At 71.1% G+C, this 56,855-nt stretch carries 51 protein-coding genes and 1 pseudogene (1 of these 52 running past the window's edge); 27 read left to right on the top strand and 25 right to left on the bottom strand.

Features of this window, described 5'->3' with window-relative positions:
* Positions 1-1,034 carry the 3' portion of a helix-turn-helix domain-containing protein gene (locus ACFYXF_RS05980; protein WP_389348307.1) on the top strand. The gene continues 805 nt to the left of window position 1, outside the view, so only the last 1,034 of its 1,839 coding nucleotides appear in the window; the start codon falls outside the window, past its left edge; the stop codon is at positions 1,032-1,034.
* A 59-nt stretch (positions 1,035-1,093) separates the two neighbouring features.
* Here ACFYXF_RS05980 and ACFYXF_RS05975 read toward each other — a convergent pair whose 3' ends face one another.
* Positions 1,094-1,792 (bottom strand): HAD family hydrolase, encoded by a 699-nt coding sequence (locus ACFYXF_RS05975; protein WP_389348306.1) that lies wholly within the window; start codon positions 1,790-1,792, stop codon positions 1,094-1,096.
* A gap of 31 nt (positions 1,793-1,823) precedes the next feature.
* The gene (locus ACFYXF_RS05970; RefSeq protein ID WP_389348305.1) at positions 1,824-2,300 is read right to left on the bottom strand and encodes an Lrp/AsnC family transcriptional regulator; all 477 of its coding nucleotides are present in this window, start codon (positions 2,298-2,300) and stop codon (positions 1,824-1,826) included.
* Positions 2,301-2,510: 210 nt separating this feature from the next.
* On the opposite strand from ACFYXF_RS05970, the pseudogene ACFYXF_RS05965 reads away from it, so the two are divergent.
* Positions 2,511-4,009, top strand: a pseudogene (locus ACFYXF_RS05965) (FUSC family protein).
* A gap of 38 nt (positions 4,010-4,047) precedes the next feature.
* Positions 4,048-5,121 carry a lactonase family protein gene (locus ACFYXF_RS05960; RefSeq protein ID WP_389348304.1) on the top strand — a complete coding sequence of 358 codons (1,074 nt, stop codon included), beginning with the start codon at positions 4,048-4,050 and terminating at the stop codon, positions 5,119-5,121.
* 118 nt (positions 5,122-5,239) lie between these two features.
* Here ACFYXF_RS05960 and ACFYXF_RS05955 read toward each other — a convergent pair whose 3' ends face one another.
* From ACFYXF_RS05955 to ACFYXF_RS05945, 3 genes are all read right to left on the bottom strand, one after another.
* Positions 5,240-6,160, bottom strand: coding sequence for a sirohydrochlorin chelatase (locus tag ACFYXF_RS05955; protein ID WP_369029922.1), 921 nt, complete (start codon positions 6,158-6,160; stop codon positions 5,240-5,242).
* Between the two features lie 340 nt (positions 6,161-6,500).
* A complete protein-coding gene (locus ACFYXF_RS05950) occupies positions 6,501-7,178 on the bottom strand; it encodes a uracil-DNA glycosylase (RefSeq protein WP_389348303.1) in 678 nt (225 codons plus the stop codon).
* 154 nt (positions 7,179-7,332) lie between these two features.
* Entirely contained in the window at positions 7,333-8,418 is a 1,086-nt protein-coding gene (locus ACFYXF_RS05945) for a WD40/YVTN/BNR-like repeat-containing protein (RefSeq protein WP_389348302.1), read from the bottom strand.
* A 212-nt stretch (positions 8,419-8,630) separates the two neighbouring features.
* On the opposite strand from ACFYXF_RS05945, the gene ACFYXF_RS05940 reads away from it, so the two are divergent.
* Positions 8,631-9,197 carry a hypothetical protein gene (locus ACFYXF_RS05940; RefSeq protein WP_389348301.1) on the top strand — a complete coding sequence of 189 codons (567 nt, stop codon included), beginning with the start codon at positions 8,631-8,633 and terminating at the stop codon, positions 9,195-9,197.
* 516 nt (positions 9,198-9,713) lie between these two features.
* Here the strand turns inward: ACFYXF_RS05940 and ACFYXF_RS05935 are convergent.
* From ACFYXF_RS05935 to ACFYXF_RS05925, 3 genes are all read right to left on the bottom strand, one after another.
* A complete protein-coding gene (locus tag ACFYXF_RS05935) occupies positions 9,714-11,714 on the bottom strand; it encodes a HEAT repeat domain-containing protein (RefSeq protein WP_389348300.1) in 2,001 nt (666 codons plus the stop codon).
* A gap of 198 nt (positions 11,715-11,912) precedes the next feature.
* On the bottom strand, positions 11,913-12,719 hold the full coding sequence (locus tag ACFYXF_RS05930) for a pectate lyase (RefSeq protein WP_389348299.1): 807 nt from the start codon (positions 12,717-12,719) through the stop codon (positions 11,913-11,915).
* Positions 12,720-12,781: 62 nt separating this feature from the next.
* The gene (locus ACFYXF_RS05925; protein ID WP_389348298.1) at positions 12,782-13,762 is read right to left on the bottom strand and encodes a polysaccharide lyase family 1 protein; all 981 of its coding nucleotides are present in this window, start codon (positions 13,760-13,762) and stop codon (positions 12,782-12,784) included.
* 401 nt (positions 13,763-14,163) lie between these two features.
* On the opposite strand from ACFYXF_RS05925, the gene ACFYXF_RS05920 reads away from it, so the two are divergent.
* The 3 genes from ACFYXF_RS05920 (at position 14,164) to ACFYXF_RS05910 (ending at position 19,375) form a co-directional block, all read left to right on the top strand.
* Positions 14,164-15,486 (top strand): PHB depolymerase family esterase, encoded by a 1,323-nt coding sequence (locus ACFYXF_RS05920; RefSeq protein ID WP_389348297.1) that lies wholly within the window; start codon positions 14,164-14,166, stop codon positions 15,484-15,486.
* Between the two features lie 119 nt (positions 15,487-15,605).
* Positions 15,606-16,949: an SGNH/GDSL hydrolase family protein gene (locus ACFYXF_RS05915; protein WP_389348296.1), complete on the top strand. Its 1,344-nt coding sequence runs from the start codon at positions 15,606-15,608 to the stop codon at positions 16,947-16,949.
* Positions 16,950-16,990: 41 nt separating this feature from the next.
* On the top strand, positions 16,991-19,375 hold the full coding sequence (locus tag ACFYXF_RS05910; protein ID WP_389348295.1) for a SpoIIE family protein phosphatase: 2,385 nt from the start codon (positions 16,991-16,993) through the stop codon (positions 19,373-19,375).
* A gap of 28 nt (positions 19,376-19,403) precedes the next feature.
* Here ACFYXF_RS05910 and ACFYXF_RS05905 read toward each other — a convergent pair whose 3' ends face one another.
* Positions 19,404-20,486, bottom strand: coding sequence for an NADH:flavin oxidoreductase/NADH oxidase (locus ACFYXF_RS05905; RefSeq protein ID WP_389348294.1), 1,083 nt, complete (start codon positions 20,484-20,486; stop codon positions 19,404-19,406).
* A 131-nt stretch (positions 20,487-20,617) separates the two neighbouring features.
* Here ACFYXF_RS05905 and ACFYXF_RS05900 point away from each other — a divergent pair, with 131 nt between their 5' ends.
* Positions 20,618-20,986, top strand: a complete 369-nt coding sequence (locus ACFYXF_RS05900) for an ArsR/SmtB family transcription factor (protein ID WP_389348293.1) — start codon at positions 20,618-20,620, stop codon at positions 20,984-20,986.
* On the opposite strand, the gene ACFYXF_RS05895 is transcribed toward ACFYXF_RS05900, so the two are convergent.
* Positions 20,897-22,294, bottom strand: a complete 1,398-nt coding sequence (locus ACFYXF_RS05895; RefSeq protein WP_389348292.1) for a nucleobase:cation symporter-2 family protein — start codon at positions 22,292-22,294, stop codon at positions 20,897-20,899. The genes ACFYXF_RS05900 and ACFYXF_RS05895 overlap by 90 nt on opposite strands.
* 169 nt (positions 22,295-22,463) lie before the next feature.
* The gene (locus tag ACFYXF_RS05890) at positions 22,464-23,816 is read right to left on the bottom strand and encodes an FAD-dependent oxidoreductase (RefSeq protein WP_389348291.1); all 1,353 of its coding nucleotides are present in this window, start codon (positions 23,814-23,816) and stop codon (positions 22,464-22,466) included.
* Positions 23,817-24,020: 204 nt separating this feature from the next.
* Here ACFYXF_RS05890 and ACFYXF_RS05885 point away from each other — a divergent pair, with 204 nt between their 5' ends.
* Positions 24,021-24,494: a DUF6214 family protein gene (locus tag ACFYXF_RS05885; RefSeq protein ID WP_389348290.1), complete on the top strand. Its 474-nt coding sequence runs from the start codon at positions 24,021-24,023 to the stop codon at positions 24,492-24,494.
* 57 nt (positions 24,495-24,551) lie between these two features.
* Here the strand turns inward: ACFYXF_RS05885 and ACFYXF_RS05880 are convergent, their stop codons facing one another.
* On the bottom strand, positions 24,552-25,208 hold the full coding sequence (locus ACFYXF_RS05880; RefSeq protein WP_389348289.1) for a DUF305 domain-containing protein: 657 nt from the start codon (positions 25,206-25,208) through the stop codon (positions 24,552-24,554).
* A gap of 192 nt (positions 25,209-25,400) precedes the next feature.
* On the opposite strand from ACFYXF_RS05880, the gene ACFYXF_RS05875 reads away from it, so the two are divergent.
* The gene (locus ACFYXF_RS05875; RefSeq protein ID WP_389348288.1) at positions 25,401-26,903 is read left to right on the top strand and encodes an LVIVD repeat-containing protein; all 1,503 of its coding nucleotides are present in this window, start codon (positions 25,401-25,403) and stop codon (positions 26,901-26,903) included.
* 292 nt (positions 26,904-27,195) lie between these two features.
* Here the strand turns inward: ACFYXF_RS05875 and ACFYXF_RS05870 are convergent, their stop codons facing one another.
* The 4 genes from ACFYXF_RS05870 to ACFYXF_RS05855 all read right to left on the bottom strand — a co-directional run bounded on the left by ACFYXF_RS05870 (position 27,196) and on the right by ACFYXF_RS05855 (position 30,418).
* Complete coding sequence (locus tag ACFYXF_RS05870) at positions 27,196-27,885, bottom strand: HAD family hydrolase (RefSeq protein ID WP_389348287.1); 690 nt, start codon at positions 27,883-27,885, stop codon at positions 27,196-27,198.
* Between the two features lie 203 nt (positions 27,886-28,088).
* Positions 28,089-28,766 carry a phosphatase PAP2 family protein gene (locus ACFYXF_RS05865; protein WP_389348475.1) on the bottom strand — a complete coding sequence of 226 codons (678 nt, stop codon included), beginning with the start codon at positions 28,764-28,766 and terminating at the stop codon, positions 28,089-28,091.
* Positions 28,767-28,839: 73 nt separating this feature from the next.
* Positions 28,840-29,775, bottom strand: a complete 936-nt coding sequence (locus ACFYXF_RS05860; RefSeq protein ID WP_369029903.1) for a M56 family metallopeptidase — start codon at positions 29,773-29,775, stop codon at positions 28,840-28,842.
* A gap of 79 nt (positions 29,776-29,854) precedes the next feature.
* The gene (locus ACFYXF_RS05855) at positions 29,855-30,418 is read right to left on the bottom strand and encodes a DUF5134 domain-containing protein (protein WP_389348286.1); all 564 of its coding nucleotides are present in this window, start codon (positions 30,416-30,418) and stop codon (positions 29,855-29,857) included.
* 157 nt (positions 30,419-30,575) lie between these two features.
* Between ACFYXF_RS05855 and ACFYXF_RS05850 the strand changes: the two genes are divergently transcribed.
* Together ACFYXF_RS05850 and ACFYXF_RS05845 are read left to right on the top strand one after the other, a co-directional pair.
* Positions 30,576-32,342 carry an FUSC family protein gene (locus ACFYXF_RS05850; RefSeq protein WP_389348285.1) on the top strand — a complete coding sequence of 589 codons (1,767 nt, stop codon included), beginning with the start codon at positions 30,576-30,578 and terminating at the stop codon, positions 32,340-32,342.
* A 111-nt stretch (positions 32,343-32,453) separates the two neighbouring features.
* Complete coding sequence (locus tag ACFYXF_RS05845) at positions 32,454-33,044, top strand: MarR family winged helix-turn-helix transcriptional regulator (RefSeq protein WP_389348284.1); 591 nt, start codon at positions 32,454-32,456, stop codon at positions 33,042-33,044.
* Positions 33,045-33,056: 12 nt separating this feature from the next.
* Here the strand turns inward: ACFYXF_RS05845 and ACFYXF_RS05840 are convergent, their stop codons facing one another.
* Both ACFYXF_RS05840 and ACFYXF_RS05835 read right to left on the bottom strand, forming a co-directional pair.
* The gene (locus ACFYXF_RS05840; RefSeq protein WP_389348283.1) at positions 33,057-33,821 is read right to left on the bottom strand and encodes a VOC family protein; all 765 of its coding nucleotides are present in this window, start codon (positions 33,819-33,821) and stop codon (positions 33,057-33,059) included.
* Between the two features lie 95 nt (positions 33,822-33,916).
* The gene (locus tag ACFYXF_RS05835) at positions 33,917-34,309 is read right to left on the bottom strand and encodes a VOC family protein (protein WP_389348282.1); all 393 of its coding nucleotides are present in this window, start codon (positions 34,307-34,309) and stop codon (positions 33,917-33,919) included.
* 102 nt (positions 34,310-34,411) lie between these two features.
* On the opposite strand from ACFYXF_RS05835, the gene ACFYXF_RS05830 reads away from it, so the two are divergent.
* On the top strand, positions 34,412-34,951 hold the full coding sequence (locus ACFYXF_RS05830; protein ID WP_389348281.1) for a GNAT family N-acetyltransferase: 540 nt from the start codon (positions 34,412-34,414) through the stop codon (positions 34,949-34,951).
* A 3-nt stretch (positions 34,952-34,954) separates the two neighbouring features.
* Here ACFYXF_RS05830 and ACFYXF_RS05825 read toward each other — a convergent pair whose 3' ends face one another.
* A complete protein-coding gene (locus tag ACFYXF_RS05825; RefSeq protein WP_389348474.1) occupies positions 34,955-35,638 on the bottom strand; it encodes a glycerophosphodiester phosphodiesterase in 684 nt (227 codons plus the stop codon).
* Positions 35,639-35,928: 290 nt separating this feature from the next.
* On the opposite strand from ACFYXF_RS05825, the gene ACFYXF_RS05820 reads away from it, so the two are divergent.
* From ACFYXF_RS05820 to ACFYXF_RS05800, 5 genes are all read left to right on the top strand, one after another.
* Positions 35,929-37,326, top strand: a complete 1,398-nt coding sequence (locus ACFYXF_RS05820; protein ID WP_389348280.1) for a DUF6421 family protein — start codon at positions 35,929-35,931, stop codon at positions 37,324-37,326.
* 41 nt (positions 37,327-37,367) lie between these two features.
* Entirely contained in the window at positions 37,368-38,123 is a 756-nt protein-coding gene (locus ACFYXF_RS05815; RefSeq protein WP_389348279.1) for an SDR family NAD(P)-dependent oxidoreductase, read from the top strand.
* Positions 38,120-39,190 carry a threonine aldolase family protein gene (locus ACFYXF_RS05810; RefSeq protein WP_389348278.1) on the top strand — a complete coding sequence of 357 codons (1,071 nt, stop codon included), beginning with the start codon at positions 38,120-38,122 and terminating at the stop codon, positions 39,188-39,190. The genes ACFYXF_RS05815 and ACFYXF_RS05810 overlap by 4 nt, the downstream gene beginning before the upstream one ends.
* Positions 39,191-39,273: 83 nt before the next feature.
* A complete protein-coding gene (locus ACFYXF_RS05805) occupies positions 39,274-39,867 on the top strand; it encodes a transglutaminase domain-containing protein (RefSeq protein ID WP_389348277.1) in 594 nt (197 codons plus the stop codon).
* Positions 39,868-39,875: 8 nt separating this feature from the next.
* A complete protein-coding gene (locus ACFYXF_RS05800; RefSeq protein ID WP_389348276.1) occupies positions 39,876-40,571 on the top strand; it encodes a B3/4 domain-containing protein in 696 nt (231 codons plus the stop codon).
* 63 nt (positions 40,572-40,634) lie between these two features.
* Here ACFYXF_RS05800 and ACFYXF_RS05795 read toward each other — a convergent pair whose 3' ends face one another.
* Positions 40,635-41,363: a lysophospholipid acyltransferase family protein gene (locus ACFYXF_RS05795; RefSeq protein WP_389348275.1), complete on the bottom strand. Its 729-nt coding sequence runs from the start codon at positions 41,361-41,363 to the stop codon at positions 40,635-40,637.
* A gap of 212 nt (positions 41,364-41,575) precedes the next feature.
* A complete protein-coding gene (locus ACFYXF_RS05790; RefSeq protein WP_389348274.1) occupies positions 41,576-41,992 on the bottom strand; it encodes a DUF4395 domain-containing protein in 417 nt (138 codons plus the stop codon).
* A 75-nt stretch (positions 41,993-42,067) separates the two neighbouring features.
* Between ACFYXF_RS05790 and ACFYXF_RS05785 the strand changes: the two genes are divergently transcribed.
* The 4 genes from ACFYXF_RS05785 to ACFYXF_RS05770 all read left to right on the top strand — a co-directional run bounded on the left by ACFYXF_RS05785 (position 42,068) and on the right by ACFYXF_RS05770 (position 45,300).
* Positions 42,068-42,481 (top strand): thioredoxin family protein, encoded by a 414-nt coding sequence (locus ACFYXF_RS05785; RefSeq protein ID WP_389348273.1) that lies wholly within the window; start codon positions 42,068-42,070, stop codon positions 42,479-42,481.
* Between the two features lie 231 nt (positions 42,482-42,712).
* Positions 42,713-43,231 (top strand): flavin reductase family protein, encoded by a 519-nt coding sequence (locus tag ACFYXF_RS05780; RefSeq protein WP_389348272.1) that lies wholly within the window; start codon positions 42,713-42,715, stop codon positions 43,229-43,231.
* A gap of 245 nt (positions 43,232-43,476) precedes the next feature.
* Positions 43,477-44,262, top strand: a complete 786-nt coding sequence (locus ACFYXF_RS05775) for an electron transfer flavoprotein subunit beta/FixA family protein (protein ID WP_389348271.1) — start codon at positions 43,477-43,479, stop codon at positions 44,260-44,262.
* A 75-nt stretch (positions 44,263-44,337) separates the two neighbouring features.
* Positions 44,338-45,300, top strand: coding sequence for an electron transfer flavoprotein subunit alpha/FixB family protein (locus ACFYXF_RS05770; RefSeq protein WP_389348270.1), 963 nt, complete (start codon positions 44,338-44,340; stop codon positions 45,298-45,300).
* Positions 45,301-45,357: 57 nt separating this feature from the next.
* On the opposite strand, the gene ACFYXF_RS05765 is transcribed toward ACFYXF_RS05770, so the two are convergent.
* Positions 45,358-46,263: an endonuclease/exonuclease/phosphatase family protein gene (locus ACFYXF_RS05765; RefSeq protein ID WP_389348269.1), complete on the bottom strand. Its 906-nt coding sequence runs from the start codon at positions 46,261-46,263 to the stop codon at positions 45,358-45,360.
* A 191-nt stretch (positions 46,264-46,454) separates the two neighbouring features.
* Between ACFYXF_RS05765 and ACFYXF_RS05760 the strand changes: the two genes are divergently transcribed.
* Complete coding sequence (locus ACFYXF_RS05760) at positions 46,455-47,762, top strand: DUF6986 family protein (RefSeq protein WP_389348268.1); 1,308 nt, start codon at positions 46,455-46,457, stop codon at positions 47,760-47,762.
* A 94-nt stretch (positions 47,763-47,856) separates the two neighbouring features.
* Entirely contained in the window at positions 47,857-49,710 is a 1,854-nt protein-coding gene (locus ACFYXF_RS05755) for a protein kinase (protein ID WP_389348267.1), read from the top strand.
* On the opposite strand, the gene ACFYXF_RS05750 is transcribed toward ACFYXF_RS05755, so the two are convergent.
* Complete coding sequence (locus tag ACFYXF_RS05750) at positions 49,656-50,444, bottom strand: hypothetical protein (protein WP_389348266.1); 789 nt, start codon at positions 50,442-50,444, stop codon at positions 49,656-49,658. The genes ACFYXF_RS05755 and ACFYXF_RS05750 overlap by 55 nt on opposite strands.
* A gap of 7 nt (positions 50,445-50,451) precedes the next feature.
* Entirely contained in the window at positions 50,452-51,555 is a 1,104-nt protein-coding gene (locus ACFYXF_RS05745; protein ID WP_389348265.1) for a LacI family DNA-binding transcriptional regulator, read from the bottom strand.
* 188 nt (positions 51,556-51,743) lie between these two features.
* Between ACFYXF_RS05745 and ACFYXF_RS05740 the strand changes: the two genes are divergently transcribed.
* The gene (locus ACFYXF_RS05740; RefSeq protein ID WP_389348264.1) at positions 51,744-52,700 is read left to right on the top strand and encodes an ROK family protein; all 957 of its coding nucleotides are present in this window, start codon (positions 51,744-51,746) and stop codon (positions 52,698-52,700) included.
* A gap of 353 nt (positions 52,701-53,053) precedes the next feature.
* Here ACFYXF_RS05740 and ACFYXF_RS05735 read toward each other — a convergent pair whose 3' ends face one another.
* A complete protein-coding gene (locus ACFYXF_RS05735; protein ID WP_389348263.1) occupies positions 53,054-55,081 on the bottom strand; it encodes an NPCBM/NEW2 domain-containing protein in 2,028 nt (675 codons plus the stop codon).
* A 188-nt stretch (positions 55,082-55,269) separates the two neighbouring features.
* On the opposite strand from ACFYXF_RS05735, the gene ACFYXF_RS05730 reads away from it, so the two are divergent.
* Positions 55,270-55,473: a hypothetical protein gene (locus ACFYXF_RS05730; protein ID WP_389348262.1), complete on the top strand. Its 204-nt coding sequence runs from the start codon at positions 55,270-55,272 to the stop codon at positions 55,471-55,473.
* Positions 55,474-55,616: 143 nt separating this feature from the next.
* Positions 55,617-56,672: an NUDIX domain-containing protein gene (locus ACFYXF_RS05725; protein WP_389348261.1), complete on the top strand. Its 1,056-nt coding sequence runs from the start codon at positions 55,617-55,619 to the stop codon at positions 56,670-56,672.
* Positions 56,673-56,855: the final 183 nt, after the last annotated feature.

The raw sequence follows: 56,855 nt of genomic DNA, 5'->3' as shown, positions 1-56,855 counted from the left end.
CCATCGAATCGCTGACCACCTCCCTGCGCCTACGGGACTGCGCGCTGCGTGCCCGCTCCCCGTACTTCCTGGGCGAGTCCCTCGTCGCGCTCGCCATCGACCAGCTCCGCGTCGGCCGGGTGCACGGCGCCACGGGCACGGTGGCCGAGCACCGCAGGCACGCGGCCCGTACGCGCAGCACCCTCGCGCGCTGGCAGCAGTGCACCCTGGACACCCTGCTCGACCTGTGGTGCGGCCGGTTCGACTCCGCCACCGACTGGATCTTCGGCGAGTCGAGGGAGATCGTCGCGAGCCTGGAGGCGGACCTCGCCGTTCCCGCCGACACCCTGCTCCAGACCCGGCTGGGCCAGGTGTACTGGCTGCTCAGGGAGCAGGGCAGGATGGCCGAACTCTTCAGCTCCGGGCTCGCCGACGGCGTCGAACGGCACGGGTACTTCCCCGTCTGGCGGGCGGGATTCGCCCTGGCCCGCTGCGAGGTGGGCGACCACGACGAGGCGGCCGACCGGCTGCTCGCCTTCCTCAGGGAGACCGCCGACTGCGCCTCCCTCCCGCCGCACGGCTGGTCCGTACCGGCGCTGGTCCTGCTGGCGGAGGTCTGCGCCGGCCTCGACGCGCACGGCGGCTACGAGACCGAACTCGCCCACGCCGTACCGGTGTTGCGCGAGGCGCTCGCCCGAAGGCCGGCGGGGATCGCGCTCGCGGGCTGGCCGGTGGTACTGGTCGGCCCGACCGAACGGGCCATGGGACTGCTGGCGTTGGCGGAGGGCGACACCACGACAGCTCTAGGCCACTTCCGCCAGGCCGAACGCCTGGTGGTCGGCAGCTCCCCACCCCAGACGGCCCGCCTCAGAGCGAACGAGGCCCGCGCACTGCTCCGCGAGAAGAGCGGCACACGACGTTCCGAGAGCGTGGCACTGCTCCGCTCGGCACTGGCGGGAGCGGAGGCGAACGGAATGCGGCTACTGGCGGCGGAATGCCGGGAGTTGCTGGCAGCGGAGGGACCGCCTGCCGGCCCGCAGGGCCGCGCCCTTTAGGGGCGCGGGGAACTGCGCGACCAGCCCCCACCGGACCCGCACCCGACAACGAACCGGCCCTACCCCTCCTGCCCAGCCGCCCCCACGAGCCACTCAAACGCGGCCCTGGACATGAACTCCCGCTGCCCACCCCGCACCAACAGCTCCACCGCAGCGAACCCAGGATCGTCGGCCTGCGCGGCAAGATACGGGATCGCGACACAGCGCATACCGGCCGCGTGCGCCGCGACACAACCCGGAGCCGCGTCCTCCACGACCACACAGTCCCTGGGGGCCACCCCGAGCCGCCGCGCCGCCTCCAGGAAGACATCCGGCGCGGGCTTGCCGTGGGCGACCTCGTCGGAGGACACGACGGTCCGCAGATACGCGTCCAGACCCGTGCCCGCCAGGATCGCCTCGATGGCCCGCAGCGAGGAACCCGACGCCACCGCCATCGGAACCCCCTCGCCCGCCAGCAGCTCCACGAACTTCCGCATCTCGGGATAGACGGAAGTGTCCGCCCGGGCCAGCTCCAGATACCGCCGGTTCTTCTCCGCGAGCAACTCCTCGACCGGCGCGTCCAGCCCGTACCGCTCCCGCCACAGCGTGACCGTCTCCCGGGTGCTGATGCCCACGGACTTCTCCTGGTCTGCCCAGGTGAAGCCGGTGACGCCGTACGCGGCGAGGGTCTGCCGACTCGCCTCGTAGTAGTTCGGCTCGCTGTCCACGAGGGTGCCGTCGAGATCGAAGATGACCGCGGTGGTGCCGAGAGTGCTCATGGCTCCCAGGATGCCAAGAGGCACAGTGGGGTCAGCGCGCGGCCGTACGCCCGATCGACTCCACCAGCGGCAGCAGCCGATGCGGGACCCGCTCACGCAGCGCCACCTCCGTACGGGTACGGACCACGCCCGGCACGCTGATCAGCGCCTGGATCACGTCCTCCAGGTGGGCGTTGTCGCGGGCCACGACCCGTGCGAGCAGATCACCACCACCGGCGATCGAGAACGCCTCGACGATCTCCGGTACGGCCGCCAACGCGTCCCCGACCTCGTCGAGATGCCCCTGGGTGACCTCGATGTGCACGAACGCGAGCACAGGATGGCCGAGGGCGGCGGGAGAGAGCGAGGGACCCGTCCCGGTGATCACACCGTCCCGTTCGAGGCGGTCCAGGCGGGCCTGGAGGGTGCCGCGCGCGACACCGAGGACCCGGGCGTACTCACGCACGCTGGTGCGCGGCTGCTCCAGCAGCAGCCGCAGGATGCGGGTGTCCAGCTCGTCCACGGCCATGGGGCCTGGCCTCCTCGTGCGTGGTCGTACATTGGTCCGTTGGCTCAACGGTGGATGCTTGCGGACCCAAATATCTGTGCCAATGGCTCAGCATATTCAACCCCACTTGAGCCAGTGGTGGCATTGATGCTCCAATGACCCCGTCGATGGCGCTGCGGACCCCGCGGCGCCTTTTGTATGCCAATTTCGGATGTCGGGGGCGGGACAGCAGTGCTGAAGAGGGTGTTCATGGCGCCGGACCCGGGTCGCGCACGGCTGCGCTTCGCCGCGCGGGGCGTGCTCGGCATCGGCCTGGCCGTCACCGTCTGCGGCCTCGCCGGGCACTCGCTCACCGGGGCCGTGACCGGCGGACTCGCCGCGCTGCTCGCCCTGTTCACGGTCACCGACGCCACGGTGCGAGCCCAGGCGGTCACCACCGCGCTGCTGCCCGCCGTCGGCCTCCGGTCCTCGCCGCCGCGGCGGAGTTGCACGACCGTCCGGTCTCCCGAGGGCTCGTCCTCCTCGCCGTCGTCGGCGCGGGCGTGTACGTGCGCCGCTGGGGCCCACGCGGCCACAGCCTGGGCGTCTTCGCGTTCATGACCTTCTTCGTCGCCCAGTTCCTGCACGCGGGACCGCAGCAGTTGCCCGAGCTGTTCGCCGCCGTCCTCCTGTCCGTCCTCACCGCCTCGGCCGTGCGCTTCGTACTGTGGTGCTACGAGCGCCGTACGACCCTGATGCCGGCCCCCGCCGCCGCTCCGGCCGACGAACGGGGCCTGGCCCGCGCCACCACACGTCAGGCCGTCCAGGCGACGGCCGCAGCCGCCTTCGCGCTGGTGGTGGGCCAGCTGGTGTCAGGGGACCGCTGGTACTGGGCCGTCGGCGCCACCTGGTGGATCTTCGTGAACACCACCTCGCGCGGCGAGACCCTGGTCCGCGGCTTCCGCCGCATCCTCGGCACGGTCCTCGGCATCGGACTCGGCCTCGCCGTCGCGATCCCGGTGGCGGGAGCCGCCGCCCCAACCGCGGTGCTCGTCGCCGTATGCGTGTTCGGGATCTTCTACTCGGCCGCCGTGTCGTACACGTGGATGATGCTGTCGGTCACTCTGCTCGCCGAACTGCTGTACGGGCTTCTGGGCGTCCTCGATCCGGCACTGCTCGCCGTACGGTTCGCGGAGACCGGCGTCGGAGCCCTGGGCGCGCTGCTGGCCGTGCTGTTCGTCCTGCCGATCACCACGCACGCCACCACCGACGCCTGGATCCAGCGCGCCCTGCGCTGCGTCCACGCCTGCACCGCCGAGGCCACCGCCCGGCTGGCCGGGGCGCATGCCGACCCGGCGCCGCGCGTGGCCGAACTGGAGCTGCTGCTGGGGCGCGTACGACTCTCGGTCGCGCCGCTCGTGCATCCGCTCAACCCCGTACGCGCCCGTAAGCGCCGGGCGCACCGGGTACTGGCGCTGCTCGACGACTGCGCCCACGAGATCCGCGGTCTGGCCGCCGTGACCGCCGACCCGGCGGCCTCCCGCGACCTTCGGCTCGCCGCCGCCTGCCGACGCGTGGAGACCGCCGTGGAGGCGCTCACGGAGGGCCGCGCCGACACCGTCACGGCCCCCGCCGACCGGCCCCACGCCACCGAGCCCGCCCTCGCCCACCTGCACGGCCTGGAACGGGCCCTGGCCGAGCTGGCCAAGCCGCTGCGCGGCCCGTCGGGTTCGCCGCTGGTCGGGGCCTGAGGTCCCTGTCGTACGCACCGCGTCGTTGGTCTAGACCGATGCGGTACGGTCGCCCCGATCGATCAGCACACCGAGAGGGGACGGCAGTGGGACAACGGCGAGCGTTCATCGGCTCGTTCACGGCGGCCGGGGGACCGGGGGTCCTGGTCGCCGCCGTGGACGACGACAGCGGCGCCCTGACCGTGCTCGGCGCGGCGGACGACGTACCCGACCCCTCGTATCTCGCCCTCGCCGCCGACGGGCAGATGCTCTACGCCGTCAGCGAGACGGCCGAGGGCGCGGTGGCCGCCTACCGCGTGACCGGCGACAAGCCCGAACTCACCGGGCCGCCCGTGCCCGTCGACGGCGACTCGCCCACGCACCTCGCCCTCTTCGACGGGCACGTACTGACCGCCAACTACGGCTCCGGCAGCGTCGCCGCGCTGCCCGTCTGCGCCGACGGCACCCTCGCCGACAGCGCCTCCCACGTACTCCGGCACACCGGATCGGGACCGGACCCGGCGCGCCAACAGGGGCCGCACGCCCACCAGGTGCAGCCCGACCCGAGCGGCCGGTGGGCCGTCGGCGTCGACCTCGGCACGGACTCCGTCCACGTGTACGCCCTGCGCGACGGCACCCTCGTACCGCACCGCGAGACCGCCCTGCGCCCCGGTTCCGGACCGCGCCACCTGGCCTTCCACCCGGAGGGCCTGTACGCCTATGTGCTCAACGAACTCGCCCCGACCGTCACCGTCTGCCGCTGGGACGCCGCCGAGGGCCTCCTGACGCCCCTGGACGAGACACCGGTGCTGCCCGGCGCCCCCGACGGCGACGCCTACCCGTCGGGCATCGTCGCCTCGCCCGACGGCCGCTTCGTGTGGACCGCGACGCGCGGCCAGGACGTCCTCTCCGTACTCGCCGTCGACGGCGCCGGAGCGGCCCTGCGGCTGGTGGACACCGTGCCGTGCGGCGGTCACTGGCCCCGCGCGCTCGCCGCCTCCAACGGCTTCCTGTACGCGGCGAACGAGCGCTCCGGAGACGTGACCTGGTTCGCCCTCGACCCCGACACCGGCCACCCCCGCCGGACCGGCTCGATCGAGGTCCCGGCCGTGTCCTGCGTGATCTTCGGCTGAGCGCACGCCCGCACCCGCCGGGAAACGCCGAGGGCCCGCTCCTGGAAAAGGAGCGGGCCCTTCGGCGTACCGTGTTCCGGCCGTCGTACTGCGCCGCCGTACGGGGGTGCTGCGCGGGTCAGCGGACCGGTGCGCCCTGCGGCTGCTGCGGGGCGATGCCCAGCGCCGTCGTGTACTTGGCCAGCGCCAGCTTGCCGATGGCCGGGTACGGGCCCAGCGCGTCGGAGGAGGCACAGCCCGCCTCCTTGGCCGCGGCCTCCAGCAGACCGGCGTCGATCTCCGGGCCGATCAGATACGGGGCCAGCGCGAGGTTCTGCGAGCCCGAGGCGCGCAGCTGCTCGGCGATGGCCGCGATCGAGCCGTCCTGGTCGAGCGCCGCCGCCATCACCGGCACGGCGAGTCGCGCGGCGAGCAGCATGCCCGTGATGCCGGCCGCCTGCACGGCCTCCTCGCCGCCCACGGAGGCCAGGATGATGCCGTCCGCCGCGGTCGCCACGGTGAACAGCCGGGCCCGGTCGGCGCGCGCGAGACCCGCCTCGGACAGCCGTACGTGCAGCCCCTCGGCGAGCAGCGGGTGCGGGCCGAGGACATCCGTCAGGTCGGCCGCGATCCGGCTCTCCATGACGGCCTGGCGGACCTGGCGCAGCAGCGCGTTGTCCGGACCGGCGAGCAGCGGCACGACGACGGCCACGGGGCCCTCGGGCTGCTTGGCGTCCACACCGGCGGCGAGGGCCTGCTCGTAGCGGGCCGTGCGCTCCTGCGCGGTGTGCGTGAGCACCGACTGGAGCGTGGGGAACTCCGCGTCGTCACCGTCGAGGTACCCGATGCGGGCGTCGAGGCCGGGCAGCTCGGAGCGGGCGATGCTCACGACCTCCTCGGCGAGGCCGCGGGTGGCGGCACTGGGCGCGCCCGGCACCGCGAGGACGAGCGCGGGCGCACCCTCGGGAGCCGCCAGCGGTTCGGGGCGGCGGTGCCGGCCCGGCTGGCGGGGGCGCGGCATTCGTACGGGCAGGCCGGCGGGCCCAGTGGGGGAGCTCATGGCGCCGCATGTTACTGGCTTATTGGGCTCCCTTGTTCGGGGAGGGTGCAGGTGAGCGGTATCCGTCCGCTTTTGTCTGATGAGTTACGTACGGATCAGAAGTGGTCAGTACGTGGTGACTTCTCCGCCAGATGGAGGGGCGGGATTCGGCCGTCACGGTCCTCCGGTGCTGGTCAACCGTGCGTGATCGGCAACACCCGGTGGGGCGGCCGGACTTGCCCGGCAGGGGGACGAGTCGCCCCCTGTCCGACAATCCGGCATCAGGCTCGTATGCCGGTCATTCGGGCTCGTACGTCGGTCCGTGCGAGCGGTGTTCGGCCGTCCCGCGCCCCCGCCCCGGTCAGGGCAGGCGCCAGTCCACTGGGGCGGCTCCCTGCCCGCTGAGCAGGTCGTTGGCACGGCTGAAGGGGCGTGAGCCGAAGAAGCCGCGGTCGGCCGACATGGGGGAGGGGTGGGCCGACTCGACCGACGGCAGACTGCCCAGCAGCGGGCGGAGGTTGCGGGCGTCGCGGCCCCACAGGATCGACACCAGCGGCTTGCCCCGCGCGGCCAGCGCGCGTATCGCCTGCTCGGTGACCTCCTCCCAGCCCTTGCCGCGGTGTGCGGCGGGGCTGCGCGGAGCCGTGGTGAGAGCCCTGTTGAGGAGCAGCACCCCCTGCTGGGTCCAGGGCGTCAGATCGCCGTTGGACGGCTGGGGCGCCCCCAGGTCGGTGTTCAGCTCCCGGAAGATGTTGATCAGGCTGCCGGGCAGCGGACGCACCTCGGGCGCGACCGAGAACGACAGCCCCACCGCGTGCCCCGGGGTCGGATACGGGTCCTGCCCGACGATCAGGACCCGTACGTCGTCGAAGGGCTGTTGGAAAGCCCTCAGGACGTTCGGTCCGGCCGGGAGATAGGTGCGCCCCGCGGCGATCTCCGCGCGCAGGAAGTCCCCCATCTCGGCGATCCGTCCGGCAACGGGTTCGAGGGCTTTCGCCCAGCCCGCTTCGACAATCTCATGCAACGGTCGTGGTGCCACGGCGTCACCCTACTGCCGTACACACGACAGAGATCAACCGGTGGTCGAAGGCCGACCGAGGATGACCGAACCGTTGCTGCTTCTGACCCTGCCCGTGCACACCGCCCCCTACAGTTCCGCCAGTTGGACCCGAGCCGCGCTCCGTGACCGTGTGTCAGTCGATCACCGCGGCCCGCACGCACAGCACGTCCGGGAGATGGGACGCCAGCTGCTGCCAGCTGTCGCCGTCGTCCGCCGACGCGTACACCTCGCCGTTGCGGTTGCCGAAGTACACGCCCGCCGGGTCCGCGTCGTCCGTGCACAGGGCGTCGCGCAGCACCGTGCCGTAGTGGTCCTCCTGGGGCAGGCCCGCAGACAGGGGCTCCCAGTTGAGGCCCGCGTCCGCCGTACGGAAGACCCGGCAGCGGCGGTCGGCCGGGACGCGGTCCGCGTCGGCGGTGATGGGGAAGACGTACGCCGTGTCGCCGCGGTGCGGATGGGTCGCCGCCGCGAAACCGAACGTCGAGGGGAGGCCCGCGCCGATGTCCGTCCACTCCCCGCCCGCGTCGTCGCTCCGGTACACACCCCAGTGGTTCTGGAGGTAGAGCCGGTCCGGGTCGGCCGAGTCCTTGGCGATCTTGTGTACGCACTGGCCGAACTCCGGGTTCGGATCCGGCAGGAACACCGCGGAGACGCCGGAGTTGGAGGGGGCCCAACTCGCGCCGCCGTCGGTCGTGCGGAACACGCCGGCCGTCGAGACGGCGACCGTCATCGCGCGCGGGTCGCGCTGGTCGGTGATGATCGTGTGCAGGCCCTCACCGCCGCCGCCCGGTACCCACTGGGAGCGGGTGGGGTGCTCCCACAGGGGGCGGACCAGCTCGAAGGACTCACCGCGGTCCTCGGAGCGGTACAGCGCCGCCGGTTCCGTGCCCGCGTAGACCACGTCCGCCTCCGCCGTGGACGGGTGGAGCTGCCAGACGCGCTCCAGCGAGGCGCCCGTGTCCTTGGGGAACCTCACGGCGGGCCGCTCCGGTTCGGTCCAGGACCGGCCCAGGTCGTCGGAGTGGAAGACCGACGGCCCCCAGTGGGCGCTGTCACCGCCGACCAGCAGCCTGGGAGTCTCTCGCCGGGTGTCGATCGCGACCGAGTACACGGCCTGTGCGTTGAAGTAAGGGCTCTCGTCGAACTCCCACGTGCCACCGCGCCGGTGCCCGATGAACAGGCCTTTGCGCGTGCCGACCGTGAGCAGTACCTCGGTCATTCCGATCACCTCCGGGACGTCTTTGTCCAGTCATCGGCCAGTCTGCACCCCACCACTGACAGTCACCTCTGGAGACGGCGTCTGTACAGGTCAGAGCGGTCTGTCGGCGGGATGTGACGGAGACCTCGGGGGAGCCCTGAGCAGTGGCGGGAGATCGCGCGTATGGGAGGACGGCAGGGCATGTCCGTGTGCGCGTGAGGAGGATGCCTTCGATGGCGGCATTCCGTGGTCCGAGGGTGTGGCTGTGGCGTTGGCGGCGCAATCCGCTGAGGCGTCGCGTGGATGCCGTGGAGGGGTGGGCCGTGCTGGCCACCTGGGTCCTCACCGTGCTCACCGGAGTCCTGATCGGCCTGGTGGCGACCCACTCCGTCGAGCAGGGGCTGGCCAGAGAGCGGGCCGAGTGGCGTGCCGTGACGGCGCTGGTCGTCGAGGACGCGCCCGGCACGGTGGGCAGCGAGAAGGTGTGGGCGAAGGTCCGCTGGACCGCCGCCGACGGGACGCCGCACACGGGGCAGGCCCGGGTCGACTCGGGCAGCACGGCGGGCAGCCCGGCGACGGTCTGGACGGATCCGCAGAGCCGCCTGGTGACGAAGCCGGCCACCGAGTCGGAGGCCCGCCTGCGGGCCGCCCTGGTTGGTGCCCTGGCGGGCGCGAGCGGTGCGACGGTGCCGTACGTGGCGTGGCGTCTTCTGCGTGGCCGTCTGGAGCGACGGCGGATGGAGGAGTGGGAGGAGGCGTGGGAGCGGTTCGATCCCATGTGGGGGCGGAACACACGCTGACCATCCGGCTGCGGGTGGGTGGGGGCTGGTCGCGCAGTTCCTCGCGCCCCTGAAGGGCCCCGCCTGTCCCGATCCGTTCGGCTGCGGGTGGGTGGGGGTTCGTCGCGCAGTTCCTCGCGCCCCCAAAAGCCCGTCCGTCCCTAGCTGTCCGGCTGCGGGTCGGTGGGGGTTGAGCGCGCAGTTCCCCGCGCCCCTAAGGGGCGCTCCAGCAGGGCGGAGTTCGCAGGCACCGCGCTGCAGGCACGCGCGGTGCCCGTCGACCCGCCTCGCTGCGGGCACGTGTGCGTTGGGTGGCTCCCGCCCAACCCGCCTAGCTGCCGGCATACGTGCTGTTGGGCGGTGCCCATCGTGGCGGCTCCCGCCCAACCCGCCCAGCTGCGGGCATGCGTGCCGCTAAGGGCGGCTCCCGTCCCACCGAGAGCGGCACCCCGTACAGCGCCGGGCTGCGCGACCCACCCCGCCCCGGCCGACCCGGGCGCCGCCTCAGGGCAGCTCCCCGCAGGCCCGGGCGCCGCCTCACAGCAGTTCCTCGCAGGCCCGCAGCAGTCGTTCGTCCTCCAGTACGTCCTGGGCGGAGAAGCCGCCCGGACGTGCCCGGTGTCGGCGGCGCGTCGTGAGTTCCGTGCGGGGCAGGTCCCGTAAGGGTGCTGCCGCCGAGCCCATCGCGAGCAGGCAGGCGGCGATCGTGCCCCGGGTGTACCGGTTCCGCGTCCACGCCGAGCGGAGTACCGGGACGACGACCTGAGCGGCGTCCCCGGTGATCCGCCACAGCGCGCACGCCGCCCGCGTCCGCTCCCACACCTCCTCGGACTCGCACAGGCGAAGCAGCCCCGGCACGGCAGCCCGGCCCGCGGGACCGAGCCGCGCCAGCACCTCGGCGGCGGCAGCGCGCCGGCGCCACTGCTCGCCCGTCAACTCCCGCAGCAGCACCGGCAGTACGGCGTCCACGTCCCCCTCCACCGACCACAGCGCGTCGGCCGCCCGCACCGCGTACGCGGAGTCGAGCAGCCCACGCAGCACGGGCACGGAGTCACGCGCGGCGGCTCCGAAAGCGCCCAGGGTCTCGAGCGCCCGTTCCGTCAGCCACCCCCGCTGACGCTCGTTCAGCCCAGAGCCCGTCGGTATCCCGCGCAGCAGCCGCAGCACCTCCGGCGCCGCACCCCCGTCACCCACTGCCGCGAGCGCCGACAGCAGCGGCACAGCACGGTCGTACGCGTCGGGGAGGTCCAGACGGACGCTTGCGAGCCTGTCGCGCAGGGCGGGGGCCAGAGACGCCGCGGCCCGGCCCAGGTGCCCGACCGTGTGGCCCAGGCCGTCCGGTGCGGCGGGGTCGCCCAGCAGCTCCGCCAGGACGGGTATCGCCCGTGGATCCCCCGTGCGGGCCAGGGCGTTGAGCGGTCTGCCCACGGTGGACGCGCCCCGCTCCCGCACGCGTATGCGGACCTCCGGGCGTGCCGCGACGAGGGCGAACAGGTCGTCGGCGGCGGGGGCGGCCAGGGTGTACAGCTCTTCCAGGACGGCCGACGCGGCCTCCCGCAACCGGTCCTCGTCGGCGCCGAGTTGCCGCCCGATGAGGGCCACCGGTCCCGTGTAGTCGGCGCGCCATTCGCGGAACAGGCCTGCCGACATCCACACCGCGTTGCACCGGTCGGTCGGCGCGGGACTGTTCAACTGCCCGTTGAGCAGGGCGATCCGGTCGTCCACCCGGTCGTCCAGGGCGAGATGGAAGGTCCGCAGCAGCTGCGAGCCCTCCTCGTCAGAGGGGCGCAGCCTGCGGAGGTGGCTCGTGAGGGTGTCCTCTGCCAGGAAATCGGAGCACTGTGCCCGTCCCGTACGGCGTGCCGATCTCTCCCGGAGGAGGGCCACGACCGTCGGGACCAGATCGGCGGGGCGATGCTCGGGCCCGGTCAGCGCGAGCTGGCCCAGCGCGGCAAGGCGCAGCCCCGGGTCGAAGGGCGGGGCGCTCAGCGTGACCAACTGCCCGACCGCCTCCGTCCCGTGCCCGTCGTGCAGGCGGGTGAACAGGCCGAGGCTCTCCGCCAGGGCGAGCAGGACGCCGTCGTTCCGTTCCACCGTGATGCGCTGCCGCAACACGGCCAGCACGCGCGCGGGTTCGTCGAGAAAGCGGACCAGGGCCGTCGGTGCCGCCCGCCGCACCCCGGTGTCGCGGTCCCCGACCAGCTCGACGAAGACCTCGGCACCGGCCCGGACCGCCGCACCGGCCTGTGCCGAACGGGCGCCGCCCGCCTCGCCGATGCTCATCAGCAGCTCCACGATCCCGCCCCGGTCCCGCACCTCCTCCCGGGCGACGAGCGCGAGCAGAAACGGAACGCAGGCGAGCGTCGAGTCGTACACGGCCCCCTGGTGGTGCACCGAGCCGTACATCCCGTCGAGTGCCGACTCGCGCTCCCCGGGGTCCGCCGAGGCCAGCCCCCGCAGCAGTCCGGGCACGTCCTCCGCGCTGCCGTACGCATGGCGCATCGAAGCCCAGTCGACATCGTCGATCCCCGTGAACACGCTGCCCCTCCCGGACGAAGTACCACCTGATCGGGAGTCTGCACCACGGCACTGACAATCAAGCGGAATCCGGGGAGCGAGTACGAACGCATGGTCGACGCCCGGTATCCGGGGGCTTTTCGGACACAGAAACGGCGGCCGTACGAGGCGGGTGCGGGCCGCCTCGTACAGCCGCCGGAGGGGGGTGGCTCGGAGCTGTCAGCGGTACGTGATGTCGCTGGTCGCGTACTTGCAGTAGGTGCCGTCGGGGTTGGAGCCGTTGGTGGTCGGCTCCTTGCCGGTGTTGTTGCCGATGTACTTCTGGCAGGGAACGATCTTCTTGCTGGAGTCCCCGACGATCGTGATGCCCTTCAGGGACGCGCTGTCGCCGTAGTTGGTGTTGATGCCGACGAGCTTGCCGCCCGACCAGGTGGCCTCGATGCCGTTGAGGTTGATCGTCCGCTTGTACTGCGTCGAGCAGTTGCCGCAGGAGCGGACGAAGGTGCCGAAGTTCTGCACGGCGAAGTTGGAGACGTTGAGCGTCCCGGCGCCGTTGAACTGGAACACCTTGTCGCTGGCCGCCCGAGCGCCGCCGCCGGAGACGGTGTAGACGTTCGACGACGAGCTGCCCCGGAAGGTGGCGGCGTCCTCGCCGACGTCCTCCCACCACACGTTCTGCAGCGTGCAGCTGCCCTTGCAGTGGATGCCGTCGGCGGCCGGGGCGCCGATGATGACGTTCTTGAGGACGGCGCCCGCCGCCAGTTCGAGGATCGGCCCCTGGTCCTCGTCCTGGCTGCCGGAACCGAGGTCGCCGGTGCCGTAGAGGCGCAGCATCCCGTAGTCCTTGGTGCCGGAGATCGGGATGGTGGCGGAGACACCCTGGCTGCCGCTGGCGGTCGGCCAGGTCGCGGCGCTCGCCGGGGAGAACGCTCCATTAGTCATGATCATGCCAAGTGAAAGGCCGAGAGTGGCCAGGGTGCCGGTCAGTGCGCGCCCGCGCGCGCGTGGAGGTGCCGTAGAAGTCATGTCCCGATGCCTTCTTCCAGTCGGTCGTGCTGTGTGGGGAGTTGACGCGGTCGGCGGAGCTGTCAGAGCTTTCCGGCGCCCGCACCCGAGGTCACCGAGGCGACGACGGTCGAGGCCGGCTCCGCGGTGTAGCTGTACGGAGCGGTGGTGAAGGTGCCCACCTGCGAGACCTCCGTGGCGGCTCCGCCGAGGTCGTTGCCGCGCAGGTTGGCGTATCCGTCGACGTCACTGCTGCGGTTCGTGGTGACCGCGACCTGCGTCGTACGGAAGACGTTGTTCTCGACGAGCATCTGTGCGCCCATCCGGGAGTGCACGGCGGTCTCGGCGCCCTCGACGTAGTTGTCGTAGAAGTGGCCGGTGCCGAACCGCAGGCTGGGGATGCGCGAGTAGACGTTGCTGAAGTGGTTGTGGTGGTACGTCACCTTCAGGTGACCGGTGTCCTCGGACGCGTTGTTGTCGCTGTGGCCGACGAGCGAGCCCTTGAAGTGGTCCTTGAAGGTGTTCCAGGACACCGTCACGTTGTCGGAACCGTGGTTGATGTCCAGCAGACCGTCGTAGTAGTCCTTGTCGTGAGTGCGGTCCGCGGAGAAGGAGTTGTGGTCGATCCACACCTTCGTGGACTCCTGGACGGTCACCCCGTCGGAGGGCGCGAGCGGCTTGCTGATGTTGAGGTTGCGGACGACGACGTTCGTCTCCTCCTTGATCCTCAGACCGCCGCCGGTGAACCCGGAGGACGAACCGACGCCCAGGACCGTGGTGTTGGAGCCGATGTCGACCTGACCGCTCAGCGTGATCAGACCGTTCACCCGCACGACCTTGGCCGTGTTGCCTGTGACGGCCGTCGTGAAGGCGGCGAGCGTCGACACGGTGACCGGGGTGGCGCTGCCGCCGCCGGTCGTTCCGGCGCCGAATCCGATGGGGGTGCTCTCGGCCGCCCCGGCCGACTGGGGGACGGCCAGAACGGTGACGGCCGCGAGAGCGGTGGCCACGGCCGCCACCGCCGCGGATCTTTGCGTCTGTGTACGTGGGGGGCCTGTACGCATGCGGGTGCGTCCCTTCACGAGGGCTGACTGATCGTGGGGGCGATCAGATCCATGAATTCTGTTCACCATGTTGTGTGGCGTGATGCGCCTCCAAGGGGTGCACTGCCCCTGGAGGTAAGCGCTTCAAGGCCGCTTCGAGATCGTTTCGTCGAATGCGGATCGACTTCGATGGGTCACATCGATGAACGGAAGGTAGGGGGTAAGCGCTTTCTGGTCAACGCTTTGCGCGCGATGTGTGCCGGTCGGCACCGCAACTGCTGGTCAGCGAATGTTTTCGACGTGTGGGAGCGCTTCCATGGTGGCCATGCTCATGCCACGATGCGGCTGGGCTGCCCCGCAAAGCGGGACTTCGACTTCCGCCACGCGTACCCCACGAGCCGTGATCTGGAAGGGGCAAGGACGTGTCCACCACCGTCGGCAACACCGCGAGAACACCGCTGCGTTCGGTGCTCGTCGCACTTCTCGGAGGCCTGCTGCCGTTACTCGCGGCGACGTTGCTCACCGCGTCCCCGGCGACGGCCCGTATGGCGGCGCCCGTCGAGGCCGCCGCCACGCTCACCGAGGTGACCAACTTCGGGACCAACCCCAGCAACCTGCAGATGTACGTGTACGTCCCGGACACCGTCACCACGCGCCCGGCGGTCCTGGTGGCCGTCCACTGGTGCACCGGCTCCGGGCCGGTGTTCTACTCCAACACCGAGTACGCCTCGCTGGCCGACCGCTACGGCTTCATCGTGATCTACCCGTCCGTCACCCGAGCCAGCAAGTGCTTCGACGTCTCCTCGCCGCAGGCGCTGACCCGGGGCGGCGGCAGTGACCCGGTGGGCATCAAATCGATGGTCGACTACGTCACCCGGACCTACAACGCCGACGCCAGCAGGGTCTTCGCGACCGGAGTCTCCTCCGGCGCGATGATGACCAACGTCCTGCTCGGCGACTACCCGGACGTGTTCGCGGCCGGATCGGCCTTCGCGGGCGTCCCGTTCGGCTGCTTCGCCACGACCAATGGCTCGGAATGGAACAGCGAGTGCGCCCAGGGGACAGTGATCCATACCCCGCAGGAGTGGGGCAACCTGGTGCGCAACGCCTACCCGGGCTACACCGGGGCCCGGCCACGCATGCAGCTCTGGCACGGCACCGAGGACGACACCCTGCGCTACCCCAACTTCGGGGAGGAGATCAAACAGTGGACCAATGTGCAGGGGCTCACCCAGACACCGACCGCGACCGACTCGCCCCAGTCCGGCTGGACCCGCACCCGCTACGGCGCCACCGGTGACAGGGCACCCGTAGAGGCCATCAGCCTGCAAGGCGTCGGCCACAACCTGATCACCACCGGCATGGCCGCCCGCGTGATCACCTTCTTCGGCCTGGACAGCGGCGGCACCGTGCCCCAACCCCCGGCCGGCCCCTGCAAGGTGGCCGTCACGGTCAACGCCTGGAACACCGGGCTGACCGCGAACGTGACGATCACCAACAACAGCACGACGGCGGTGAACGGCTGGACGCTGGGCTTCACCCTGCCCTCCGGCCAGACCATCACCTCCGGCTGGAGCGCCACCTACGCACCGGCCTCAGGCACGGTGACCGCCACCAACGCCACCTACAACGCGGCCATCGCGCCCGGCGCGAGCGTCGGCATCGGCTACCAGGCGAGCCACACCGGCAACAGCGCCGCACCGTCCGGTTTCACGCTCAACGGCACGGCCTGCACGGCCGGTTGAGCCCGAGCTGCCGGGTGCGTGCCACGAGCGCGCACCCGGTCGTCCCGCCCGAAGCGATCGATCCGACAAGACGTCCGTACGTCCGACAGGGCGTCTCTACAGAGGAAGGCACCCGGCCCGTGAAGTCGCCCCGCCCCCAGCGGCCGTCCGGAAAAGCAGCGCTCGCCTACCTGGTCGCCACCTGCGTGTTCGTGCTGGCCCTCGCCGTGGCGTCCTCCGCCGTGATCGCCCTCGTCAGAAGCCCGCAGCCGACGGTCGCCGACCCGGGCCGGTCCGCCCCGAAGTGGGTCAACACCTGGACGTCGATGCCGCAACTCACCGAGCCCGGCAACATGCCGCCCGCGCCCTTCACCGGGGAGCGGGCCGTCCTCGTCGACACCACCCTGCGCCAGACCGTGCGCGTCTCCACCGGCGGCGGACGCATCAGGCTGCGCTTCTCCAACGCCTTCGGTACCACCCCGCTGCCGCTGACCGCCGTGACGGTGGCCCTCCCGCTGAACGGGCAGGCCGGGGTCAGCGCCGTCGAACCCGGCACCCTGCGCGAGGTGACGTTCTCCGGACGCCGGTCCACCACCGTCCCCGCCGGGGCCCAGGTCGTCTCCGACCCGCTGGACTTCGCGCTGCGCCCCGCGACCAACCTGACCGTGACGACGTACCTGGCAGCCGGCCAGGCCTCGCTCGCGCTCACCTCGCACCCGGGCTCACGCACCACCTCGTACCTGCGCAACGGCGACGGCACGGCCGAGCAGGATCTGCCCGGGGCCACCCCCGTCAACCACTGGTACCTGCTCAGCGACGTCGAGGTGCTCTCCCGGCCGGACACACGGGCCGTCGCCGTGCTGGGCGACTCGCTGTCCGACGGCCGGGGCTCCACGACCAACGGCAACAACCGCTGGCCCGACCAGCTCCTGGACCGGCTCAGGGGCCTTCCGGGCGGCGACCGGATCGCCGTGCTCAACCAGGCCGCGGGCGGCAACCGGGTCCTCAACGACGGCCTCGGGCCCAACGCCCTCGCCCGGTTCGACCGGGACATCCTGGCCCACAGCGGGGTCTCCTGGCTCATCGTCTTCGAGGGCGTCAACGACATCGGCACCGCCGAGGCCACCCCGGCCGCCCAGCAGCGCGTCACCGACGACCTCATCGCCGCCTACCGGCAGATCGCCGTCCGCGCGCACGCCCAGGGCATCCGCGTCTACGGCGCCACCCTGACGCCCTTCGGCGGCAGCACGCCGTACGACGACCCGGCCGGCCTGCGCGAGACGACCCGGCAGGCCGTGAACGACTGGATCCGCACCGGGGGCGCCTTCGACGCCGTCGTCGACTTCGACCGGGCCGTACGCGATCCGGCCGACCCGCGACGGCTGCGCGCGGACCTCCACGACGGGGACTGGCTGCATCTGAACCCCGAGGGGTACCGGATTCTGGCCGCGACCGTGCCCGCGCACCTGCTCAGGGGCGACTGACCGGGTTGTTGCCTGTCGCCAATGCCCCCATCCTGGGACATATGGCTACTGGGCCGCGCGAGGAAGAGCGAGTGGTCCCGTCCGGTGACGCCCTGGCGGTGATCGACGCGCACGGCACCCTCACTGCCTGGAGCGAGGGCGCCCGCCGGCTCACCGGGTACACCGCCGCCGAGGTCACCGGCCGCCCGGCGGCGGACCTGGTGATCGGCGATCCGGGTGCGGCCTGGCGGGAGCTGCGCGCGTCGGGCGCCGCCGTCGTCGCCGTACGGCACCGGGACGGGCGGCGTCTGGAGTTGGCGCTCCGGCTGTGTCCGGTACGGGGGGAGCGGCGGGCGTACGTCGTCACGGCGTCGCCCGGTGAGGCGGGGCGGGAGCTGGGCGAGCTGGCGTTCCGGCAGGCCTCCGTGTCGATGTCCGTGTTCGACAGCGAGCAGCGGTATCTGCGGATGAACGACGTGGCCTGCGCGATCATGGGGCAGCCCGAGGCCGCGTTCCTGCACCGGTACTTCCCCGACACCGTCGAGGACGCCGAGCACAGCCGGGGCTTCCTGCGCCATCTGGAGATCGTCGCCGAGACCGGACGGCCGGTCCACTACGAGAGCTGGACGCGGTCGCCCTCGGGCAGGCGCATGCACGCCTGGAACTTCGAGATGTGGCCGCTGCGCGATCCGGCCGGTGAACTCCTCGGTGTCGCGCTCGCCGGGTTCGACAGCAGCGAGCAGCACTGGGCGCGGCAGCGGCTGGCCATGCTGAACGAGGCCGCCGCGGGCATCGGCACCCGGCTCGACGTTGCCCAGACGGCCCGGGAACTCGCCGAACTGGTGGTGCCCCGGCTCGCCGACTTCGCCAGCGTGGACCTGCTGGACTCGGTGCTCCAGGGCGACGAACCGGCGGTCGGGCCGGTGGACGCAGACGTCGAGATGCGCCGGGTCGCCCACCACTCGCTCACGGCCGGGGTGCCGGAGGCCGCGATCGGCCTCGGCGCGGCGGACGTCTACCCGCCGTACTCGCCGCCCGCCCGCGCACTCGCCACCGGCCTGCCCGTCCTCGCCCGCACCGGCGACCCGGACCTCGACCGGTGGTTCGGACGGCACACGGCCCGCTCCGCGAAACTGCGCACCAGTGCAGACCCTTATGACCTAGCCCTGATGGCCGTACCGCTGACCGCACGAGGTACGACGCTGGGCGTGGCCGTCTTCGTACGGCTGCTGACCCCCGAGAAACCCGACGTCTTCGACGAGGACGACGTCTCGCTGGCCCGGGAACTGGCCAGCCGCGCGGCCGTGTGCGTCGACAACGCCCGCCGCTACACCCGCGAACGCACCACGGCCCTCGCCCTCCAGCGCAGCCTCCTGCCCCAGACCATGGCCGGCCAGGCGGCCGTCGAGTTCGCCTCCCGCTATCTGCCCGCGCTGTCCCAGGCGGGCGTCGGCGGCGACTGGTTCGACGTGATCCCGCTGTCCGGGACCCGGGTGGCCCTGGTCGTCGGAGACGTCGTCGGCCACGGCCTGCACGCCTCGGTGACGATGGGCAGGCTCCGTACGGCGGTCTGGACGCTGGCGGACGTCGATCTGCCGCCCGACGAGCTGCTCACCCACCTCGACGACTTGGTCGGCCATCTCGGGACCGACGAGAGCGGCGAGGCCGGCGAGATCGGCGCGACCTGTCTGTACGCGGTCTACGACCCGGTGTCCCGGCGCTGCACGCTCGCCGCCGCCGGACATCCGCCGCCGGTCGTCCTGTACCCCGACGGCCGGGTCGAGGTGATCGAGGTGAGCGCCGGTCCCATGCTCGGCGTCGGCGGGCTGCCGTTCGAGGCGACCGAGCTGGAGCTGCCCGAGGGAGCCGTGCTCGCCCTCTACACGGACGGGCTCGTCGAGGCCCGCGATCTCGACCTGGACACCGGAACAGCCGCTCTGTGCACGGCACTTGGGGCCCCGGCCGGCAGTCTGGAGGAGGTCTGCGACACGGTGCTCGACTCGCTGCTCCCGGAGACACCGGGTGACGACGTCGCCCTGCTGGTCGCCCGGACCCGTGCCCTGGACGCCGAACAGGTCGCGGTCTGGGATCTGCCCGCCGACCCGGCCGTGGTCGCCACCGCCCGCAAACACGTCACCGACCAGCTGACCCGCTGGGGCATCGACGAGGCCGCGTTCGTCACGGAGCTGGTGGTCAGCGAGCTGGTCACCAACGCCATCCGGTACGGCGGCGAACCCATCCAGCTCCGGCTGATCCGCGACCGCACCCTCATCTGCGAGGTCTCCGACGCCAGCAGCACCTCACCGCATCTGCGCCGGGCCCGCACCTTCGACGAGGGCGGACGCGGCCTCCTCCTGGTCGCCCAGCTCACCGACCGCTGGGGCACCCGCCCGACGGGCACGGGAAAGACCATCTGGGCGGAACAGGCGCTGCCGCCAACTCTCTGAGAAACCAAGGGACTTGCGCCCCCCACCCTCACACGGACCGGTGGTACTGGTCCGGCACATGCACCTCGCCGCCCAGTTCACGGGCCGCGTGCCGGGCCCACGAGGGGTTGCGCAGCAACTCGCGGCCGAGCAGCACCGCGTCGGCCTCACCGTTGGCCAGGATCTTCTCGGCCTGCTCGGCGTCGGTGATCATCCCCACGGCGGCGACGGGCAGCGAGGTCTCGGCCTTCACCCGGGCGGCGAAGGGGACTTGGTAGCCCGGACCGGTCGGGATGCGTACGCCGGAAGCGTTGCCCCCGGTGGAGACGTCGAGCAAGTCGACTCCGTGGGCGTGGAGTTCGGCGGCGAACCGCACGGTGTCGTCGGCGCTCCAGCCGCCCTCCTCCAGCCACTCGGTCGCCGAGACACGGAAGAACAGCGGCTTGTCCTCCGGCCACACCTCCCGTACGGCGTCGACGACTTCGAGCGCGAAGCGCACCCGGTTCTCGTACGAGCCGCCGTAGGAGTCGGTGCGGTGGTTGGAGTGCGGGGAGAGGAAGCCGTTGATCAGATAGCCGTGCGCGCCATGGATCTCGACGACCTCGAAGCCCGCGTCGAGCGCGCGACGGGCCGCGTCCGCGAACTGCCCGACGATGTCCCGGATCTGACCGACCGTCAGCTCGGTCGGGACCACGTGCTCCTCGTTGAACGGCACCGGGCTCGCCCCTACCGGCTGCCAGGCGTACGCGTCGTCCGGGCCGAGCGGCGCGCCGCCCTTCCAGGGCAGGCCGGTGGACGCCTTCCGGCCCGCGTGCGCGAGCTGGATCGCGGGCACCGTGCCCTGCGAGACCAGGAAGCGGTTGATCCGGCGGAACGCCTCGACCTGGGTGTCGTTCCAGATGCCCAGGTCGTACGGGGTGATCCGGCCCTCCGGGCTGACGGCGCTGGCCTCGACGACGATCAGGCCGGTGCCGCCGGCGGCGCGTGCCGCGTAGTGCGCGAAGTGCCAGTCGTTCGGCGCGCCGGTCTCCGGGCCCTCGGGTGCCGCCGAGTACTGGCACATCGGGGGCATCCATACGCGGTTGGGGATGGTCAGGTCGCGGAGGCGGTAGGGCTCGAAGAGCGCGCTCACGGCGGACTCCAATCGTCATCGTCGTTCGTCACGGGGTCGCTGGACCACTCGTACGATAGGCATCGTAGTACGGCGAGTGTCAAACTACGAGAGGTCTCGTACAATGGGTTTCCCGACGAAGTGGAGCAGCCGTGACCACCGCAGCCCCCGCCCCCAGCAGCCGTGACCTGCCGCACCCGGTGCGCGAGGAGATCCGGCTGGAGGGCGTGTTGCACGCGCTCTCCGACCCGATGCGGCTCCAGGTCGTGCGAGAGCTCGCCGCCGTGAGCGACGAGCTGTCCTGTTCGCACTTCGACCTGCCCGTGACCAAGTCCACGACCACGCACCACTTCCGGGTGCTGCGCGAGAGCGGAGTGATCCGGCAGGTCTACCGGGGCACGGCCAAGATGAACGGCCTGCGCCGGGACGACCTAGACGGCCTCTTCCCGGGGCTTCTCGACAGCGTCCTGGCTGCCGCCGCCGGTCAGGCCGCCCGCCTCGGCGGTGTCACCGTCGGCTGAACTGCCCTTCCCCGCAAGGTGGTTGAAGAGCAGGTTCAGGACGATCGCCGTCAGGCAGCCCGCGCTGATGCCGCTGTTCATCACCGTCTGGAACCAGTCCGGGAACTTCGCGTAGACCGTCGGCACACCGACCGGCAGCATGCCCACGGCCACCGAGACCGCCACGACCGTCAGGTTGTGGTTGTCCTTGAACTCGACCGTGGCCAGCGTGCGCAGCCCGCTCGCGGCGACCGTCCCGAACATCACCAGACCCGCGCCGCCCAGCACCGGTGCCGGTATGGCCGCGACCACCGCGCCCAGCTTGGGCAGCAGGCCGAGCAGTACGAGGATGCCGCCGGCGGTCGCCACGACCCAGCGGCTGCGCACCCGGGTCATCCCGACGAGGCCGACGTTCTGCGCGTACGCCGTGTACGGGAAGGTGTTGAAGATGCCGCCGAGGACGGTGGAGAGACCGTCGGCGCGCAGCCCGTCGGCGAGGGAGCGCGGCTCGACCTTCCGGCCGGTCATCTCACCGACCGCGATCAGGTCACCGGTCGTCTCGGTCATCGTCACCAGCGCAACCACCAGCATGGAGATGATCGCCGATGCCTCGAAGGTGGGCGCTCCGAAGTGGAAGGGCGTGCTGATGCCGAGCCAGTCGGCGTCCCCGACCCCGTCGAAGTCCGTGAACCCGAACGGCACGGCCACGGCCAGCCCCACCACGATGCCGATCAGCACCGCGATCCGGCTCAGGAACACCGGCGCGAACCGCTGCACGCCGAGCACCACGGCCAGTACGAACGCGGCGAGTCCCAGGTTCTTCGGCTCGCCGAAGTCCGCCGAACCCACGCCGCCGGCCGCCCAGTTGCCGGCCACCGGCAGGAGTGACAGGCCGATGATCAGGATCACGGTGCCGGTCACGAGGGGTGGGAAGAAGCGCAGGAGCCGTCCGAAGACGGGCGCCAGCAGGACGATCGCGAGTCCCGCGACTATCACCGAGCCGTAGATGGCGGGGAGTCCGCCGCCCGTCGTACCGATGAGGACCATCGGCGACACGGCCGCGAAGGTGCAGCCCTGCATGATCGGCAGGCGGACGCCGAAGCGCCAGAAGCCGACGCACTGGATGAGGGTGGCGATGCCGCAGACCAGGAGGTCGGCGGTGATGAGGTAGGCGAGGTCGGCGGGCGAGAGCTTCATGGCTCCGCCGACGATCAGGGGGACGGCTACGGCGCCGGCGTACATCGCGAGGACGTGTTGGAGGCCGAAGGCGGCGAGTTGGCGTGCGGGTGGGACTTCGTCCACGGGGTGTACGGGTGGGGGTGGGGTCATGGGGGCTCCAGGAGCGGCGGGGGGGTGGGGGGTGCTGGACAGGGGGGATTGAACAGTTTGTTGATTGCTTGGCTGTTGTCGATGTGTGTCATGCCCACCTAGATGCCCCCGCAAGGCTGTTTGTCGTCTGCGGGCCGGTGGGGGCTGATCGCGCAGTTCCCCGCGCCCCTTAGGGGGTGTCCGTGCCCCGTGCTGCTGCCATCAGGGAGTTCCAGTCGGGGAGCTTCACCACGCTTCGACCCAGCGTTGCCCCCAGCTCTGCCTCGGCCCGTTCAATTGCCTGCCAGCCTGCCCAGCCCACCGGGCGGAAACCCTCCGCTCGCAGCGCCGCCAGTGGGTCCTCCGGCCTCTCCTGGCGTACGAGTGCGGCGGCGTCCGCGAGCAGAGACGTCGCCGTTTCCTTTGCGCAGGGGCGGTTGGTGCCGATGACGCCCGTGGGGCCGCGTTTGATCCAGCCGGCCACGTACTCGCCGGGGGAGGGGTGGCCGTCGCGCAGGACGCGGCCCGCGAGGTGGGGGACTGTGCCGTTGGTCGCGTCGAACGGGAGTCCGTCCAGCGGGACCCCGCGATAGCCGACCGAGCGGAGCACGAGCTGGGCCTCGATGTCCTCGTACTGGCCTGTGCCCTTCACGCCGCCGGTTCCGTCAGGCGCCGTCCGCTCGAAGCGGACCGCGCCCACCCGGCCCCCGGCGGCCAGCAGTTCGACCGGGCGGCGGAAGAAGTGCAGCCGGATGCGGCGGGCCGTGCTTGCGAGGGGCGTGGCCGCCCAGGTGTGCAGTGCCTCCACGTTGCGGCGCTGGGCGGCGGGGAGGGCGGAGGGGTCGGTGTACCCCGGGTCGAGTGTCAACTCGGCCTCGTCCACGACGACTTGGGTGTCCGGCAGGGTGCCCAGCTCGCGCAGCTCCTTGGTGGTGAAGCGGGCCTGCGAGGGGCCTCGTCGGCCCACCATGTGGATGTCGGTCACCCGGCTCGCCGTCAGTGCGGTGAGCGCGGCCTGCGGCATGTCCGTCGGGCTCAGTTCGGCCGGGCCGCGTGCCAGCATCCGGGCCACGTCCACCGCCACGTTCCCGACGCCGATGACCACGGCAGAGCGCGCGCCCTGGACGAAACCGTCGTCGACGGCGTCCGGATGGGCGCTGTACCAGGCCACGAACTCGGTCGCCGACCAGCTGCCCGGCAGCTCCTCGCCGGGAATGCCCAGATGGCGGTCGGTGGCGGCGCCCACGCAGTACACCACCGCGTGGTACAGCTCCCGCAACCGGGCGCCCGGCAGCTCACCCGGACCGGAGCCGATCCGCACACCGCCCAGGAAGCGCACGCGCTCGTGCTCCAGGACCGTACGCAGGTTGTTCTGCAGCGACTTGATCTTCTCGTGGTCCGGAGCCACCCCGTACCGCACCAGACCGTACGGCGCCGGCAGCCGGTCCAGAACGTCGACCAGCACCTCCGGATCCTGCTGGACCAGGCTCTGGGCGGTGTAGACCCCGCTCGGACCCGAACCCACGACGGCGACACGCAACACGGCGGAACCCCTCACTGCGGGACGCGGTGGAACTCCCTGTTGCTGACACCTTCAGGATCTCACCGTCGGCGCTGCGCTGACAGGGTGCCGGGCGGAGCGGGCGCGCGTGTCCGTTCGTATGGAAAGTGATCATGCGGTTACGTTCCGTATGTGCTAGAAGCATCCTTTCTTAATCTTTCCGGTCGCTGCCCGACGGAAGGTGCCGTGTCGGTGCGGCCCGCCTGGGAAGTGCAGGAGCACGAGGGCTCGGCGACCACGGCCTGGTTCGACGTCCGGCTGGCCTTCACCGACGGCGCCCAGGTCGACGTACTCGCCGTGGTCCGGGAGGCGGGCGTCTCCATCGAGGACGTACGGGCGCAGCCGGCGCTGTCGCTCGACGATCTGGCGGCGCTCGCGGACTGGATCGAGGGGCCGCTCTTCGAGGCGTGCGGCGACGGGCCCGTGGAGGACGGGGAGGCCGACGTGTGCCTGCGGCCCCGTCGCGCCCGGCCTGCCTGGCCGCGGGGCATCGAGGGGCGGTGGCTGGTCGCGGAGGAGTACCGCGCGGCTCAGGAAGAGGGCGCCGACCCCGTTCTCGCCGTGATGTGTGCGACCGGGCGCAGTCGCCGTCGCTCCCTCAGGCTGATCTCGCAGGCGCGGGACGCAGGTTTTCTGACGCCTCGTCATGCCCGACGTTGAGCAAGAAAGTTGAGTAGGGAGTCGGGTAGGGCTTCTGCCCAACTCTCCGCGCCCGCACTACATTTCGCGCATCCGGTTGATCTCCGTCGTCTGCTGCGCGATCACGTCGTCGGCCATCTCCTCGACCCGGACGTTGTTGCCCTGCCCCTTGACCTCCGTGGCCATGGTGACGGCACCCTCGTGATGCGTGATCATCACGGTCAGGAAGAGCTCGTCGAACGCCTTTCCCTTCGCCGCGCGCAACTTGGCGAGTTGGGCCTCGGTCGCCATGCCGGGCATCGTCTCGTGGGTGTGCCCGGTGGTCTTCTCGTCGCCGCCGTTGTCCTTCAACCAGCCCTGCATCGCGGCGATTTCGGGGCGCTGAGCGGCGGCGATGCGCTCGGCCAGCCGCTTCACCGGTGTCGACTCGGCGCGATCCGGCACGAGTTCGGTGATCTCGATCGCCTGCGAGTGGTGCTCGATCATCATGCGGGCGTACGCGAGGTCCGCCGAGTTGGGCGAGTCGTCCGGCAGCTCCGCCTTCGCCTCGTCCGGGGAGAGCGTCCGGGCCGCCTCGCCGGGCAGGCCGGGCGCGATCACCGAAGGGCCCGTCGCCTTCACGGACTTGGCGTCCGCGTCGGAGGACGAGCCCGAGTCGCAGGCGCCGAGCGCGAGGGTGAGCGCGAGCACGGCCAGGACCGGACGGCAGGTACGGGACGCGCGACGGACGGGCACAACGACCTCCTGGGTCAGTTGAGTTGACGGACACCTCGTGAGTGCTGTGTCCGTCCTAACACGCTTCCATACGCCGGTGATCAGAAACTTTCATTACGAATGCGTTGCTCCCTTTTGATCGGTGCATGATGAAGACGATACTTCGGAGGACCGTGAACCGTTCTGACCCGAACGGCTGTCAGGGAGGATGCAGTGACCCTGTTGAATGAATCCCGAACGCGGCGCAGACGCCTGGGAGTTGTCGCCGCGGCGGCCGGACTCCTGGCCGCGCTGCTGACCGCAGGACCCGCCGCCGCTTCACCCGACCCGGGGGACGGGCCGACGGTGTCGGAGGAGATTTCCCAGAGTGTGCAGACCCAGGTGAAGAAGGCCCTGGCCGAGGGGGAGATACCCGGGGTGGACGAGATCGTCCACTCCGACAACATCACGCACCTCACGAACATCCCCAAGGACGCGCTGCCCGGCACCAATTCGGACCTCGCCTTCCAGGGGAAGTACGCCTTCTCCGGCAACTACGACGGCTTCCGCGTCTTCGACATCAGCAACCCGAAGGCCCCGAAGACCGTCTCCCAGGTGCTGTGCCCCGGCGGCCAGAACGACATCTCCGTCTCCGGGAACCTGCTCTTCCTGTCCACCGACGCCTCGCGCAGCGACAGCAGTTGCAGCAGCGTCTCGCAGCCCGCGACCGAGAAGTCGTCGTGGGAGGGCATGAAGATCTTCGACATCAGCGACAAGGCGAACCCCAAGTACGTCGCCGCCGTGGAGACCGCCTGCGGCTCGCACACCCACACGCTGGTGCCCGAGCGCAAGAACGTCTACATCTACGTCTCCTCCTACTCGCCCAGCGCCACCTTCCCCGACTGCCAGCCGCCGCACGACGGCATCTCGATCATCAAGGTGCCCCGAAAGGCCCCCGAGAAGGCGGCGGTTGTCGGCTTCCCGGTCCTGTTCCCCGGTGAGGGCCCCGACGGCGGCGGCAACCCCGGCTCGCCCACCAACCCGGGCGTCTCCAAGACCACCGGCTGCCACGACATCACCGTGCTGCCCTCCAAGGACCTCGCGGCGGGCGCCTGCATGGGCGACGGCATCCTGTTCTCCATCAAGGACCCGGAGCACCCGAAGGTCATCGACCAGGTCCAGGACAACGTCAACTTCGCGTTCTGGCACTCGGCGACCTTCAACCAGAAGGCCAACAAGGTCGTCTTCACCGACGAGTTGGGCGGCGGTGGCGCGGCCACCTGCAACGCGGCGATCGGGCCGAACCGTGGAGCCGACGGCATCTACGACATCGTTGGCAAGGGCGACAAGCGCAAGCTCGTCTTCAAGAGCTACTTCAAGATCCCGCGCTACCAGGCGGACACCGAGGTCTGCGTGGCGCACAACGGCTCGCTGATCCCGGTCAAGGGCAAGGACATCATGGTCCAGGCCTGGTACCAGGGCGGTGTCTCCGTCTGGGACTTCACCGACTCCTCGAAGCCCAAGGAGATCGCCTACTTCGAGCGCGGCCCGATCACCACGGACCGCGTCACGACCGCCGGCCCGTGGTCGGCGTACTACTACAACGGCTACATCTACTCGAACGACATCGCGAAGGGCTTCGACGTCCTGAAGCTCAGTGACCGGCGCACCGACCCGGCCAAGAAGGTCCGCGTCAGTGAGTTGAACGTCCAGACCCAGCCGGACTACTTCGACTGACCGTCAGTACTCGCTACTGACTGTCGACACAGGAGCGCGACAGATCCCTGTCGCGCGTCCCGCCGGGCACCTCGGTGTCCGGCGGGACGCGCATGTCCGGGCAAGGCCACCGCGATTCCTCATTGACCAAGGCGCCGCGTGGGGACATGCTGTTACTTCTGCATTGACTTTTTGTCAGCTGGCACAGGTCAAAGCAGCCGAAACGGCTCTCTGAGGGCGGTTTCGGGCGGCCCGCCTGTCTGGGGTGACGCGGGGGATCACCTCAGACCGGCGTGCCCTTCCCGGAGGAGTCTCAGCCGGCCAGGTCCAGCACCGGCCGCAGCCCGTCCGGGCGTTCGGACACCGGCAGATGGTCCACGAAGTGCACCGCGCAGCCCAGATCCGCCGCACCACCGTCCGCGCGCCGGTCGTCACCGACCATGAGCACGTCCTGCGGCGCCACGGCGAGCGCGTCGCAGGCCACCTTGAACAGACGCGGGTCCGGCTTCTGGACGCCGTGCTCGTACGACAGGACATAGGCGTCGACGTACGCGTCCAGCCCGTGCGCCCGGAACACGGGCCGCAGATCCCACCCGATGTTGCTGACCACCCCGACGGAGATCCCCCGCTCCCGCAGCGCGCACAGCACCTCGACGGCATCGGGATACGGGGCCCACGCGGCCGGCGCCATGTGCCGCTCGTACAACGCGTCGTACAACGCCGGGTCGGGGAGCGGCACTTGACGGGCGAGCCCGGTGTACGCGGCCCGGTGCAGCTCGGCGCTCTCGTCGCGGATCCCCCACACGGCGGCCAGCTCCTGGGGCAACCGCTGAGGCGAGGCCCCACCCGGCAGCGCCCCCGCCACCTCAAGCGCCCGCGCCGTCACGGCGAACTCCGCCTCTGGCAGACCGGGTCCGTGCTCGGCGAGCACGGCACGCAGCCAGGACTCGGTGGACTCGATACGGAAGAGGGTCCCGGAGAAATCGAACAGCACGGCAGCCATGCGCCGGACTTTACCTGGGCGTCTGTCCGGCGCACGGCCGTCGCGATGGACGTCAGGTCAAGGGCGCGGGCACCGGGGTGCCGTAGAAGGTCATGGTCGGCCAACCGCGGGATTCGAGACAGGCGTTGAGCGCGTTCGCGACGTCGATGGGATCGATCTGAGCTGAATGGGATCGTCCGCAAGCAGAGGCGTGAACCGCCAGGTCAGCGTCGTTCGGGCACCCGTCCGAACCGCTCGTACGACACCACCGCCAGTGTCACCACCAGCGCCCCGAGGAGCCAGCCGCCGAGCACGTCCGACGGCCAGTGCACGCCGAGCCAGATCCGGGTCAGACCGGCGCCCGCGACCGAGATCACCGCGACCGTGACCGCCGTACGCCACACCGCGCGTCCGACGCCGTACCGGCGCAGCAGCCACAGCAGGAGGCCGCACACCACCGTGGCGGTCATGGCGTGGCCGGAGGGGAAGGCCGCGTAGTGCGCGGAGTCGACGGGGTCGGGCCAGACCGGGCGGGCGCGGCCGACCGCCGCCTTGAGGCTCTGTTGGAGCACCGTGCCCAGCGCACAGGTCACCACCAGCCACAGCGCGAGCCACCACGCGGAGTGCCGCCACACCAGCCACACCACCACGGCCGCGCACAGCAGGCGCATCGTCAGCGGGTCCCACACCCAGTCCGTGAGGATCCGGAACGCGTGCGTGAGCCCGGGTTCGTCGACCGCCCAGCGATGGGTGGCGCGCGCGATGTCGCCGTCGAGGGCGATCAGCGGATGCCAGTCCGCCGCGACAAGGGTCAGCAGCAGTGCGGAGGCGAGGGCCAGGGCGACGGCGACGCGGACGCCCGGGTGGTGGACCGAGCGCCGGAGCCGGGGGACGAGGTGCATGGGGGGCATGGTGCGATCCTCGCCGACCCATGGGGCGGGAGGCCAACCCAGGGGGTGGCGGGAGGCCGGCGCGCTATCCGAGTGCCCGCAGTCCCGGTACGAACGCCACCAGCACGGGAACCACCGGCACCAGGGCCGCCGCTGCCGTCAGCCGGAGCCTGTGGAACGGCGGCAGCCGGTCCGGTGCGGTCAGGAGCCGGTGCACGCGCTGGGGGAGATGGGCCTGAGGGGTCGGGGACGGGCCGAACACGCCCCGGTCCTCGTTGAGTTCGACCAGGGCGAGGGCGGTCGTGAGGCGGCCGAAGCGGCGGGAGGCCATGTCGTCGGCGGCGAGTTCCACCAGCCGGTGCATCTCGTCCTGGAACGAGGCGAAGACCGGCACCTGCGGAAACCCGTTGGCCAGCGCCCCCGAGCAGTGCAGCAGCCAGTCGTGCCGCGCCCGCGCGTGCCCCTGCTCGTGCGCGAGCACGGCGTCCAGCTGACGCCCCGTGAGGCGGCGCATCGCGGCCGTGGTGACGACGAGGCCGGGTGCCGTGCCGGGCAGCCACCAGGCGTCGGCGCGCTCGCCCTCCAGGACCACGAGCCGGTCGGGACGCGGCTCCTCGCCGGGCAACAGCGGGGCGCGGAGGAGGAGTTCGGCACGGTGCGACCTGCGCCGCCGCCGCGCCCGTACGACCTCACGGACCAGCATCGCCGCGGTCCACAGCCCGCCGCAGGCGAGCGCGACGGCCGTTGTCGCGGCCCAGGGACGGGACGCGCCGAGGACGTACGCCTCCACGACCGCGTGCGGTGCCGGGGCGAAGACATGGCCGCGCACGGCCTGCCAGGCCGCCGCCGCGCTGAGCGTCATCGACAGCGCGCAGCACATCAGTACGGCCGCCACCACGCACTGCCACACCCACAGGGCGACCACCGGTTCGCGGTCCGGCCAGTCGGCGCGGGCGAGCAGCCGCGGGGCGACGACGGCGGTCAGCGCGCCGAGCAGCAACAGTGCTGCGGGGACCATCATGGGTGCACCCTATGAGCGCGGCGGCGCTCGGACCTACGGTCCGTTGCGGCAAAGTGACGCAGACCACGGATTCGTACAGTCAGAGCGTGAGCAGCATGGCGACCGTCGCGATGCCCATCGACAACCGGCAGGCGCGCGCCAGTTCGGGCCGGTCGCCCCAGCCGACCGAGCCGGTCCGGACCCCGCCTCCACCGACGGCCAGCACCGGTACCGACAGCAGTCGGACGCCGGACAGCAGCACGTACCCGGTGAAGTAGAGGAGCAGCGCCGTCGTCAGCGGCGGGACCCCCGAGCTGCCCGATCCGTGCTGGTGACCCGGGGCGGCGGCCATCACGGCCGCCATGTAGGCCATGGCGAACGCGCCCACCAGGTGGTGCAGATGGTGCGGTCCGGTGCGGGCCGCCCACAGGGCGCGCAGCGCGGCCGTGCCGAACACGGCCGTGTACACCAGCCAGGCCCAGCGCGGCGGGGTGAGTACGGCGGCGGGCACGGCCATCGCGGCCATGCCGAAGCCCATCAGCGCCTCGCCGCCCGCGGCCCGGCGCTGCTCCTCGACCGTGCTGCGCATGCGCAGCAGGCAGTACGCCCCGGTCGCCGCGCACAGCGCGACCAGCAGCCACCCGGGCGAAGTCGGACCGTGCACACGCACCTCCCCCTCGACCCCCGAGACCTCCGCTGAAGAGATGCCCGCGCCGGCCGGTGCGCATGCGAGCGCAAGGGTGTACGCGGGGGAGCGTACGCCGGAGCAGCGCAGGTGGGGATATATGTTTTACGAGTAAAACACCTGCTAATCTTCAAGGGTGAGTCCCGATTCCGCTACCACCCCGCCCGTACGACGCCTCCCGCTCACCGGCGTGCTGCGCGTCGGCCGACCGTCGGACATCTGGTTCAAACCGGCCCTGAGCGTGATCGCCGCCGTCGCTCCGCCCTGTCTGACCCTGGCCGCGCTCGACCGCCTCGACCTGGCGATGTACGCCATGGCCGGGGCCCTGTGCGCGCTCTACGCCCACAACCGGCCGTACGCCGCCCGGTCCCGCGTCCTGGCGGGAGTGGTCCTCGGGATGCTCGCCGGACTGGCCGTCGCGCTCGTCGCCGCCTCGCTCACGGGCAACGCCGTCGTTCTGGTCACCGTGGGCGCCCTGCTGGCCGCCGTACAGAAGACGCTGTGCGACGCCACGTGCATCGGGCCGCCCGCGAACGTGGTCCTCACCTTCGTGTCGTCCGCCGCGCTGTTCGCCCCGCAGACACTCGGCCAGGTGCCCGGCCATCTGGCGCTGGCCGCCGGGGCGGGCTGCTGGGCCTGGCTCGTCGGCATGGCACCCGGACTCGTCCGCCCGCACGGCCCGGAGCGCCGCGCGACGGCCCACGCCCTGAACACCGTCGCCGCACACATCGAGGCGCACGGCAGCGGTGACGGCATCGGGGGCCACGGGTACGTCCGCTCGCGGGTCGCCGCCGAGGCCGCCGTCCAGACTGCCCGGCAGACGCTGTCGTCGGCAGGCGGGCGCCCGGGCACCGCCCGTGCCACGACCCGGCGCGCCCTCCAACGCCTCGTCGTGCGAGCCGAGTTGGCGCTCGCCGAGAGTCGGCCCGACGAACTGCGCGCCTGGGCGCTGGAGTTGCGTGTCGGCGGACAGATCCCGACACCCGGCGGACACCTCGCCGGAGAGCCGCACGACGTTGAACTGGCCGCCCCACCAAAGCCGTTGTGGACCAGGCTCGGCCCGCTCGCGCCCTTCGCCGCGCGCACCGCCCTGGGCTGTGCCCTCGCCGGTTACGCCTCCCTCGCCCTCGGCATCGGCCGCCCCTACTGGGCCCTCGTCACCGCGGCCTCCCTCTACCAGGCCAACGTCACCCTCACCTGGAACCGGGCCGTGCAGCGGACCGTCGGCAACCTCGCCGGGGTGCTGCTCTTCGCCGCCGTCGTACCGCTGGCCCACCTCGGACCGGTCGCCCTCGTGCTGTGCTGCCTCGCCCTCAACTTCGGCGCCGAGGCGCTGATGAGCCGCAACTACTGGCTCGGCAGCGTCTGTGTGACCCCGATGGCGCTGCTCGTCACCGAGTTCACGGGGTTCCAGGAACCCGGCCGGCTGATGACCGAGCGGATCGTCGACACCTGCGTCGGCGCGCTGCTCGGCTTCGTCGCGGCCGTCGCGGTCACCAACCACCGCGCGGGGGTCCGCGTCGAGCACGCGCTCACGGCGGTGGAACACGCCCGCACCCACGCCGAACGCGCTCTGACGGACGTACATCCTGTACCCGAACGCCTGGACGAAGCCCGTCGCGGTCTCGCCGCCGCCCTCTCCGACCTGCACACCACCGCCGACACGGCGGCCGGCGAGTGGTGGCAGCGCACCCGCCCCCAGGAGCGGGTCGTGCTCGCCGAACGGTCCGGACACCGTACGCTCGCGGCGACGGCACGAGGCCAGGAGCTACGCACTCAGGGCCTGTCGTCACATTCCCGCCTGCCTGGCGGCGCCATGCACGCACTCTCGCCGCACCGGGCGCAGACCCACGTACAACCAGTACGAGGGCCCGCCCCCGGCACGCCGAGAGCACGCACCTGACGCCGTCAGGCCCGCCCTCCGGGCGGACGACGGGAATGTGACGACAGGCCCTGGACGGCTGACGGCTGCGGGCAGACGGACGGACGACAGGGCGACGGAGGACGTACGGCCATGACGGCAGTGAACGGGGGCACGCCGCCCGGCAGAGGTGCGGCGGCCGAGGAGACGGTCACCGGGTCGCGAGCCCCCCTCGGCCCGGCGCACGACACCGTGGCCGGAGTCGTGCGGCAGTGGCAGACCGTCCATCCCGGGCTCGACACCGGGCCCATGGAGATCATCGGCCGGATCAACCGCTGCGCCGCCCTCCTCCAGCAGGCCGAGGACGCCCCGCTGCGCCGGGTCGGTCTCACCCGCCCCGAGTTCGATCTGCTCGGCGCGCTGAGGCGCACCGGCCATGAGCTGACCCCCAGCGAACTCACCCGCGAGACCTTCTCCTCCGGGGCCGCCGTCACCAAGCGGCTCAAGCAGCTGACCGAGCGGGGCCTGGTCGAGCGGCGCGGCGACACCCGGGACCGGCGGGTCGCCCACGTCCGCCTCACCGACGCAGGACGTGACCTCGTCGACGGTGTCCTGCCCGAGCAGCTCACCTACGAGACCGCCGTACTGTCCGGCCTCGACAGCACCGGACAGCGGGAACTCGCCGGTCTGCTGGGCGAGTTGCTCGGCCGACTGGAGGGGCGGCTGGGCGCGCTGCGGTTCTGACCCGGACCCGGATCAGCCCTCCGTGTACTCCCGGTGGATGCCGAACACCCCGCCCTGCGGATCCCGCAGCACCGCGATGCGCGGGCCGTTCGGCACGGTCGTGGGCTCCATGGCGATGCCGGCCCCCGCTGCGGCCGCCGCGTCCGTCGAGGCGTCCACGTCCTCGACCACGAAGTACGGCAGCCAGTGCGGCGGCACCTCCGGCGGATACATGTCGCTCATCGCGAGCATCCCGCCGAACTCGGCACCGTCGACGCCGAAGTGCGTGTACTCGGGGGACGAGGTGACGGACCAGCCGAAGACCTCGGTGTAGAAGGTCCGCGCCCGCTCGGGGTCGCGCGCCGCCAGCTCCACCCAGCCGAGCGAGCCCGGCGCGTTGAGCAGGCCCGCGCCCGCGAAGCCCTGGTCCTGCCACAGCTGGAAGGCGGCGCCGTCGGGATCGACGGCCGACGCGAACCGGCCCATGCCCGGCACGTCCCCGGGCTCCATGGCCAACGAGCCGCCCGCGGCCCGCACCTTCGCCGAGGTCGCGTCCACGTCCGCCACCGCGAACGTCACGAACCAGGCGACGGGCTGCTTCTCCTCGCCCAGCGGCACGAACGCGGCGACCGGGGCGTCCCCGAGGTGGGCGATCGTGTAGCCGCCCATCTCCGCGCTCAGGTCCGTCTGCGGCCGCCAGCCGAAGAGGTCGGCGTAGAAGCGCTTGGTCGCCTCCAGGTCGGTGGTGCCCAACTCGGCCCAGCAGGGTCCGCCGGTCACGGGCTTGTCGAACTTCATGGCGTCACGGCCTTCCTCAGCGCGTGTGCGGTCCACTGTTCCCCACGCAGCACGCTAGTCCGGGCCGACCACCGGCGCACCCCAGTGGGCACCCCTCAGATACCCGGCCGGTACCGCAGCGGATGGTCCGCGGGCACCTCCACCAGCACGATCCGGGTTCCGTCCGGATCCGCGATCCACATCTCGACGAGCCCCCACGGCTCCTTCACCGGCGGCCGGACGATCTCGACGCCCCGGGACACCAGCTCGTCGTGCGCCGCCGTCACGTCCGCCACCTGGAGCCACAGCCGTACGGACGGCGACGGGGGTTCCCCGGCCCGCCCCGACAGCTCCAGGAACCCGCCGCCGAGGAAGTAGACCGTGCCCCGTTCCGGCCCCGTCCCGAACTCGCGGTGGACGGCGAGCCCCAGCCGCTCGCCGTAGAAGACCCGGGAACGCTCCGGGTCGAGGGGCCGGAGAAGAACCCGGCTGCTCAGTACATGCACCATGCACCCGGAGCCTAGGGCCTGTCCGGCGTCGGAGTTACGCTCATCGGTGCCCGCGCCGCGCACCAGAAACACGAGCACCCAGAGAACATGGAGAGCCGCCTCATGGACACCACCGCCACCGGACCGACCTTCCGAGACGCCACCGAGGCCGACGTCGACACCTTGGTCGCGCTCATCGAGTCGGCGTACCGGGGCGACGCCAGCCGGGCCGGCTGGACCACCGAGGCGGACATCCTCGAAGGGCAGCGGAGCGATCCGCAGATCGTGCTCGGCGTCATCAAGGCGGCCGACAGCCGGCTGCTGACCGTCGAGCAGGACGGCCGCGTGGTCGCCTGCTGCCAGCTCGAACACCGAGGCGAGCACGCCTACTTCGGCATGTTCGCGGTCAGCCCGGTCCTCCAGGGCGCGGGCCTCGGCAAGGTGATCATCGCCGAGGCGGAGCGGTCGGCGCGCGAGACCTGGGGCGCCCGCGAGATGCACATGACCGTGATCTCCGTACGGAACGACCTGATCGCCTGGTACGAGCGGCGCGGCTACCGCCGTACGGGAAAGATGACCCCCTTCCCGTACGGCGACGAGCGTTTCGGCATTCCGCAGCGCGACGATCTGCAGTTCGAGCTGCTGGTGAAGGAACTCGTGTAGCCGCTACGCGGTGAAGCGGCCCGTGCGTTTGATCTGCGGGTAGTCGGTGGTGGCGCCGTCCAGCTCCAGGGCCCGTACGAGGCGCAGCTGGTCCTGGGTGTTGACGACCCAGCCGATGATCCGCAGGTCCGCCTTCCTCGCCCGCTCGACGATCTCCAGGGTGAGGCGGCGGATGTTGAGACAGACGGTCGAGGCGCCGGAGCGGGTGGCGCGGTCCACGACGTCGGTGCCGTAGCGGCTGGCGATGAGCGCCGTGCGTACCCCGGGCACCAGGCGGGTGATCTCGGAGATCGCGTCCTCGTGGAAGGACGACACCTCGACCCGGTCGGCCAGCCCCCGGCGCTCCAGCACCTCGGCCAGCGCCCGTGCCGCCGCCGTGTCCTTGATCTCGGCCTGGAGCGGCGCGCCGACCGCGTCCAGGACCTCCTCGAACACCGGGACCCGCTCGTCGCGGCCCGCGTCCAGGGCGCGCAGCTCGGCGAGGGACTTCTCGGCGACGGTCCCGGTGCCGTCCGTCGTCCGGTCCACGTCGGCGTCGTGCATGACGACGAGGGCGCCGTCCTTGCTGAGGCGCAGATCCAGTTCGATCATGTCGAGGCCCGCCTGTTCGGCGGCGACGAACGAACGAAGGGTGTTCTCGGGCTCGACGCCCATGATTCCGCGGTGCCCGATGGTCAGGAAGTTCAAGGTCAACTCGCTTCCGTCGACGGCGGCTCGGCTGCCGCAGCCTAACCGCCGGGCCCGGCAATGAACCCGTACAGACGCGCCGGAACCGGTGGCCGGAAGTGATGGCTCGGGACGGGGGTGTGGAGCGGCCACCGCCGGGTACCGGAACTAGTCGTCCTTTTGGTTTCCGGCAGGAAAAAACGCGGTGACCATGGGGTTCGGCAGGATAATCTCTCCTGGCTCGCCTTGTGGTCGGGAACCTCGTGCGCATACGGTGTTCTTACGCGAGGTTCTCCCGGGGAGGATGGGACATGACGGAAATTCTTGTGCAGGCGGTTCCGGACGAGCGGGTTCTTCCGCTCGGCAGGGTGGTGGAGCACCCGGCATGGCCCGTGCTCAAGGATGCCGTGGAACAGATCCGGCCATGGCAGGCCAAGGACGGGTCGGTCGACTTCGACCGGGAGGACGCCCCGGACCACGCGGACGTCGATCTCGCCGTCCGCCGGGTCGTGGACGCCGTCGCCGAACTGTCCCCGCTGCTGCCGCACGACGCCGCCTACCACCAGGCCCTCGCGAAGGATCTGCGCCGCTGGTCCGACGGCGGATTCCGGGTGCCGGACTTCCTCGACTCGCTGCTGGCCTTCCAGCCCGCCGCGAACCGTGCGGACGGCCTCCAGCACCTGGTCGTCTTCCCGATGTACACGCAGAACGGCAACCCGGACCGCAACCTCGAAGCGGTCGTGCTGCGCATGGTCTGGCCCGACTGGCTGGCCGAGTTGGAGCGCACCCGCTACGACAACCCGCTGTTCTGCGGCATCACCTTCGAGGACTTCACGGCCGGGTACGACACCAACTCCGCCGTCCTCTTCCCGGAGACGATCGCCGTGCGCGAGGCGCCGGAACGGTTCACCTGGGGCGGGATCTTCTGCGACCGCGAGGCCGCCCGCTTCCGCCGGGTCACCGAGGCCGCCGTCGACATCCTCGGCCTCGAACTGCCCGCGGACGTCGCCGCGATGGTCCACGACCAGAAGCGCTGCGAGGAGGCCTTCGTCCTGTGGGACATGGTCCACGACCGCACCCACAGCCACGGTGACCTGCCCTTCGACCCCTTCATGATCAAGCAGCGCCAGCCCTTCTGGATGTACGGCCTGGAGGAGCTGCGCTGCGACCTCACCGCCTTCAAGGAGGCCGTGAAGCTGGAGGCCGAGGGCATTCCGCAGGCCCGTGACGTGCAGTTCGCCGTGCTGTTCGACCGGATGTTCCGCTTCCCGGTCACCGGCGAGCGCGTCCGCAACTACGACGGCCTCGGCGGCCAGCTCCTCTTCGCCTACCTCCACAAGCACGACGTGGTCCGCTGGACCGACAACAAGCTGCACATCGACTGGCAGCGCGCCCCGCAGATCACCAACCAGCTCTGCGCCGAGATCGAGACCCTCTACCGCGAGGGCATCGACCGGCCCAAGCTCGTCCACTGGTTCAAGGCGTACGAGCTGGTCTCCACCTATCTCGCCCCGCACCCGGGCTCCCGCTGGGCCAAGGGTCCCGACGCCCTCGACCTCGACCAGCCGCCCCGCAAACTCGTCGACGACGTGCTTCCGGACGAGTTTCCGCTGAGCATGTTCTATGAGGCCCTCTCCAAGAAGCTGAAGAACGTGATCGCCTCCACCAAGGGGATCACCGCGGAGGGTGCCGAGCAGGTCGCCGCATGAGCGACCGTGCCACCGAAAACACTGCTCAGGAGGCGATGAACATGGGGAACGGGGCTCTCAGCGGTGCGGTGATCGCGGTCGCGGGCGCCGGCGGACCGGCCGGGCGGGCGGCACTGCTCAGGCTGGCCGAGGCGGGCGCGACCGTCGTCGGCTCGGACAACGACCCGGAGCGGCTCGCCGAGGCCGTCGACGCGGCGAGCTACGCCCACGGCGGCGCCGATGTCGTCGGAGACACCGTCGACCTGCTGGACCTCCAGTCGACCCGGGACTGGGCCTCCCGCATCGAGAAGGACTTCGGGCGCGTCGACGGCCTGGTCCACCTCGTCGGCGGCTGGCGTGGCAGCGAGACCTTCACCAGGACCAGCCTCGACGACTGGGACTTCCTGGAGATGCTGCTCATCCGCACCGTCCAGCACACCTCCCTCGCCTTCCACGAGGCGCTCCAGCGCAGCGAACGCGGCCGGTACGTCCTGATCAGCGCCGCCGGCGCGAGCAGTCCGACGGCGGGCAACGCCGCGTACTCCGCCGCCAAGGCCGCCGCCGAGGCGTGGACGCTGGCCATGGGCGACTACTTCCGCAAGGCCGGTGTCTCGGAGGGCGCCGACGGTGCGACGTCGGCGGCTGCGATCCTGGTCGTGAAGGCGTTGGTGCACGACGCGATGCGCGCCGAGCGCCCCAACGCGAAGTTCGCGGGCTTCACCGACGTCAAGGAACTGGCCGAGGCCGTCGTCGGCGTCTGGGACCGGCCCGCCGCCGAAGTGAACGGGAAACGTCTGTGGCTCACCGAGAAGCCGTGAACCCTCCGAAGACCGACGCACGCCGTCATCACGACCCGGAGGCACGGGGCTTCGCCAGCGACAACTACGCGGGGGCCCACCCCGAGGTGCTCGCCGCCCTGGCCCTGGCCAACGGCGGGCACCAGGTCGCGTACGGCGAGGACGACTACACGGAGAACCTCCAGCGGATCGTCCGCAGCCACTTCGGCGCCACCGCGGAGGCGTTCCCCGTCTTCAACGGCACCGGGGCCAACGTCGTCGCGCTCCAGGCGGTCACCGACCGCTGGGGCGCCGTGATCTGCGCCGAGAGCGCGCACATCAACGTCGACGAGGGCGGCGCCCCCGAACGCATGGGCGGCCTCAAACTGCTCACGGTGCCCACCCCGGACGGCAAGCTGACCCCCGACCTGATCGACCGGCAGGCGTACGGCTGGGACGACGAGCACCGTGCGATGCCGCAGGTCGTCTCCATCACCCAGAGCACCGAACTGGGAACCCTCTACACCCCGGACGAGATCCGCGCGATCTGCGACCACGCGCACGCGCACGGCATGAGGGTCCACCTGGACGGCTCCCGCATAGCCAACGCGGCGGCCTCCCTCGACGTCCCGATGCGGACGTTCACCAACGCCGTCGGCGTCGACATCCTGTCGCTGGGCGGGACGAAGAACGGCGCGATCTTCGGTGAGGCGGTCGTGGTGATCAACCAGGACGCCGTCAGCCACATGAAGCACCTGCGCAAGCTGTCCATGCAGCTCGCCTCCAAGATGCGCTTCGTCTCGGTGCAGTTGGAGGCCCTGCTCGCCAAGGATCTGTGGCTGCGCAACGCCCGCCACGCCAACGCGATGGCCCAGCGGCTCGCGGAGGGCGTGCGGGCCGTGCACGGCGTCGAGATCCTCCACCCGGTCCAGGCGAACGCGGTCTTCGCCCGCCTTCCGCACGACGTGAGCGAACGCCTGCAGAAGCGCTTCCGCTTCTACTTCTGGGACGAGGCCGCGGGCGACGTCCGCTGGATGTGCGCCTTCGACACGACGGAGGACGACGTGGACGCGTTCGTGGCTGCGCTGAAGGAGGAGATGGCGCGGTAGTCGGGGCGGGAATTGTGCATAGATATGCGGTTACCTGAAAAGTCATTGACTGTCGGGTGATCGCATTCCTATGCTCTGGACGCATGGAGCTGATCCAGAACACCCCCGACCTGTCCGCATATCTGGCCGCTGACGAGGTCATCGACCATCATCATCCAGCGGTACGGGAGACCGCGGCGCGTCTCGCCAAGGAGGCGTCGGACTCGTATGCCTATGCGCAGGCGGCGTACGAGTTCGTGCGCGACACCATCCCGCACTCCGCCGACAGCGGGGACCCGCGCGTCACCTGGCGGGCCTCCACCGTCCTGGAGCAGCGCACCGGCATCTGCTACGCCAAGGCCCACGCGCTGGCCGCGCTGCTGCGCGCCGAGGACATCCCCACGGCGCTCTGCTACCAGCGGCTCGCGCACGACGACGGGGCCGGTCATGTCGTGCACGGCCTGGTCGCCGTGCGGTTCAACGGTGCCTGGCACCGTCAGGACCCGCGGGGCAACAAGGCAGGTGTGGATGCGCGGTTCTCCCTCGACGGGGAGCGGCTGGCGTGGGTGCCGGACGGGAAGTCCAATGAGGTGGACTATCCAGTACTGTACGCTGAACCTCATCCGGTCGTGCTGGGCGTGCTGAAGGCCGCGCCCGACAGGCCGTATCTCTGGAATACGCTCCCCACCGCACTCTGAGGCAAGCGATGACACTCACCCTGACCGTGTCCGACGAGGTGCGCGCACTCGCGCCCGGCTTCACCCACGTCGCCATCGAGGCCCACGGACTCGTCAACGGGCCCAGCACCGACGCCAGTTCGGCGCTCCTGGACGACGCGGCCCGTCGGCTCGCCGTACGCCTGGACGGCCGCGCCCCGCACGAGGACGCGCACATCGCCGCCTGGCGCGACACGTACACGGCGTTCGGCTCCAAGCCCTCGCGCACCCGCAACTCGGCCGAGGCGCTCGCCAAGCGGGCCCTGACGGATGCGGGTCTGCCCCGGATCAACGTCCTGGTCGACCTCTACAACGCGATCAGTGTGGCCCATCTGATTCCGGTCGGGGGCGAGGACCTCGACCGGATCCAGGGCGGGATGCGGCTCGTGCGCGCCACCGGCACCGAGGACTTCGTGACCGTGGCCGGCGGTGAGGACGTCGTCGAGCACCCTGACGCCGGTGAGGTCGTGTGGTGCGACGAGGTGGGTGTGACCTGCCGTCGCTGGAACTGGCGCCAGGGTCCGCGCACGAGGCTCACGGAGGAGACGACGTCCGCGATCTTTTTGTTGGAGTGCATGGTCCCGCCGATGGCGGTCGCCGAGGCGAACGCCGCCGGCGCGGAACTGGCCGAACTCCTGGAGAAGTTCAGCCCCGGGGCGCGGATTGCCGTGCGAAACGCGGGGTGAGTTCGTCGGCTGCGGGCCGGTGGGGGCTGGTCGCGCAGTTCCCCGCGCCCCTGAGGGGCGCGTTCAGTTGGCGCCGGTTTCGCTGACCTCTTCCGGTGTCGGGGCCGTGCCGCCTAGGTGCGCCGGCATCCACCACGTGTCGTCCGGGCCCTTGGGGCGGACCGGGTAGGCGCGCTGGGCGGCTTCCAGGAGTTCGTTGACGCGCTCTCGCAGCTGGCGCGTGAGCGCGCCCGCGTACTTGTCGCGCGACGCCTCTATGGCCTCGCCCACCCGGATCGTGATCGGGATGTGGCTGCGCTTGAAGTTGCGCGGGTGGCCCTTGGTCCACAGGCGCTGTGTGCCCCACACGGCCATCGGGATCAGCGGGACGCCCGCCTCCTGGGCCATGCGCGCGGCGCCGGACTTGAAGGCCTTCAGCGTGAACGACTGAGAGATCGTGGCCTCGGGGAAGACGCCGACGATCTCCCCGGAGCGCAGCGAGTCGAGGGCGTGCTGGTACGCCGCCTCGCCCTTCTTGCGGTCCACCGGGATGTGCTTCATGTTGCGCATCAGCGGGCCGGAGATCTTGTGCCGGAACACCGACTCCTTCGCCATGAAGCGCACCAGCCGCTTCTGCGGGAGCGCGGCCAGGCCGTCGAAGATGAAGTCCAGGTAGCTGATGTGGTTGCTCACCAGCACCGCGCCACCGGAGCGCGGGATGTTTTCCGACCCCTTGCAGTCGATCTTCAGGTCCCAGGCCTTGAACAACGTCTGGGCGAGACCGACGGCGGGACGGTAGACAAGCTCAGCCATGGACGGGGTGGACCCTTCTCTCTGTTCTGCCTGGGAAGGGGGGTTCCCGGCGGGAAACTTACGCAGCCGTAGGTTTTACGGCATTGCGCAGATCGTGCCCCAAGAACGGACGAGTGGCCAGCCCTCGTGCCTGTGAACGGCGAGATACTTGTCACTCACCCCGTGATCCACCTCGCCCTTTTAATCCGCCTTTACTCCGTCGGTACCGCCAACTACTCCGTCCGTACCGTCATTCGGCGTACGACCAGATACATCTCACACCCGAGGCAGTACCCGAACGCCGCGTTCAGGAACGCCGCCGCCAGCGCCGCCCCGGTCGCCGCGATTCCCAGCCACTCGGGACCCAGCGCGTAGCCGACGAGCCCCACGCCCGCGAAGACGAGACCGACCGCCTGCGCGAACCGCGGCGGCTCCGGTGCCTCGAACTCCGTCGGCGGGCCGAGCCGCGGACGCACCACCTTGCGGAACAGCCAGCCGTACGGGGACCGTCCGACCCCGCCCGCCGCGCCCAGCGCGAACGCCAGCGTCTGCCAGGCCAGCAGCCACGCGCTCCCGGTGATCAGCGCGACCGCCAGCACGACGGTCGTCACGGCCGCCCCGAGACGCGGCCCTCTCACATCGATGTCCATGAACCGATCATTCCGCAGAGGAAACGTTTTGAGCCGGCGGGAATCTTTGCAGTCACGTGAATGCTGGAGTCGAGGATGACCGGAATCGTGGTGTGCGTGGCGGTGTTCGCGGCGGCGAGCGCCTTCGGAGTGCTGCATCGGCGGCGGAGCGGGAGAGTACGCGTGCGTGGGCGCGACGACGGAAAGCTGCTCGGCGCGGCCGAGTTGGGCGAGAGCCTCGGCGAGCGGGCGACGCTCGTCCAGTTCTCCAGCGCCTTCTGCGCGCCCTGCCGGGCCACCCGTCGCGTCCTCGGGGAGGTGGCCGGCCTCGTCCCCGGCGTCACCCACGTCGAGATCGACGCCGAGGAGCACCTGGACCTCGTACGCAGGCTCGACATCCTGAAGACGCCCACCGTGCTGGTGCTCGACGCCGACGGGCGGATCGTGCGGCGCGCGACCGGGCAGCCGCGCAAGGCCGATGTCATCGCCGCGCTGGGAGAGGCCGTTTGACGTGTTCCGGTATCCGATACCGCCCCTGATGGTGTGTTCGGTGACGCATCTCCCAGATGTCGGAAGCCACTTGACTGCGCCCACCATCTATCGTCAGCCTGACCCTATGCCTCCGGAACTCCTTCTCTACGCGCGAGTCCATGTGGACCTCGTACGCACCGCGAGCGCGCGCTGTCCGGGCCGTTGAGCAACCACCGCCCAGCTCACCGCCTCCCGCAGAAGGACACGCCCATGACGGCCACGCCCGGCCTCGGCACCCCCCGGTCCACCGTTCCCGCCTCTCCCGACCTCCTGCGCTCCGTCTTCCGGCAGCACGCGGCGGGTGTCGCCGTGATCACCGCCCAGGGGAGCGCCGGTCCCGTCGGCTTCACCGCCACCTCCCTCGCCTCCGTCTCCGCCGAACCCCCGCTCGTCTCCTTCGGTGTCAGCACCGGCGCCTCCAGCTGGCCCGCGATATCCGGGACCGGCCATGTCGGCGTGCACATACTCGGCGAGCACCAGCACGACCTCGCCGCGACCTTCGCCCGTAGCGGCGCCGACCGGTTCGGCGCGCCCACCGTCTGGCGCGAGGGGCCCGAAGGGGTGCCCGTCCTCGACGGTGTGCTCGCCTGGCTGGTGTGCCGGATCGTCGCGCGGGTGCCGGCCGGGGATCATCGGATCGTGCTGGCCGAGGTGCTGCTGGGTGATCCCGCGGGCCCCGGACGGCCGTTGCTCTATCACCAGGGGCGCTTCAACGGGCTTCGGGACTGACCGACAGTCATTGACCGATCGGTCCAATGTGATTTTGGCGATGCTGCGAGGCCGCCGAGTTCCGGTTACGCTGCGTTGCGAAGGTCACACGTCAAAGCGCTTGCTTAGTGGGCGCGAAGTGGGTGTACTGGCGAGTAATATTTCGTTCGGGGCGCGGGCCGCCCCGACCGGGATCGGCCGCTTGAGGCGCCTATGCTGCCTGCAGGAAGGCAGCCCGGAACAGACGATGCAGTAGGAGAGCCGGCGTGAGCTTGAGGATCGTTGTCACTGTGAAGTACGTGCCCGACGCCACTGGCGACCGGCACTTCGCCGATGACCTGACCGTCGACCGCGACGACGTGGACGGTCTGCTCTCGGAACTCGACGAATACGCGGTCGAGCAGGCGCTCCAGATCGCCGACGAGGCCGACGACGCAGAGATCACGGTCCTGACCGTGGGTCCCGAGGACGCCAAGGACGCGCTGCGCAAGGCTCTGTCGATGGGCGCCGACAAGGCGATCCACGTCGAGGACGACGACCTGCACGGCACCGACGCCATCGGCACCTCCCTGGTGCTGGCCAAGGCGATCGAGAAGGCCGGCTACGACCTGGTCATCTCCGGCATGGCGTCCACCGACGGCACCATGGGTGTAGTACCGGCGCTGCTCGCCGAGCGTCTTGGCGTCCCGCAGGTCACGCTGCTCTCCGAGGTCTCCGTCGAGGACGGCGTCGTGAAGGGCCGTCGTGACGGGGACTCCGCGTCCGAGCAGCTGGAGGCCTCCCTCCCGGCCGTCGTGTCGGTCACCGACCAGTCGGGTGAGGCGCGTTACCCGTCCTTCAAGGGCATCATGGCCGCCAAGAAGAAGCCGGTGGCTGCCTGGGACTTGTCCGACCTGGACCTGGAGGCCGAGGAGGTCGGTCTGGAGGGCGCGTACTCCGTGGTCGACTCCGCCACCGAGCGTCCGGCGCGCACGGCCGGCACGATCGTCAAGGACGAGGGCGAGGGCGGCAAGCAGCTCGCCGAGTTCCTCGCGGGCCAGAAGTTCATCTAGGCCCCGTTCGAGGCTCGTTGAGCCTGTTCTCGCAGACCGCCCCTCATCTTCCGCAAGCAGGAGAGTAGAAGTCCCATGGCTGAAGTTCTCGTCTACGTCGATCACGTGGACGGTGCCGTCCGCAAGCCCACCCTGGAGCTGCTGACCCTGGCCCGCCGCATCGGCGAGCCGGTCGCCGTCGCGCTGGGCAACGGCGCCGCCGACACCGCGTCCGCGCTCGCCGAGCACGGCGCCGTCAAGGTCCTCACCCACGAGGCCGCCGAGTACGCCGACTACCTGGTCGTCCCGAAGGTCGACGCCCTCCAGGCCGCGTACGACGCCGTGTCCCCGGCCGCCGTGCTGGTCCCGTCCTCCGCCGAGGGCAAGGAGATCGCCGCCCGTCTCGCGCTGCGCATCGGCTCCGGCATCATCACCGACGCCATCGACCTGGAGGCCGGTGACGAGGGTCCGGTCGCCACCCAGTCCGCGTTCGCCGCGTCCTTCACCACCAAGTCCCGCATCGCCAAGGGCACCCCGGTCATCACGGTCAAGCCGAACTCGGCCGCCGTCGAGGCCGCCCCGGCCGCCGGCGCGGTCGAGGCCCTGGCCGTCACCTTCTCCGCCCAGGCCACCGGCACCAAGGTCACCGCGCGCACTCCGCGCGAGTCGACCGGGCGTCCGGAGCTGACCGAGGCCGCGATCGTCGTCTCCGGCGGCCGTGGCGTCAACGGCTCGGAGAACTTCGCGATCATCGAGGCGCTCGCCGACTCCCTCGGCGCGGCCGTCGGTGCCTCGCGTGCCGCGGTGGACGCGGGCTGGTACCCGCACACCAACCAGGTCGGCCAGACCGGCAAGTCCGTCTCGCCGCAGCTGTACATCGCCAACGGCATCTCCGGCGCCATCCAGCACCGCGCCGGTATGCAGACCTCGAAGACGATCGTGGCGGTCAACAAGGACGCCGAGGCCCCGATCTTCGACCTCGTCGACTACGGCGTCGTCGGCGACCTCTTCGACGTCGTCCCCGCCCTCACCGAGGAGATCAACGCCCGCAAGGGCTGAGGCTCCTGAGCGCTCAGAGGCCCCCGCGACCGACCGACCGGTCGCGGGGGCCTCTGCTCATCCCAGGGACAGCGAGGCCTGCACCGGCAGATGGTCGCTCGCGTACATCCCGTCGACGGAGAAGTTGTTGATCGCCGCCCAGTGGGTGGTCACCCCGGGCGAGGTCAGGATCCAGTCGATGCGCCGACCGCCGGGCTTGGGCGTCCGGTAGGCGGGGAACGTCCCGTACAGCGGACTGCGGGCGTCCGCCGTGTCCCAGGTGTCGACGAGTCCGTTCGCCAGCATCAGGTCGTACACCCGGTTGTCGTGGGCGGCCGAGTTGAAGTCGCCGGTGACGACGACCGGCACCGACGGGTCCCACCCGGCGATCGTCTCGCCGATGAGCTTCGCGGAGCGCTCCCGGGCGTACTGGCTGACGCTGTCCAGATGGGTGTTGAGGACGTAGAACTCCCGCCCCCCGTCGGCGAGATCGGCGAATTTCACCCAGGTCACCATGCGCAGCCAGTCCGCGCCCCAGGTGTTGGAAGCGATCGTGTACGGGGTGTCGGACAGCCAGAAATGATCGAACTCGATCGGGTCGAGTCTGCGGGTGTCGTAGAAGACCGCCATGAACTCGTCCTTGCTGCCGCCCCCTCTGCCGGTGCCGATCCAGTCGTAGTGCTCGCCGAGGTCCTTCTCGATCATGCGCACCTGCTGGTAGAGCCCCTCCTGGGTGCCGATGATGTGGGGGCGCTCACGGCGCAGCAGTTCCCGCATCACCGGCCTGCGCACGGTCCAGCGCGGTGTGTCGTCGACGACCGTCGCGAAGCGCACATTGAACGTCATGACGTTCAGGGCGCCCGGGTGCTCGCCGGCGACCGCCGGTTTGGACGAGCCCGCCGTGGTCAGCAGCGGCACGGCGATGGCGACGGCCGCCGCGGACTTCAGTCCTTGACGACGCGTCACTCCGACCTCTTTCGGCACGCGATCTCCTCCCCTTCGGATCAGGATGAACCTTGCACAGTGAATACGGAAGAAGATGCCGGGTCAGCAGTGATCAGGGGGAAGAGCTTGGGAAATCCCCTTTCGAGACGGTGTTGACCGGGGTGAAGATCGGAAGCTAGCTTCGCTCTACGGATTGTTGATTCCGCAGTGCGGAAGATTGAGGGTGTGGAATGGGGCAGGGCCGACAGGAGAACGTGGCGACGAGTCTCGCGGGCGCCGTGAGTGAGGAGATCAGCGCCTCCCTCGCCCCCGTCGACGCGGAACTGGAGCGCCGTTACCCCGGTGACCCCGGCACCCGTCAGCCCGTGCACACCGTCTACGTCCCCGGGGACGCCTTCGCCGCCGACACCGTCCGCTCCTGGGGCGACCAGGCCCTCGCGGCCCTCGACGAACACGCCCCGGACGCGGCCTCCTTCGCCGCCGTCCTCGGCCTCTCCGACGACCTCGCCGAAGGTGTCCACGACCGTGTGCGGGCCAAACTGGAGCGCGAGCCGATCGAGGACCTGCGCGTCGACTTCGAGGACGGCTACGGCCCCCGCCCGGACGCCGAGGAGGACGAGACGGCCGCCCGCGCGGCGCGTCTGATCGCCGAGGCGTTCGAGAACGGTACGGCGGCCCCGTACATGGGCATCCGCATGAAGTGCATGGAGGCGCCGGTCCGCGACCGGGGCATCCGCACCCTCGACATCTTCCTGACGGGTCTGATGGAGGCCGGCGGACTGCCCGACGGCCTGGTTCTCACGCTCCCCAAGGTGACGTACTCCGAGCAGGTCACCGCCATGGTCCGGCTGCTGGAGGAGTTCGAGAAGGCGCGCGGTCTCACGCCCGGCCGGATCGGCTTCGAGATCCAGATCGAGACCAGTCAGTCCATCCTCGCCACCGACGGCACGGCCACGGTCGCCCGGATGATCCAGGCCGCCGAGGGCCGCGCCACCGGCCTGCACTACGGCACCTTCGACTACAGCGCCTGCCTCGGCGTCTCCGCCGCGTACCAGGCCAGCGACCACCCGGCCGCCGACCACGCCAAGGCGATCATGCAGGTCGCGGCGGCGGGCACCGGCGTACGCGTCTCGGACGGCTCCACCAATGTCCTGCCGGTCGGCCCGACCGAACAGGTCCACGCGGCCTGGCGACTGCACTACGGCCTCACCCGGCGCGCCCTGGCCCGCGCCTACTACCAGGGCTGGGACATGCACCCCCGGCACATCCCGACCCGCTACGCGGCCGTCTTCGCCTTCTACCGAGAGGGCTACGAACAGGCCGCGGCCCGTCTCTCCCGCTACGCCAGCCGCACCGGCGGCGACGTCATGGACGAGCCCGCCACCGCCAAGGCCCTCAGCGCCTATCTGCTGCGCGGTCTGGACTGCGGCGCCCTCGACGTCGCGGAGGTGACCCGGGCGACGCAGGGGCTGACCAGGTCCGACCTGGAAGGCTTCGCGCGGCCCAGGCGTGCCGACCTGACGGCGTCGCCCAGGTAGCACCCCTGTCACAAGAGCGGCCACGATCTTCCGCTGTCACACCCGCCCCGTAGGCTGTACGAACACACGGGTGGGTCACAGGAACGGGGCAGCGGTGTCTTCGGGGGAGCAGGGACAGACGGCCGGACAGCCGGAAGAGCGGCCGGAGGCACGGGCGGTGCGGCAGAAGGACGGGGCTGGCCGACTGCTGGCCGGCCGCTACCGGGTCGTGTCCCAGCTCGGGCGCGGCGGCATGGGCATCGTCTGGCGTGCCGTCGACGAGGTCCTCGGCCGCGAGGTCGCCGTCAAGGAACTGCGTACGTTCACGGACGCCGCCGCGCCCGAACTGGCCGCCCTGCGGCTGCGGATGCAGCGCGAGGCCCGCGCGGCGGCCCGAATACGGCACTCCGGCGTCGTCGCCGTGCACGACGTCGCGGAGATCGACGGCCGCCCGCTGATCGTCATGGAACTGGTGGACGGCCTCTCCCTGGACGACGTCCTGCGCGAGCGCGGCACCCTGGACCCGCGCGAGGTCGCCCGGATCGGCGCCCAGGTCATGGACGCGCTGGCCGCCGCCCACCGCGTCGGCGTCCTGCACCGTGACGTGAAGCCCGGCAACATCCTGCTGGAGGACTCCGGCCGGGTCGTCCTCACGGATTTCGGCATCGCCACGATGGAGGACCCGGGCGACGGCTCGGCCACCCACCTCACCCGCAGCGGTGAACTCGTCGGCTCCCTGGACTACTTGGCCCCCGAACGGGCCCAGGGCAACGACCCCGGCCCGGCCTCCGACATCTGGGCCCTGGGCGCCACCCTGTACGCGGCCGTAGAGGGCGCCTCGCCCTTCCGCCGTACGTCGACCTGGTCCACGCTCACCGCGATCGTGGCCGACCCCGTCCCGGAACCCGGCCAGGCCGGTGCCCTGGGCCCGGTCCTGCGGCTCCTGATGGCCAAGCGACCGGAGGAACGCCCGGACGCGGCGACGGCACGGGGCCTGCTGGAGGCGGTGGCGTCGGCCACGAGCGGTGCCACGGACACGCCCACGACCGGGCTTCGGCAGTACGGGGCTGCCGCGGTCGGGGAGGCGGCAGAGCCCGGAGCCCCGGCGGGGCCGTCGGACTTCGCGCCCGCCGAACAGGTTCCGCCCGCACCCGAAGCCGCACAGCAACCGTCCCCCGGCTCCGGCCCGTCCGAGCCCACGAGCTCCGGAACGCCCGGAAGCGGCCCCGCCGGACCCATGACGACCCTCGTCGACCAGGACTCCGACCACCTCACGGACCCGACCACCCTCGCCGCCCCGGCGACCGCCTCCGCCCGGCCCCGCCGCAGGGGACGCGCGCTGCTCACCGCCGCGGCCGTCACCGTCGCCCTCGCCGCCGGACTCACCGTGGCGCTGATCGGCGACGGCGACGACAGCGAGGCCAGCGACGGGCCCGTGGCGTCTCAGGAGAGCAAGGCCGGTACGCCCGCCACGGGCACCGGCCGGTCCGACACGGACCCCTCCGCCACCCCGACGCCCACCGACAAGGGCGCCGGAAAGCCCCCGTCCCCGACGACGACCACCCCCAGCACAGGGAACGACGCGACCCCGGTCCCGTCGCGAACCTCCGGAACCGACACCACGGGCACCACCCCCGGAGCCTCGGACACGACCGATCCGAGCGACGGCGCGACCTCCAACCCCACCACCGCGTGCGTGTCGGTCGGCGACGGCAAGTACAACTGCTCGGTCTGGCGCACCGCCAAGTCCTACACCGCGTCAGGCACCGCGGTAGGCATCCTCAACTCGGGCATCAACTACTTCTACTGCCAACAGGATCTGGGCCGCCGCGAGACATCCGGCGAGTGGACGAACACCTGGTGGGCGAAGACCGACGACGACAGCGGCAACGCCGATGTCTATGTCAGCGACGTCTACATCGAGGGCGGCGCCAACGACGAACCGGTGCCCGGACTCCCGGTCTGCTGATCCCTCACGTACGGCTCCAGACCGGACGCGACCACCAGCCCCTCCGCCGCGAACAGCCGGGTGCCCCGGTCGCACCGGTCCTGGTCGAAGCGGGCGCGGTCGCAGAACTCCTCGGGCGTACTGCCGAACAGGTCCCTCAACCCCGCTGATCCGTCGAGGAGTTCGGTGAGCAGCCGGCGTTCACCCGGATGGCGGCGCGGACTTCCGGACCCGTCGTGCAGCACCCCGCGCCGGTTGACATAGGCGTACACGCCGGGCAGCCGCTCGCCGGACAACTCGACGGTCACGTCCGGGGAGGGGAGCCAGACGCGGTCGTACGGGCCTGTCGGCACCGGCACTCCCTCGCTGGCGTCGATGACGGCGAGCTGGTCCGGGTCGAGCCAGGTGACGAACAACTCCCGTACGTTTCCGGGGGCGTTGAAGGGCGACGCGGAGACATACCCGAGCAGGCTCACATGGGCCGAGACACCGACCTCGACGCCGGTGACCTCGACCCGGGTCATCGGGAGCGGTGCGCGGAGGTCGAACTCCGCCATCTTGTGCCGCAGTTGACCGGGGGAGGCGTTGGAGCCGACGGCGAGGACGGGCACGCGGCCGGGGAAGGGAAAAGGGCGGAGGAGGGGGAGGAAGCGGTCGCCGTCCAGGATGCCGGACTCGGTCGGCCAGACGCCCGGATAGGTGAGCGGGTGGTCGCGCGGGGCCTCGGCGAGGCCCAGGGACTCCAGGGTGCGCATCGGCGGCTCAGTCCGCCGGGGGCAGTTCCCCCGAGCCCCGGGTGATCAGACGGGTCGGGAGTTCGATGCGCTCCGGGGTGAGCAGGGTGCCGTCCAGCTGACGGAAGAGACGATCGGCGGCCGTGCGGCCGAGCTGGGCGGCGTCCTGGGCGACGACCGTGACGCCCGGCTGGAGCAGGTCGGCGAGTTCGAAGTCGTCGAAGCCCACCAGCGCGACGGGGCGGCGATGTTCGGCGAGGACCCGGACGACCGTGACCGTCACCCGGTTGTTGCCCGCGAAGATCGCCGTGACCGGGGACGGCCCGACGAGCATGTCCTCGGCCGCGCGGCGCACCCGCTCCGGATCGGTGACGCCGAGCGACATCCACGCGTCCTCGACCGGTATGCCCGCGTCCTCCATCGCGGCGCGATAGCCGCGCAGCCGCTCCGCGGCGGTGTGGATGCGGGGCATGTCGCCGATGAAGCCGATCCGGCGGTGACCGTGCGCGATCAGATGGGCGACACCGTCCCGGGCACCGCCGAAACTGTCCGACAGGACGACATCGGCGTCGATCTGACCGGCCGGCCGGTCCACGAACACCGTGGCGACGCCCGCCTTCAGCTCGGGCTCCAGATAGCGGTGGTCGTCACCGGCCGGGATGATCACCAGCCCGTCCACGCGCCGCGCGCACAGTGCCAGCACCAACTCCTGCTCGCGCTCCGGGTCCTCGGCGCTCGACCCGTTGATCAGCAGGGCGCCGTGCGCCCGGGCGATCTCCTCGACCGCCCGGCTCAAGGGCCCGTAGAAGGGGTCGGCGAGGTCCTCCAGGACGAGGCCGATGCTCGCCGTACTGCCCTTGCGCAGCACACGCGCGCTGTCGTTGCGGCGGAAGCCGAGTGCGTCGATCGCCTCCTGCACACGGCGTTCGGTCTCCGGGGTGACGCCCGGTTCGCCGTTGACGACACGCGAGACCGTCTTCAGTCCGACCCCGGCCCGTGCGGCCACGTCCTTCATGGTCGGACGGTTGCCGTAGCGGTTCTCCGGGCGGCGGGCGGTGTCGGCCACGATGCGCTGTCCTGTCGTCCACGGGATTTCGGCGATCCATGGCGGTTCACGGCGATACGCTGCCATGCCCTTGGACCAAGTTCTGGTCCGGGGATGCGTCGTCCCTCTGTATGTATGAGGATGTGGCGTCGAGCATAGAGCCTGGACAACGTTGTCAGATGCGGGAGACACTGTCCAGCGCTATCTCCGGACTGCGCCCCCACCGTCAGACCGGCCTGCCCCTTTGCCATGGTTGACAGGGAGATCTGACACTGATGCACACCGACCTCGTGGCCGCGCTCGACATCGGCGGCACCAAGATCGCCGGAGCGCTGGTGGACGGCCACGGCCGGATCCTGCTGCGCGCACAGCGCCCGACGCCCGCGCGGGAGGACGGCGAGACGGTGATGCGGGCCGTCGAGGAGGTCGCCGCCGAACTGACCGGATCGCCGCTGTGGGGACGCGCGACCGCCGTCGGCATCGGCAGCGCGGGGCCTGTGGACGCCTCCGCGGGCACGGTGAGCCCGGTGAACGTACCCGGCTGGCGCGGCTATCCGCTGGTCGAACGCGTCCGGGCCGTGACCGGCGGCCTGCCCGTCGAGCTGATCGGCGACGGGGTGGCGATCACGGCGGCCGAACACTGGCAGGGCGCCGCACGCGGCCACGACAACGCGCTGTGCATGGTCGTCTCGACCGGTGTCGGCGGCGGGCTGGTCCTCAACGGGCGGCTGCACCCCGGCCCCACCGGCAACGCGGGCCACATCGGGCACATCAGCGTCGACCTCGACGGCGAGCCCTGCGCCTGCGGCTCCCGTGGCTGCGTGGAGCGCATCGCCAGCGGCCCCAACATCGCCCGCCGCGCCCTGGCGGACGGCTGGCAGCCCGGCCCCGACGGCGACACCTCGGCCGCCGCCGTGGCAGAGGCGGCCCGGGCCGGCGATCCGGTCGCCGTCGCCTCCTTCGCACGCGCTGCCCAGGCGCTGGCGGCGGGCATCGCCGCCACCGCGACCCTGGTGGAGATCGACGTCGCCGTGATCGGCGGCGGCGTGGGCAAGGCCGGCGACGTCCTGTTCACGCCGCTGCGCGCGGCCCTGAAGACCTACGCGACCCTGTCGTTCGTCCAGCGCCTGGAGATCGTCCCGGCGCAGATGGGCACGGACGCGGGCCTGGTGGGCGCGGCAGCGGCGGCGCTGACGCGGAGGGTGGACGACGCGGCTGAGGCGAGCGTCTGAGGGGGTTTCTCGGGGGTGGGTGTCGGTCGGAGCGGTCTTTCAGTGGGCCGATGTCCGTCGCTGCTCCTCCCGGCCCGGTGTTGACGCGGAGGGTGGACGGTGTGGCTGAGGCGGGCGTGGGGTGGGTGTGGGTCCGGCGGAATGGTCCTGCAGTGGGCCGATGTCCGTCGCTGCTCCTCCCGGCCCGGTGTTGACGCGCAGGGCGGACGACGTTGCTGAGGCGAGCGTGGGGTGGGTGCGGGTGTCGGCCGGAGCGATCCTTCATCGGCCGACGCCCGCACCCCCTCTCTTCCCTCCCGGCCCGCTGAGCGCGGAAACGGTTCAGTGGTCGTGAGTACCGGCGACCGGCCGGCTCAGCAACTCACCACCGCATCCGCCCAGTCCGCGTGGTCCGAGTCGATTCCGTCGCCTCCGTCGGTCACGACCAGGCGGACCGTGCGGGCGCCCGTCACGTCTGCCGCGAGGTGCTCGGCGGGCATGGCGTTGGTGAGGACGCCGGTGGAGGCGACCTTCGTACCGTCGGCCCAGATCTCGAAGGCGACGGTGCCGTTGGCGCCCTTCTCGTCGTCGACGCCCACGTCCGCGCCGACCGTCTCGCAGGCCGCCCCGGTGTAGAACTCGACGGCGCTCGCCGCGTGGACGCCGAGCCCCTTGGCGTACACCACACCCCCGATGGTGATCGGATGGCCGTCGCCCGCCGCGCTCTCCCCGTTGCTGGTGTTCCGTTCGACGGGACCGTACCCGTTGGTGGCCGACAGCCACGGCAGGTCGCCGAGCGAGGAGACGCCGGCGGGCGGCGCCACCACCACGGACGCGGTCAGCGGCAGCGCACTGTCGACGCGCGCACCCGCTGGTGACCGGTAACTCGCCCTGAGCGCAAGGTCGTACGAGCCTGGGGGTGTCCCCTGTGCAGGTGTGAGCGTCCACCTTGTGCGCAGGGACGCGCCGGGTCGTACGACGGGGGCGTCGGTCGGGGACTTCGCCCGAACTGTCCATCCCTCGGGGGCCGTTAGAGCGACCGAGACGCGCGTGGCGGGGGTGCGGCCCAGGTCGGTGAGTGTCGTCGTGAGGGTAGTCGGGGTGCCTGCCTCGACCAACAGGGCGTTGTCCAGGGCGAGTTCGACGGCGGGCGGGTACTGGGACCAGCGCCGGTCGGCGGCCACCCGTACGAGGACCGTGCCGTGGGCCGGGACCGTCGCCGAGACGGTGCCCGCGGTGTTGTACGTGCGGTGCTGCCACAGGTCGCGCAGGGTGTACGCGTCGGCGGCGGGCAGGCCGACGGCCGCCGCGGTCGTCGAGATCCGCCGGGCGCTGCCGGTCTCGTTGAAGAGGGCAACCGTACGGCTGCCGTCCGCCATCTCCTTGGCGACGACCCAGCCGCCGCCCTCGGACGAGACGACCGTGCCCTGGCGGCCCAGCGGGTCCTGGTCGACCGCGACGACCTCGCGGTTGCCCAGGATGCCGAAGGTCTCGTCGGACGCGGACCGCAGGTCGGAGCCGATGAGAAGCGGCGCGGCCATGATCGCCCACATGGAGAAGTGGGAGCGGTACTCGGTGTCCGTCATACCGCCGTTGCCGACCTCCAGCATGTCGGGGTCGTTCCAGTGGCCGGGACCGGCGTACCCGTCGAGCGGCAGGTTCCTCTTGAGGATCGACAGCATCGAACCCCAGGTGTCGCTGATGTCCCCGGTCGTACGCCACAGCTGGCCGACGTCCGCCGCCCACTCCCAGGGCTTGTTCTGGCCCCACTCGCAGATGCTGTAGACGATGGGCCGGCCGGTCGCCAGGAGCGCGTCGCGCATGGTCGTGTAGCGCGACTTGGCATCAACGCCCTGGTTGTTGCAGTTGTCGTACTTGAGGTAGTCGACGCCCCAGTCGGCGAACTGCTGGGCGTCGCTGTACTCATGGCCCAGCGCCCCCGGGAACCCGGCGCTGTTGCACGTCTTCGTGCCCGCGCTGGTGTAGATGCCGAGCTTGAGCCCCTTGGCGTGCACGTAGTCGGCAACCGCCTTGATCCCGTTGGGGAATCGGACGGGGTCGGGCACGAGCTTGCCGTCGGCGTCGCGCTGCGGCAGGGCCCAGCAGTCGTCGAGATTGACGTACTCGTAGCCGACGTCCTTGAGTCCCTTCGCCACGAAGATGTCCGCGATCCCCTTGACCATGGCCTCGTTGAACTCGGCCCGGCAGTGCGTGGAGTTCCAGTTGTTGAAGCCCATCGGAGGGGTGAGCGCCAGGCCCTCGGCTGGAGAGGGAAGGGCGGGCGCCGCTTCCGGGGGAGCGGCCAGCGCCGGGGCGGTGAAGCCGGCGGTGAACAGCAGGGTCGTAGCGGCGAGTGCTCCGATCACTCTGTGACGGGTTGTGCGGGTGTGAAGGTGACGCATCGTTACGTTCCTCCGTACTCGCGAGATATGGGATGACGTCATGTCCGCGTCATCCGGGTGCGTTTACGGTAGGCCGTATACCGACGGGCAGCCAGACCTCCGATGTCCAAGCGACTCGGTTGGAGTCGGACCGGAGTCGGAGTGGATCAGGGCGTGACCCCCGCCCCGGTTCCGCAGTTGATCCGGGCATGAAGAAGCGCAGCATGCTCGCCATCGCCTCCCTCGCCACCGGGTTCGTCGTCGCGGCGATCACCCCGTCCCACGGTCTGGGGGCCGACGCCCTCGGTGATCTGAACGTGGACGACACGCTCAGTGCCCTCGACCACACCGTCGCCAGCGACAGTCTGGCCGTGGACGACGACGCGCTGGGAGGCGACAGCACCACCGGCTGACGTGCCGGAAGTGGTGAAAGTGGCGCCGGTGCCCCCGTGAGACGGGGCACCGGCGCCACTGTTTCGGCGGCCTCAACGTGATCTGGTTTCCGTGGCAGGGTGGAGCGGGCAAGCCTCAGGGGTCCAACAGAAGAGGGGGAAACGTGATCGTCTGGGTCAACGGCGCGTTCGGTGCGGGAAAGACCACCACCGCACGAGAACTGATCGAACTGATCCCGAACAGCACGCTCTTCGACCCCGAGGTCATCGGCGGGGCACTCGCACAACTGCTGCCGCCCAAGCGCCTCGCCGAGGTCGGCGACTTCCAGGACCTGCCGATCTGGCGGCGGCTCGTCGTGGACACCGCGGCCGCCATGCTCGCCGAGCTGGGCGGCACCCTCGTGGTGCCCATGACGCTGCTGCGTCAGGAGTACCGCGACGAGATCTTCGGCGGTCTCGCCGCCCGCCGGATCACGGTCCGGCATGTGCTCCTCGCCCCGGCGGAAACGATCCTGCGCGAGCGAATAGCCACCCGGGAGGTCCCGCCCGACCTCCCCGACGCGGAGATACGGGTACGGCAGTGGTCGTACGACCAGATAGAGCCGTACCGGACGGCGCTCGCCTCCTGGCTCACCGCCGACGCCCACCCGGTCGACACCAGCGCACTCACTCCGTACGAGACGGCCGTGCGGATCGCCGAGGCCGTCAGCGCCGGAACAGCGCCGGTGTGCGACATCGTGCAGACCCCGGAACCCACCGGTGAGACGGTGGCCTCCGGGGTCCTGCTGTTCGACGAGCAGGACCGGGTGCTGCTCGTCGACCCCACCTACAAGGCGGGCTGGGAGTTCCCCGGCGGGGTCGTCGAGCGCGGCGAGGCGCCCGCGCGCGCGGGCATCCGCGAGGTCGCCGAGGAGACCGGCATCCACCTCACCGACGTACCCCGTCTCCTCGTCATCGACTGGGAGCCGCCCGCGCCGCCCGGCTACGGCGGACTGCGCCTCCTCTTCGACGGCGGACGCCTCGACAGCACCGAGGCCGGCCGACTGCTGCTGCCCGGCCCCGAACTCCGCGACTGGCGCTTCGCCACCGAGGAGGAGGCCGCCGGCCTCCTCCCGCCGGTCCGCTACGAGCGCCTGCGCGGCGCGCTGCGGGCGCGCGAGCGGGGCGCTGCGCTGTATCTGGAGGCGGGGGTGGCGGTGGGGGAGGTCGGGGTGGAGTAGGCCGGTCGACGCAGGTGAGCGGGGTCCGGCCCGCCGTGGACCGGCATACGGACCCCGCCTCTGCGGCGGGCCTCCGGCCAGGCCCCGGCCCTGCCGTCCGGATCGCGGCGACTTCAGCTACTACGCGCTGCACGCCTGCCGGTGTGCGGGGAGGCGCCCCTGGCCAGGGGCGCGACCCGCCGG

The organism is Streptomyces sp. NPDC002680, from assembly GCF_042889145.1.
Lineage (GTDB): Bacteria > Actinomycetota > Actinomycetes > Streptomycetales > Streptomycetaceae > Streptomyces > Streptomyces adonidis.
Note: the sequence above shows the minus strand (reverse complement) of the source record. Positions and strands in the feature narration are given on the sequence as shown.

Bases quoted from the DNA above. Each gene is read 5' to 3' on its own strand.
- ACFYXF_RS05840 (WP_389348283.1), bottom strand. From the start codon at position 33,821: ATGAAGTTCGACAAGCCCGTGACCGGCGGACCCTGCTGGGCCGAGTTG.
- ACFYXF_RS05795 (WP_389348275.1), bottom strand. From the start codon at position 41,363: ATGGCTGAGCTTGTCTACCGTCCCGCCGTCGGTCTCGCCCAGACGTTG.
- ACFYXF_RS05800 (WP_389348276.1), top strand. From the start codon at position 39,876: ATGACACTCACCCTGACCGTGTCCGACGAGGTGCGCGCACTCGCGCCC.
- ACFYXF_RS05910 (WP_389348295.1), top strand. From the start codon at position 16,991: ATGGCTACTGGGCCGCGCGAGGAAGAGCGAGTGGTCCCGTCCGGTGAC.
- ACFYXF_RS05780 (WP_389348272.1), top strand. From the start codon at position 42,713: ATGACGGCCACGCCCGGCCTCGGCACCCCCCGGTCCACCGTTCCCGCC.
- ACFYXF_RS05835 (WP_389348282.1), bottom strand. From the start codon at position 34,309: ATGGTGCATGTACTGAGCAGCCGGGTTCTTCTCCGGCCCCTCGACCCG.
- ACFYXF_RS05930 (WP_389348299.1), bottom strand. From the start codon at position 12,719: ATGACTTCTACGGCACCTCCACGCGCGCGCGGGCGCGCACTGACCGGC.
- ACFYXF_RS05925 (WP_389348298.1), bottom strand. From the start codon at position 13,762: ATGCGTACAGGCCCCCCACGTACACAGACGCAAAGATCCGCGGCGGTG.
- ACFYXF_RS05870 (WP_389348287.1), bottom strand. From the start codon at position 27,885: ATGGCTGCCGTGCTGTTCGATTTCTCCGGGACCCTCTTCCGTATCGAG.
- ACFYXF_RS05730 (WP_389348262.1), top strand. From the start codon at position 55,270: ATGAAGAAGCGCAGCATGCTCGCCATCGCCTCCCTCGCCACCGGGTTC.
- ACFYXF_RS05745 (WP_389348265.1), bottom strand. From the start codon at position 51,555: ATGGCAGCGTATCGCCGTGAACCGCCATGGATCGCCGAAATCCCGTGG.
- ACFYXF_RS05770 (WP_389348270.1), top strand. From the start codon at position 44,338: ATGGCTGAAGTTCTCGTCTACGTCGATCACGTGGACGGTGCCGTCCGC.
- ACFYXF_RS05815 (WP_389348279.1), top strand. From the start codon at position 37,368: ATGGGGAACGGGGCTCTCAGCGGTGCGGTGATCGCGGTCGCGGGCGCC.
- ACFYXF_RS05940 (WP_389348301.1), top strand. From the start codon at position 8,631: ATGGCGGCATTCCGTGGTCCGAGGGTGTGGCTGTGGCGTTGGCGGCGC.
- ACFYXF_RS05805 (WP_389348277.1), top strand. From the start codon at position 39,274: ATGGAGCTGATCCAGAACACCCCCGACCTGTCCGCATATCTGGCCGCT.
- ACFYXF_RS05830 (WP_389348281.1), top strand. From the start codon at position 34,412: ATGGACACCACCGCCACCGGACCGACCTTCCGAGACGCCACCGAGGCC.
- ACFYXF_RS05970 (WP_389348305.1), bottom strand. From the start codon at position 2,300: ATGGCCGTGGACGAGCTGGACACCCGCATCCTGCGGCTGCTGCTGGAG.
- ACFYXF_RS05945 (WP_389348302.1), bottom strand. From the start codon at position 8,418: ATGACCGAGGTACTGCTCACGGTCGGCACGCGCAAAGGCCTGTTCATC.
- ACFYXF_RS05975 (WP_389348306.1), bottom strand. From the start codon at position 1,792: ATGAGCACTCTCGGCACCACCGCGGTCATCTTCGATCTCGACGGCACC.
- ACFYXF_RS05845 (WP_389348284.1), top strand. From the start codon at position 32,454: ATGACGGCAGTGAACGGGGGCACGCCGCCCGGCAGAGGTGCGGCGGCC.
- ACFYXF_RS05955 (WP_369029922.1), bottom strand. From the start codon at position 6,160: ATGAGCTCCCCCACTGGGCCCGCCGGCCTGCCCGTACGAATGCCGCGC.
- ACFYXF_RS05860 (WP_369029903.1), bottom strand. From the start codon at position 29,775: ATGATGGTCCCCGCAGCACTGTTGCTGCTCGGCGCGCTGACCGCCGTC.
- ACFYXF_RS05750 (WP_389348266.1), bottom strand. From the start codon at position 50,444: ATGCGCACCCTGGAGTCCCTGGGCCTCGCCGAGGCCCCGCGCGACCAC.
- ACFYXF_RS05740 (WP_389348264.1), top strand. From the start codon at position 51,744: ATGCACACCGACCTCGTGGCCGCGCTCGACATCGGCGGCACCAAGATC.
- ACFYXF_RS05785 (WP_389348273.1), top strand. From the start codon at position 42,068: ATGACCGGAATCGTGGTGTGCGTGGCGGTGTTCGCGGCGGCGAGCGCC.
- ACFYXF_RS05895 (WP_389348292.1), bottom strand. From the start codon at position 22,294: ATGACCCCACCCCCACCCGTACACCCCGTGGACGAAGTCCCACCCGCA.
- ACFYXF_RS05960 (WP_389348304.1), top strand. From the start codon at position 4,048: ATGCGGTACGGTCGCCCCGATCGATCAGCACACCGAGAGGGGACGGCA.
- ACFYXF_RS05865 (WP_389348475.1), bottom strand. From the start codon at position 28,766: ATGCACCTCGTCCCCCGGCTCCGGCGCTCGGTCCACCACCCGGGCGTC.
- ACFYXF_RS05760 (WP_389348268.1), top strand. From the start codon at position 46,455: ATGGGGCAGGGCCGACAGGAGAACGTGGCGACGAGTCTCGCGGGCGCC.
- ACFYXF_RS05820 (WP_389348280.1), top strand. From the start codon at position 35,929: ATGACGGAAATTCTTGTGCAGGCGGTTCCGGACGAGCGGGTTCTTCCG.
- ACFYXF_RS05735 (WP_389348263.1), bottom strand. From the start codon at position 55,081: ATGCGTCACCTTCACACCCGCACAACCCGTCACAGAGTGATCGGAGCA.
- ACFYXF_RS05790 (WP_389348274.1), bottom strand. From the start codon at position 41,992: ATGGACATCGATGTGAGAGGGCCGCGTCTCGGGGCGGCCGTGACGACC.